This is a genomic window from Streptomyces sp. NPDC005898, from assembly GCF_040629635.1.
Taxonomy (GTDB): domain Bacteria; phylum Actinomycetota; class Actinomycetes; order Streptomycetales; family Streptomycetaceae; genus Streptomyces.
Window position 1 is genome coordinate 171635 of sequence record NZ_JBEXWC010000001.1, and the last position, 55926, is coordinate 227560.

Annotated in this window: 53 protein-coding genes, 1 tRNA gene and 1 pseudogene (2 of these 55 only partly in view); 21 read left to right on the forward strand and 34 right to left on the reverse strand. The window is 72.6% G+C overall.

Annotation, left to right across the window (positions count from 1 at the left end):
- A protein-coding gene (locus ABZ385_RS00550) for an ABC transporter ATP-binding protein (RefSeq protein ID WP_358908847.1) crosses the window boundary here: on the reverse strand, positions 1-10 show its start. 1895 nt of this gene lie to the left of the window's left edge; only the first 10 of its 1905 coding nucleotides appear in the window; the start codon lies at positions 8-10; the stop codon falls past the left edge of the window.
- A 189-nt stretch (positions 11-199) separates the two neighbouring features.
- Here ABZ385_RS00550 and ABZ385_RS00555 point away from each other — a divergent pair, with 189 nt between their 5' ends.
- Positions 200-2533 carry a glycoside hydrolase family 3 N-terminal domain-containing protein gene (locus ABZ385_RS00555; RefSeq protein WP_358908849.1) on the forward strand — a complete coding sequence of 778 codons (2334 nt, stop codon included), beginning with the start codon at positions 200-202 and terminating at the stop codon, positions 2531-2533.
- An 82-nt stretch (positions 2534-2615) separates the two neighbouring features.
- Positions 2616-2807: an antitoxin gene (locus ABZ385_RS00560; protein WP_358589852.1), complete on the forward strand. Its 192-nt coding sequence runs from the start codon at positions 2616-2618 to the stop codon at positions 2805-2807.
- Positions 2808-2964: 157 nt separating this feature from the next.
- Here the strand turns inward: ABZ385_RS00560 and ABZ385_RS00565 are convergent, their stop codons facing one another.
- Entirely contained in the window at positions 2965-3438 is a 474-nt protein-coding gene (locus tag ABZ385_RS00565) for an ATP-binding protein (protein ID WP_358589531.1), read from the reverse strand.
- A gap of 168 nt (positions 3439-3606) precedes the next feature.
- Here ABZ385_RS00565 and ABZ385_RS00570 point away from each other — a divergent pair, with 168 nt between their 5' ends.
- A complete protein-coding gene (locus ABZ385_RS00570) occupies positions 3607-4776 on the forward strand; it encodes a PP2C family protein-serine/threonine phosphatase (RefSeq protein WP_358589529.1) in 1170 nt (389 codons plus the stop codon).
- On the opposite strand, the gene ABZ385_RS00575 is transcribed toward ABZ385_RS00570, so the two are convergent.
- Positions 4773-5630, reverse strand: coding sequence for a GNAT family N-acetyltransferase (locus tag ABZ385_RS00575; protein ID WP_358908851.1), 858 nt, complete (start codon positions 5628-5630; stop codon positions 4773-4775). The genes ABZ385_RS00570 and ABZ385_RS00575 overlap by 4 nt on opposite strands.
- Positions 5631-5819: 189 nt before the next feature.
- Between ABZ385_RS00575 and ABZ385_RS00580 the strand changes: the two genes are divergently transcribed.
- Complete coding sequence (locus ABZ385_RS00580) at positions 5820-6710, forward strand: glycoside hydrolase family 19 protein (RefSeq protein WP_358589524.1); 891 nt, start codon at positions 5820-5822, stop codon at positions 6708-6710.
- Positions 6711-6775: 65 nt separating this feature from the next.
- On the opposite strand, the gene ABZ385_RS00585 is transcribed toward ABZ385_RS00580, so the two are convergent.
- A complete protein-coding gene (locus ABZ385_RS00585; RefSeq protein WP_358908853.1) occupies positions 6776-7213 on the reverse strand; it encodes a nitroreductase/quinone reductase family protein in 438 nt (145 codons plus the stop codon).
- Positions 7214-7348: 135 nt separating this feature from the next.
- On the opposite strand from ABZ385_RS00585, the pseudogene ABZ385_RS00590 reads away from it, so the two are divergent.
- From ABZ385_RS00590 to ABZ385_RS00600, 3 genes and pseudogenes are all read left to right on the forward strand, one after another.
- Positions 7349-7462 (forward strand): annotated as a pseudogene (locus tag ABZ385_RS00590) (DUF1348 domain-containing protein); the annotation flags it as partial.
- Between the two features lie 101 nt (positions 7463-7563).
- On the forward strand, positions 7564-7980 hold the full coding sequence (locus tag ABZ385_RS00595) for a CBS domain-containing protein (RefSeq protein ID WP_358908855.1): 417 nt from the start codon (positions 7564-7566) through the stop codon (positions 7978-7980).
- Positions 7981-8153: 173 nt separating this feature from the next.
- Positions 8154-9551 (forward strand): NADP-dependent succinic semialdehyde dehydrogenase, encoded by a 1398-nt coding sequence (locus ABZ385_RS00600; RefSeq protein ID WP_358908857.1) that lies wholly within the window; start codon positions 8154-8156, stop codon positions 9549-9551.
- Between the two features lie 28 nt (positions 9552-9579).
- Here the strand turns inward: ABZ385_RS00600 and ABZ385_RS00605 are convergent, their stop codons facing one another.
- A complete protein-coding gene (locus ABZ385_RS00605) occupies positions 9580-9807 on the reverse strand; it encodes a DUF5133 domain-containing protein (RefSeq protein WP_358589515.1) in 228 nt (75 codons plus the stop codon).
- A 149-nt stretch (positions 9808-9956) separates the two neighbouring features.
- Here ABZ385_RS00605 and ABZ385_RS00610 point away from each other — a divergent pair, with 149 nt between their 5' ends.
- From ABZ385_RS00610 to ABZ385_RS00625, 4 genes are all read left to right on the forward strand, one after another.
- A complete protein-coding gene (locus tag ABZ385_RS00610; protein WP_358908859.1) occupies positions 9957-10475 on the forward strand; it encodes a DUF6328 family protein in 519 nt (172 codons plus the stop codon).
- 216 nt (positions 10476-10691) lie between these two features.
- Positions 10692-11387: a HemK2/MTQ2 family protein methyltransferase gene (locus ABZ385_RS00615; RefSeq protein WP_358589510.1), complete on the forward strand. Its 696-nt coding sequence runs from the start codon at positions 10692-10694 to the stop codon at positions 11385-11387.
- Positions 11371-11622, forward strand: a complete 252-nt coding sequence (locus tag ABZ385_RS00620) for a CDGSH iron-sulfur domain-containing protein (protein ID WP_358589508.1) — start codon at positions 11371-11373, stop codon at positions 11620-11622. Before ABZ385_RS00615 ends, ABZ385_RS00620 begins: the two co-directional genes overlap by 17 nt.
- Positions 11619-12641, forward strand: a complete 1023-nt coding sequence (locus tag ABZ385_RS00625; protein WP_358908861.1) for an iron-containing redox enzyme family protein — start codon at positions 11619-11621, stop codon at positions 12639-12641. Before ABZ385_RS00620 ends, ABZ385_RS00625 begins: the two co-directional genes overlap by 4 nt.
- A 5-nt stretch (positions 12642-12646) precedes the next feature.
- Here ABZ385_RS00625 and ABZ385_RS00630 read toward each other — a convergent pair whose 3' ends face one another.
- The 4 genes from ABZ385_RS00630 to ABZ385_RS00645 form a co-directional block, all read right to left on the reverse strand.
- Positions 12647-12718 carry a hypothetical protein gene (locus ABZ385_RS00630; RefSeq protein ID WP_358589534.1) on the reverse strand — a complete coding sequence of 24 codons (72 nt, stop codon included), beginning with the start codon at positions 12716-12718 and terminating at the stop codon, positions 12647-12649.
- Between the two features lie 35 nt (positions 12719-12753).
- The gene (locus ABZ385_RS00635) at positions 12754-13155 is read right to left on the reverse strand and encodes a hypothetical protein (RefSeq protein ID WP_358589505.1); all 402 of its coding nucleotides are present in this window, start codon (positions 13153-13155) and stop codon (positions 12754-12756) included.
- A gap of 165 nt (positions 13156-13320) precedes the next feature.
- Positions 13321-13740 (reverse strand): hypothetical protein, encoded by a 420-nt coding sequence (locus ABZ385_RS00640; protein WP_358583400.1) that lies wholly within the window; start codon positions 13738-13740, stop codon positions 13321-13323.
- 76 nt (positions 13741-13816) lie between these two features.
- A complete protein-coding gene (locus ABZ385_RS00645; protein ID WP_358583402.1) occupies positions 13817-14782 on the reverse strand; it encodes an LLM class F420-dependent oxidoreductase in 966 nt (321 codons plus the stop codon).
- Positions 14783-14937: 155 nt separating this feature from the next.
- Between ABZ385_RS00645 and ABZ385_RS00650 the strand changes: the two genes are divergently transcribed.
- Positions 14938-16071 carry a glutamate--cysteine ligase gene (locus ABZ385_RS00650; RefSeq protein ID WP_358908863.1) on the forward strand — a complete coding sequence of 378 codons (1134 nt, stop codon included), beginning with the start codon at positions 14938-14940 and terminating at the stop codon, positions 16069-16071.
- Positions 16072-16104: 33 nt separating this feature from the next.
- Here ABZ385_RS00650 and ABZ385_RS00655 read toward each other — a convergent pair whose 3' ends face one another.
- Entirely contained in the window at positions 16105-16479 is a 375-nt protein-coding gene (locus tag ABZ385_RS00655) for a MarR family transcriptional regulator (protein ID WP_358583461.1), read from the reverse strand.
- 270 nt (positions 16480-16749) lie between these two features.
- On the opposite strand from ABZ385_RS00655, the gene ABZ385_RS00660 reads away from it, so the two are divergent.
- A complete protein-coding gene (locus tag ABZ385_RS00660) occupies positions 16750-18264 on the forward strand; it encodes an MFS transporter (protein ID WP_358908865.1) in 1515 nt (504 codons plus the stop codon).
- A gap of 27 nt (positions 18265-18291) precedes the next feature.
- Here the strand turns inward: ABZ385_RS00660 and ABZ385_RS00665 are convergent, their stop codons facing one another.
- Positions 18292-19497, reverse strand: a complete 1206-nt coding sequence (locus ABZ385_RS00665) for a right-handed parallel beta-helix repeat-containing protein (protein ID WP_358908867.1) — start codon at positions 19495-19497, stop codon at positions 18292-18294.
- Between the two features lie 265 nt (positions 19498-19762).
- Between ABZ385_RS00665 and ABZ385_RS00670 the strand changes: the two genes are divergently transcribed.
- Positions 19763-20356, forward strand: coding sequence for a TetR-like C-terminal domain-containing protein (locus ABZ385_RS00670; RefSeq protein ID WP_358908869.1), 594 nt, complete (start codon positions 19763-19765; stop codon positions 20354-20356).
- A complete protein-coding gene (locus tag ABZ385_RS00675) occupies positions 20353-21213 on the forward strand; it encodes an alpha/beta hydrolase (RefSeq protein ID WP_358908871.1) in 861 nt (286 codons plus the stop codon). The genes ABZ385_RS00670 and ABZ385_RS00675 overlap by 4 nt, the downstream gene beginning before the upstream one ends.
- Positions 21214-21220: 7 nt before the next feature.
- Here the strand turns inward: ABZ385_RS00675 and ABZ385_RS00680 are convergent, their stop codons facing one another.
- Both ABZ385_RS00680 and ABZ385_RS00685 read right to left on the reverse strand, forming a co-directional pair.
- Positions 21221-21661 carry an OsmC family protein gene (locus tag ABZ385_RS00680; RefSeq protein WP_358908873.1) on the reverse strand — a complete coding sequence of 147 codons (441 nt, stop codon included), beginning with the start codon at positions 21659-21661 and terminating at the stop codon, positions 21221-21223.
- A gap of 49 nt (positions 21662-21710) precedes the next feature.
- Positions 21711-22994: a DUF6777 domain-containing protein gene (locus ABZ385_RS00685; RefSeq protein ID WP_358908875.1), complete on the reverse strand. Its 1284-nt coding sequence runs from the start codon at positions 22992-22994 to the stop codon at positions 21711-21713.
- Positions 22995-23176: 182 nt separating this feature from the next.
- Here ABZ385_RS00685 and ABZ385_RS00690 point away from each other — a divergent pair, with 182 nt between their 5' ends.
- Positions 23177-24475, forward strand: coding sequence for a streptophobe family protein (locus ABZ385_RS00690; protein ID WP_358908877.1), 1299 nt, complete (start codon positions 23177-23179; stop codon positions 24473-24475).
- Positions 24476-24493: 18 nt separating this feature from the next.
- Here ABZ385_RS00690 and ABZ385_RS00695 read toward each other — a convergent pair whose 3' ends face one another.
- Genes ABZ385_RS00695 through ABZ385_RS00705 form a run of 3 tightly spaced genes read right to left on the reverse strand, consistent with a single transcriptional unit; the run spans position 24494 to position 28916 of the window.
- On the reverse strand, positions 24494-25510 hold the full coding sequence (locus tag ABZ385_RS00695; RefSeq protein ID WP_358908879.1) for a serine/threonine-protein kinase: 1017 nt from the start codon (positions 25508-25510) through the stop codon (positions 24494-24496).
- Positions 25510-26538: a hypothetical protein gene (locus ABZ385_RS00700; RefSeq protein WP_358908881.1), complete on the reverse strand. Its 1029-nt coding sequence runs from the start codon at positions 26536-26538 to the stop codon at positions 25510-25512. Before ABZ385_RS00700 ends, ABZ385_RS00695 begins: the two co-directional genes overlap by 1 nt.
- Before the next feature lie 11 nt (positions 26539-26549).
- Complete coding sequence (locus ABZ385_RS00705; RefSeq protein WP_358908883.1) at positions 26550-28916, reverse strand: FHA domain-containing protein; 2367 nt, start codon at positions 28914-28916, stop codon at positions 26550-26552.
- Positions 28917-29142: 226 nt separating this feature from the next.
- On the opposite strand from ABZ385_RS00705, the gene ABZ385_RS00710 reads away from it, so the two are divergent.
- Entirely contained in the window at positions 29143-30003 is an 861-nt protein-coding gene (locus ABZ385_RS00710) for an alpha/beta hydrolase (protein WP_358909289.1), read from the forward strand.
- Here ABZ385_RS00710 and ABZ385_RS00715 read toward each other — a convergent pair.
- The 10 genes from ABZ385_RS00715 to ABZ385_RS00760 all read right to left on the reverse strand — a co-directional run bounded on the left by ABZ385_RS00715 (position 29997) and on the right by ABZ385_RS00760 (position 41024).
- The gene (locus ABZ385_RS00715) at positions 29997-30962 is read right to left on the reverse strand and encodes a glycoside hydrolase family 6 protein (protein ID WP_358908885.1); all 966 of its coding nucleotides are present in this window, start codon (positions 30960-30962) and stop codon (positions 29997-29999) included. The two genes, ABZ385_RS00710 and ABZ385_RS00715, sit on opposite strands and share 7 nt — an antisense overlap.
- 146 nt (positions 30963-31108) lie before the next feature.
- On the reverse strand, positions 31109-32176 hold the full coding sequence (locus tag ABZ385_RS00720; protein ID WP_358697844.1) for an endo-1,4-beta-xylanase: 1068 nt from the start codon (positions 32174-32176) through the stop codon (positions 31109-31111).
- 542 nt (positions 32177-32718) lie between these two features.
- Positions 32719-34953, reverse strand: coding sequence for a glycoside hydrolase family 3 N-terminal domain-containing protein (locus tag ABZ385_RS00725; protein WP_358908886.1), 2235 nt, complete (start codon positions 34951-34953; stop codon positions 32719-32721).
- A gap of 48 nt (positions 34954-35001) precedes the next feature.
- On the reverse strand, positions 35002-35838 hold the full coding sequence (locus tag ABZ385_RS00730; RefSeq protein ID WP_358583430.1) for a carbohydrate ABC transporter permease: 837 nt from the start codon (positions 35836-35838) through the stop codon (positions 35002-35004).
- Positions 35835-36821 (reverse strand): sugar ABC transporter permease, encoded by a 987-nt coding sequence (locus ABZ385_RS00735; RefSeq protein WP_358908888.1) that lies wholly within the window; start codon positions 36819-36821, stop codon positions 35835-35837. The genes ABZ385_RS00730 and ABZ385_RS00735 overlap by 4 nt, the downstream gene beginning before the upstream one ends.
- Before the next feature lie 5 nt (positions 36822-36826).
- The gene (locus ABZ385_RS00740) at positions 36827-38161 is read right to left on the reverse strand and encodes an extracellular solute-binding protein (protein ID WP_358908889.1); all 1335 of its coding nucleotides are present in this window, start codon (positions 38159-38161) and stop codon (positions 36827-36829) included.
- 121 nt (positions 38162-38282) lie between these two features.
- On the reverse strand, positions 38283-39341 hold the full coding sequence (locus tag ABZ385_RS00745; RefSeq protein ID WP_358908891.1) for a LacI family DNA-binding transcriptional regulator: 1059 nt from the start codon (positions 39339-39341) through the stop codon (positions 38283-38285).
- A gap of 523 nt (positions 39342-39864) precedes the next feature.
- Positions 39865-40212, reverse strand: a complete 348-nt coding sequence (locus ABZ385_RS00750) for a nitrilase-related carbon-nitrogen hydrolase (protein ID WP_358908893.1) — start codon at positions 40210-40212, stop codon at positions 39865-39867.
- Between the two features lie 282 nt (positions 40213-40494).
- On the reverse strand, positions 40495-40698 hold the full coding sequence (locus tag ABZ385_RS00755) for a hypothetical protein (RefSeq protein WP_358698672.1): 204 nt from the start codon (positions 40696-40698) through the stop codon (positions 40495-40497).
- Between the two features lie 252 nt (positions 40699-40950).
- Positions 40951-41024 (reverse strand) — tRNA-Pro (locus ABZ385_RS00760).
- A 107-nt stretch (positions 41025-41131) separates the two neighbouring features.
- Between ABZ385_RS00760 and ABZ385_RS00765 the strand changes: the two genes are divergently transcribed.
- Positions 41132-41665 carry a DUF309 domain-containing protein gene (locus ABZ385_RS00765; protein WP_358698671.1) on the forward strand — a complete coding sequence of 178 codons (534 nt, stop codon included), beginning with the start codon at positions 41132-41134 and terminating at the stop codon, positions 41663-41665.
- A gap of 97 nt (positions 41666-41762) precedes the next feature.
- Positions 41763-43829: an MDR family MFS transporter gene (locus ABZ385_RS00770; RefSeq protein ID WP_358698670.1), complete on the forward strand. Its 2067-nt coding sequence runs from the start codon at positions 41763-41765 to the stop codon at positions 43827-43829.
- Between the two features lie 15 nt (positions 43830-43844).
- On the opposite strand, the gene ABZ385_RS00775 is transcribed toward ABZ385_RS00770, so the two are convergent.
- The 6 genes from ABZ385_RS00775 to ABZ385_RS00800 form a co-directional block, all read right to left on the reverse strand.
- Entirely contained in the window at positions 43845-45359 is a 1515-nt protein-coding gene (locus tag ABZ385_RS00775; protein WP_358698676.1) for a long-chain fatty acid--CoA ligase, read from the reverse strand.
- Positions 45360-45443: 84 nt separating this feature from the next.
- Entirely contained in the window at positions 45444-46631 is a 1188-nt protein-coding gene (locus ABZ385_RS00780; protein ID WP_358908895.1) for a thiolase family protein, read from the reverse strand.
- 121 nt (positions 46632-46752) lie between these two features.
- Positions 46753-47274, reverse strand: a complete 522-nt coding sequence (locus ABZ385_RS00785; RefSeq protein WP_358583449.1) for a MarR family transcriptional regulator — start codon at positions 47272-47274, stop codon at positions 46753-46755.
- A gap of 153 nt (positions 47275-47427) precedes the next feature.
- Positions 47428-48657 (reverse strand): FAD-dependent oxidoreductase, encoded by a 1230-nt coding sequence (locus ABZ385_RS00790; RefSeq protein ID WP_358908897.1) that lies wholly within the window; start codon positions 48655-48657, stop codon positions 47428-47430.
- Complete coding sequence (locus ABZ385_RS00795; protein ID WP_358908899.1) at positions 48647-50131, reverse strand: FAD-dependent oxidoreductase; 1485 nt, start codon at positions 50129-50131, stop codon at positions 48647-48649. Before ABZ385_RS00795 ends, ABZ385_RS00790 begins: the two co-directional genes overlap by 11 nt.
- Positions 50128-51588, reverse strand: a complete 1461-nt coding sequence (locus tag ABZ385_RS00800) for an FGGY family carbohydrate kinase (RefSeq protein WP_358908900.1) — start codon at positions 51586-51588, stop codon at positions 50128-50130. The genes ABZ385_RS00795 and ABZ385_RS00800 overlap by 4 nt, the downstream gene beginning before the upstream one ends.
- A 284-nt stretch (positions 51589-51872) precedes the next feature.
- Here ABZ385_RS00800 and ABZ385_RS00805 point away from each other — a divergent pair, with 284 nt between their 5' ends.
- Positions 51873-52859: a hypothetical protein gene (locus ABZ385_RS00805; RefSeq protein ID WP_358583465.1), complete on the forward strand. Its 987-nt coding sequence runs from the start codon at positions 51873-51875 to the stop codon at positions 52857-52859.
- Between the two features lie 58 nt (positions 52860-52917).
- Positions 52918-54444: an amino acid permease gene (locus ABZ385_RS00810; protein WP_358908902.1), complete on the forward strand. Its 1527-nt coding sequence runs from the start codon at positions 52918-52920 to the stop codon at positions 54442-54444.
- Between the two features lie 52 nt (positions 54445-54496).
- Here the strand turns inward: ABZ385_RS00810 and ABZ385_RS00815 are convergent, their stop codons facing one another.
- Both ABZ385_RS00815 and ABZ385_RS00820 read right to left on the reverse strand, forming a co-directional pair.
- Positions 54497-55225 carry an SDR family oxidoreductase gene (locus ABZ385_RS00815; protein WP_358908904.1) on the reverse strand — a complete coding sequence of 243 codons (729 nt, stop codon included), beginning with the start codon at positions 55223-55225 and terminating at the stop codon, positions 54497-54499.
- 273 nt (positions 55226-55498) lie between these two features.
- Positions 55499-55926: the 3' end of a radical SAM protein gene (locus ABZ385_RS00820; protein ID WP_358577671.1), read on the reverse strand. The gene runs 919 nt beyond the window's last position; 428 of the gene's 1347 nt are visible here — the last part of the coding sequence; the start codon falls outside the window, past its right edge; the stop codon is at positions 55499-55501.

Below are 55926 nucleotides of genomic sequence, written 5' to 3' on the forward strand. Positions count from 1 at the left end.
CCATGCTCATGAAGAGCACGTTAAGACCTCAAGTAAACTTGAGGTCAAGGGTTCGGCCGGATTCACCCGCCCGCCGCACTTTCCCCGGCCCTTCCCCTGCCGCGTCTGTTGACCCGCATGTAACGGGAACGTACTTTTCGCTTCAACTCTTGTGTTTTCCACAGGAGTTATCCCCCTCCTGAGGTGAGAAGGCGAACGCATGCGTGACGTACGAAGGCGTACTCTGCTGTCCGCGATCGGCGGCACGGCGGCCGCGGGAAGCGCGCTGAGTGCCGTCGGGACGGCCGGGGCCGGCACCGCGCAGGCCGCGCCCGGCCGCCGGGGCCCCCACGAGCGGCGGGTCCGGGAACTCCTCGGCCGGATGACGGTGGAGGAGAAGTTCGGTCAGCTCCAGCAGCTGCCGTGGGCCTGGGACACCGGCCCCGGCGGCGGGGCGACCAAGGACGTGGAGGACGCGGCCCGCGCCGGCCGGCTCGGCTCCGTGCTGAGCATCTTCGGCGCCAGGACCACCAACGCGCTCCAGCGCCTGGCCGTCGAGGAGTCCCGGCTCGGCATTCCGCTCGTGTTCGGGCTCGACGTCATCCACGGCTTCTGGACGACGTTCCCGATCCCGCTGGCGCAGGCCGCGAGCTTCGACCCGGAGGTGGCGAGGACGGACGGCGAGGTGTCGGCCAAGGAGGCCCGTTCGAACGGCGTGCACTGGACGTTCGCACCGATGATGGACGTCACGCGCGAGCCGCGCTGGGGCCGGATCGCCGAGGGCAACGGCGAGGATGCGTACCTGACGGCGGCGTTCGCCGCGGCGAAGGTACGGGGCTACCAGGGCGAGCCGGGTGCGCGGGGCAAGGACGGCGGCGACGACCACGACGGCTCGGCGGCGCCCTACCGCGCGAAGGACCGCATCGCCGCCTGCGCCAAGCACTTCGTCGCGTACGGCGGCGCGGAGGGCGGCCGCGACTACAACACGGTGGACGTCTCCGAGTCCCGGCTGCGCAATCTCTACCTCCCGCCGTTCAAGGCGGCTTCGGACGCCGGGGTCGCCACGGTGATGGCGTCCTTCAACACCGTCAGCGGCGTCCCGGCGCACGGCAACACGCACACCCTGACCGACATCCTGAAGAAGGAGTGGGACTTCGGCGGTGTCGTCGTCAGCGACTGGACCGGCGTCCAGGAGCTGATCCCGCACGGCTTCGCCGAGGACGGCGCGGCGGCCGCCCGGCTGGCCCTCGGCGCGGGCGTGGACATGGAGATGACCAGCACCCACTTCGTCACGCACGGCAAGAAGCTGCTCCGCGAGGGAAAGATCGACGCGAGGCGGCTGGACGACGCGGTCGCCCGTGTCCTGCGCCTCAAGTTCGACCTCGGGCTCTTCGAGCACCCCTACGTCGACGAGAGCGGCGCCATCGACGGGCCGAGCGCCGCCGCCCGGCGGGCCGCGCGCGAGAGTGCCGCCCGTTCGATGGTCCTGCTGAAGAACGACCGCGCGGCGCTGCCCCTGAAGCGGTCCCTCAGGTCCATCGCGGTCGTCGGCCCCTTCGGTGACTCCGACGACCTGCTCGGCACGTGGTCGCTCCCGGCCGCCGTGCGCAGATTTCCGTCGGTGAAGATCCTGGACGCCATCCGGCGGGCCGCCCCGGACGCCGAGGTGACGTACGCCAGGGGCGTGGACCCCGAGGGCAAGGAGACCGGTGGCATCCCGAAGGCGGTGGCCGCCGCGCGGGCCGCCGAGGTCACCGTCGTCGTGGTCGGCGAGCCGCCCGCGATGAGCGGCGAGGCGGCCGCGCGCAGCGACATCGGGCTGCCCGGCGAGCAGGAGAAGCTGGTGGCCGCCGTCGCCGCGACCGGCAAGCCGTTCGTGGTCGTCCTCGTGAACGGGCGCCCGCTGACCATGGGCGACTGGCTCGGCGCCGCGCCCGCCGTCCTGGAGGCGTGGCACCCCGGCCTGGAGGCGGGCAACGCCGTCGCCGACGTCCTGTTCGGCCGCATCGTGCCCGGCGGGAAGCTGCCGGTGTCGTTCCCGCGTACGGTCGGCCAGCTCCCGGTCCACTACAACCACGAGTCAACGGGCCGCCCCTACGACGCGGACAACAAGTACACGTCGAAGTACCTGGACCTGCCGCCGGACCCGCAGTTCGCGTTCGGTCACGGCCTGAGCTACACGACGTTCGAGATCGGCGAGCCGCGGCTGAGCCGCGAGCGGATCTCCGCGGCCGCGCTGCGCCGGGGCGACACCCTGGAGATGGCGGTGAGCGTCACGAACACCGGCGACCGCGCGGGCGACGAGGTCGTCCAGCTCTACGTCCACGACGTCACGGCGAGCATCACGCGGCCCGTACGGGAACTGCGCGGTTTCCGCAGGGTGACGCTGGAACCCGGCACGTCCCGGACGGTCCGGTTCCGGCTCGGCGCCGACGACCTCGGTTTCTGGACGAACGACCCGCGCGGGGAGTTCCTCGTCGAGGAGGGCGCGGTGGACCTCTACGTGGGCGACAGCTCCGCGGCCAAGGCCAAGCGGCGGCTGACGATCACCTGAGCGGGCGGCTCCGGGCCCCGGATGCGGCGCCCCGGATCAGCCCCCATCCTGGGAGCAACGGCTCACACCCAGGAGGCCGACCATGTCGGTGATGGACAAGCTCAAGCAGATGCTCAAGGGCCACGAGGACAAGGCGGGCCAGGGCATCGACAAGGCCGGCGACTTCGTCGACGGCAGGACCCAGAACAAGTACAGCGGGCAGGTCGACACCGCCCAGGACAAGCTCAAGGGACAGCTGGGCGGGGACCGCGGCCAGGAGCCTCCGCCCCAGTAGCGACCTCAGTGGCGACCCCGGTCGGCCGCGCCGGAGCGGCCGGACACGGGCAGGCCCCCAGCGCGACGGGCCAGGGCGAGCGTCCCTGGCCCGTCGCGCCTTGTCGGCGCCACAGCGCGCTGTGTCGGTGCCACGGCTCGTCCCGACTCGCCACGGCTCACGGCCGCCGTCCGGCGGTGGCTCCTCCCGGGTCGTCGGCAAGCATGATCGCCGCAGTCGTGCGTTTGCCGTCCGGTTCGCGGTGGACCTCGAAGCTCTGGGAGACCGCCATCACGATCTCCAGGCCGTGCTGGCCGACCCGGCCCGGATCGGCCGCCCTCGCCACCGGCAGGACCGGGGCGCTGTCCCGGACCGACACCTCCACCCGGCCACCGATCAACCCGAGGGCGAGCGAGCAGGGGCCGGGGGCGTACTTGAGGGCGTTCGTCAACAGCTCGCTGACCACCAGCTGCACCATGCCCATCGCGCGGTCGGACACCGGGACCCCGTGGACCGCCTGCACCCGTGCCAGGAAGTCGCGGGCCAGCGCACGCGCCTCGGCGATGTCATCCGTCCTGCCCTCATACGTCTGCGACACCTCGACCGGGCCGCCGCCCAGCAGCCGCCCCTCGCTCCGTGCAGCCCCGTCCATGCCGATCCGCCCACTTCCTGAACTCGATTGTCAGGCTTCTACCCCCACGTCCAGCATGTAACAAAAAGATCACGTCGGCGCGCGGTAGCTCCTCATTGTCGCAAGGTGCCTCGGCTGTGATGTCGGGGGCATCGCGGGGAAGGAGGTGCACAACTCAAGGAGGCTGTTGTGCGGCGTGATCGAATGGGACTGGCCGAGGTACTGGCGGCGGCTGAAGAGGCCGCCCCGGTGCGTTCTCTCGACGTCGTGGCGCAGAATCTGCGCACGCGGTTCGGCGCGCGGTACGTCTCCTTCCTGTTCGTCGACGTCGTGGGCCGGCGCCTGCTGCGGGTCAACGAGGGGAAGACGACCCGCGAGGAACGCAGCGCCGATCAGGTCGCTCTGGACGGCAGCGTCTACGACGAGGTCCTGCGCACCCAGAAGGTGCTGTTGGCGCCGGAGGGCGCTCAGGGGCAGCGGGTCCTCGCCCCGGTCACCAATCGAGGCGACGCCATCGGCGTGCTCGAGCTCTACCTCACCCACGTCACGCAGGATGTGCTGGAGCAGGTCGAGGAGGCCGCGCACGCGCTCGCGTACATCATCGTCACCGACCGGCGCTTCACCGACCTCTACCACTGGGGCAACCGCACCGCCACGGTCACCCTGGCCGCGGAGATCCAGCGCCAGCTCCTGCCCTCCGCACCCTCGTGCGAGGCAGACGAGTTCGCTCTCGCCGGAGCCCTGGTGCCGGCCTCCGACATCGCCGGCGACACCTACGACTACAGCCTCGACGAGGACACCCTGCACCTGTCGATCACCGACGCCATGGGCCACGACGTCGATGCCTCCTTGATGGCCACCCTCGTGGTCAACGCCTCCCGCGGCGCCCGCCGCGCCGGTGCCGACCTCGCCGAACAGGCACGCCAGACGCATCGGGCCCTCCTCGACCACGGACAACGGACCTTCGCCACCGGCCTGCTCCTGCGCATCGCCCTGGACGGATCCGGCGCCCAGCTCGTCAACGCCGGACACATGTGGCCCCTGCGGCTGCGGGAGGGCACCGTCGAGGAGATCCAGCCGCACATCAACCTCCCCTTCGGAGTCCTCGGGCAGGGCGCCTATCAGGTGCAGGACATCGACCTGCGCCCCGGTGACCGTCTCGTGCTCTACACCGACGGCATGCAGGACCGCGAGGCGGGCGACGTCGACCTGCCCGGCCTCATCCGTGACACCGGGGGCGAGCACCCCCGGGAGGCCGTGCGGGCCATGGTCGCCGCGGTCACCGACGCCTGTGACGGCAACGTGAAGGACGACGCCACCGTGCTGTGCCTGGACTGGCGCGGTCCCCGGAAGTCCTAGCCCAGTTCGAGCGAGGTGACGCCGAAGACCCGCTCGTGGGCGAAGTCCCGGACCGGGCCGGTGTACATGCGGGCCGTGTCGAAGCTCGGTTTCATCCCGCGCGCCTCGGCGAGCGCGACGGCCTCCTTGTTGTACTCGGGCACGTCCATGGCCACGGGCGTGCCGTCCGCGTCGGCGGCCAGCGCGTCCAGGATGGCCTCGGCGTCGGCGCGGGTGTCGGCGAACAGCGGTCCGACGCGCAGGGCGTCGGGGCCCGGCCGCAGCACGCCGTACCCGGTCAGCCGCCCGTCGACGATCCGGGCGAGGGCGCGGTGGCCGGGGGCGGTGAGCCACGCCTCCACAAAGCGCGGCCGGTCGGCCGGCAGGCACGAGCCGTCGTACGCGAGGAGCGCCTTCAGGCCCGCGGCCTCGACGGGACGCACCTGCCGGTCGGTGCCGCCGGGCGCGGGCAGCGGGCCGACGTAGCGCAGCGTGCCGTAGGCGCGGACGAAGCCCGAGCGGCGGTAGTTGTCCTGCTGGTCGGGCACGCCGTCCAGGCCCACGGTCCGGTCCCCGGCGTGCGCGAGCCCCGCCCGCCAGGTGGCGAGGCCGAAGCCGCGGCCCCGGTGCTCGGGGCGGCAGAGGTAGAAGCCGAGGAAGGCGTAGTCCTGCCCGTAGTTGACCACGGAGACCGCGGAGACGGGCTCGCCGTCCAGGCGGCCCAGGAAGAATCCCTCGGGGTCCTGCGCGAAGAACGGGCCGGCGTCGCCGAGCCCGGGGTTCCAGCCCTCCTCCGCCGCCCATCCGCGCACCACGCGCCAGTCGTCCGGCGTCGCCCGTGAGATCGTGAGCCGCCCGGGGGCCGAGTCCGTCATCGCTGCACCCTTCTCGATCCGACGGTGTGCCGGGAAGGGGACACACCGGGTGGATCCTGCCCCGGGCCCGCCAAGTTTTACCTTCGCAGTTTGGTCTAGACCTTGACAGGTTCAGACCATTTCGCTTGAGTCACGACACCCCCATGGCGGCACGTCTCCTCCCCCGTGCCGCCCGTTAGGAGATGTCGCATGCTCAAACGCCTCACCAGCCTCGCGGCCGCCCTTGCCGCGACCGGCGCGCTGCTCGTCCTCGGCCCCGCCGCCACCACGGCGTCAGCCGCCGCGTGCGCCTCCCCCTGGAGCTCCTCGACGGTCTACACCGGCGGCAAGTCCGCCTCGTACAACGGGCACAACTGGACCGCCAAGTGGTGGACCCAGAACGAGACCCCCGGGCGCTCCGACGTCTGGGCGGACCAGGGCACCTGCGGCGGCGGCACGGACCCGGGCAACCCCGACCCGTCCGGATTCGTGGTCAGCGAGGCCCAGTTCAACCAGATGTTCCCGAACCGGAACTCCTTCTACACCTACAAGGGCCTGACCGACGCGCTCAAGGCCTATCCGGGCTTCGCCAACACCGGCAGCGACACCGTCCGGCGCCAGGAGGCCGCGGCCTTCCTCGCCAACGTCAGCCACGAGACGGGCGGCCTGGTCCACGTCGTCGAGCAGAACCAGAACAACTACCCGCACTACTGCGACCAGACCCAGCCGTACGGCTGCCCCGCGGGACAGGCCGCCTACTACGGCCGCGGCCCGATCCAGCTCAGCTGGAACTTCAACTACAAGGCCGCGGGCGACGCCCTCGGCATCGACCTCCTGAAGAACCCCTACCTGGTGGAGCAGAACCCGTCCATCGCCTGGCAGACGGGCCTTTGGTACTGGAACACCCAGAGCGGCCCCGGCACCATGACCCCGCACAACGCCATGGTCAACGGCGCCGGGTTCGGTGAGACCATCCGCGCGATCAACGGCACCCTTGAGTGCAACGGCGCCAACCCGGCCCAGGTGCAGAGCCGCGTCGACCGCTACAAGGCGTTCACGCAGATCCTCGGGACCACCCCGGGCTCGAACCTGAGCTGCTGAGGCCGCACACCCGCCGGCCCCACCGGCCGGGCGGGCCCGATCCCAGGTCGGGCCCGCCCGGCGCGTCAGTCCAGGGGCACCAGGCGGAACACCGGATGACGGGCCGCCGCGGCGGCGAACTCCTCGTCCGACGACTCGGCGCTCACCTCGAAGTAGGCCCGGGTGACGGGCACTTCACGCCAGTACTGGCGCAGCACCGGCACGCTCTCCCGCGCGTCCAGCTCGACCACCCCGTGCGTGCGCGACCTGCCGCCCCGGCTGAGGCCGACCTGCCCCGCGGCGCGCGCGTTGCGCACCCATTCGCTCACCCCGTAGGCGGCGACGAGCCAGCGCTCGTCACCGGAGGCCATCACGTCGACCGGTGTGCAGTACGAACGTCCGGTCTTCCTGCCGCGCACCGTCAGGTTGTACCGGTAGCCCTTGCCGATGCCGAGCCGGGTCATCGTGTGGAACACGCGGTTGATCACCCGCGTACCGGCGTTCATGCGGTACGTCTTCGCCATTGCTGCCCCTCCTCATGTCAAGAGGTCGGAGCTTACGGCGCCGCCGGCAACTGCCGCGCACCGCGCTTGCCGGGCCGGTTCGGGCGAGCCGGAGATCGCGGCGGCCGTCATGACACCTTCCGCGAGCAGCACCAGCGGGCCCGCCACGCGAGCATCAACGACCTGCCCATCGAGGAGTCGGACCGCCTGTACCGCTGGCCGCTCGGGCGCCGGCCCGACGGGCACCCGGGACTCACCGGGCTCGGGCTGCGAGCGGAAGGGTGTTTTGCCCCTGCGTGCGGGGCACCCGACCGGGGACAGCGGCCTGGAGCGGCCAGGCCGAACCGTCATCGACCGCGAAGGAGGTCCACGTGACCACCGCACGCGACATCATGACTCCGGGCGCCGAATGCGCCGGGGCCAAGGAGACCGTCGCCCAGGCAGCCACCAAGCTCACCGAGCTGGACGATGGCGCCCTGCCGATCTGCGGCACCGACAACCGCCTCAAGGGCGTCATCACCGACCGGGACATCGTGGTGAAGGTCCTCGGCAAGGGCAAGGACCCGGCGAAGGTCCTCGTGGGCGAGCTGGCCCAGAGCGAGGCCGTGACGATCGGCGCGGACGACGGCGTCGACGAGGTCTTCGCGACCATGACCAGCCACAAGGTGCGCCGGCTGCCCGTCATCGACGGACACTCGCTGGTGGGCATGGTGGCGCTCGCCGACGCGGCCCGCGCCCTGTCCGACCCCAAGGCCGGACAGCTCCTGGAGGCCCTCTCCACCGATTGACGGCCCGCCATGGGACGAGCGCGCCGCCCCCGAAAAGGGACGCCCGGGGCGCGCGCCCCGTCCCTCCGCATGCCCTCGCGCATGCGCCGACCTAGGGTGGAACGGCGGCGGGCCACCGCCCCAGTCCCACCCCGTGATCCCCCGCCCCGCCGGGCGCCCCGAGGAGGAACGGCATGCCCATCGCCACGGTCAACCCCGCCACCGGTGAGACGCTCGATGAGTTCGAGCCGCTGGCGCCCGCGGAGGTCGAGCGCCGCCTGACGGCCGCCGCCGCCGCGCACGACCGGTACCGCACCACCACCTTCGCCGAACGCGCCCGCCTCCTCGGCCGCGCCGCCGACCTGCTGGAAGCGGACACCGACAGCGTCGCCCGCACCATGACCACGGAGATGGGCAAGCCCGTCAAGGCGGCCAGGGCCGAGGCGGCGAAGTGCGTCAAGGCCATGCGCTGGTACGCCGAGAACGCCGAGGAACTGCTCGCCGACGAGCACCCGGCGCAGGCCGACGTGACGGACTCCGGCGCGTCGCGGGCCGTCGTCCACTACCGCCCCCTCGGCGTCGTGCTCGCCGTGATGCCGTGGAACTTCCCGTTCTGGCAGGTGGTGCGCTTCGCCGCCCCCGCCCTCATGGCCGGCAACGTCGGCCTGCTCAAGCACGCGTCGAACGTACCGAGGACGGCCCTGTACCTGGAGGACCTCTTCCGCCGGGCCGGGTATCCCGAGGGCTGCTTCCAGACGCTCCTCGTCGGCTCGGACGCCATCGAGGGCATCCTGCGCGACGAGCGGGTGGCCGCCGCGACCCTGACCGGCAGCGAGCCCGCGGGCCGCTCGGTGGCCTCCATCGCCGGCGACGAGATCAAGAAGACGGTGCTCGAACTGGGCGGCAGCGACCCGTACCTGGTGCTGCCGAGCGCCGACGTCGAGCGCGCCGCCCGGACGGCGGTGACCGCCCGGGTGCAGAACAACGGCCAGTCGTGCATCGCCGCCAAGCGCTTCATCGTGCACGCCGACGTCTACGACGACTTCAGGGAGATGTTCGTCGCCGGGATGCGGGAGCTGACCGTGGGCGACCCGCTCGCCGAGGAGACCGACGTGGGCCCGCTCGCCAGCGAGCAGGGCCGCGCCGACCTGGAGGAACTCGTCGACGACGCGCTCGGCCAGGGCGCGAGTGCGCTCTGCGGCGGACAGCGCCCCGAGGAGCGGGAGCGGGGCTGGTTCTACTCCCCCACCGTCCTCGCGGACATCACCCCGAAGATGCGGATCCACCGCGAGGAGACGTTCGGCCCGGTGGCCACCCTCTACCGCGTGGCAGACCTGGACGAGGCGCTGGCGCTCGCCAACGACACGCCGTTCGGGCTCAGTTCCAACGTCTGGACCCGCGACGAGGGCGACATCGCACGCTGCGTCCGGGACCTCCAGGCCGGCGGTGTCTTCTTCAACGGCATGACCGCGTCCCACCCCGGCCTGCCCTTCGGCGGCGTCAAGCGCTCCGGTTACGGACGGGAGCTCTCGGGCCACGGCATCCGGGAGTTCTGCAACGCCACGACCGTCTGGCACGGGCCGACCGGGTAGGCGCCGACCGAACAGGCGGGGGCCGGGGTCAGGTGGACAGCAGCGAGTCGTCCGTGACCCTGGCCCCCGGCAGCTGGTGGCTGGCGGCCACGAGCGCCGCGTCGACATCACTGGTGCCGGTGGCCACGCACAGGCTGTAGGAGACGTCCGCGAACTCCTGGCGCCCTGCGGCGCCGCCCTGGTCGGCACGCAGCACCGCCAGTGCCTTGTAGCGCTCCACCAGGTCCTTCAGCACGGCGGGGTGTGCCATCAGCACGAGGATCCTCCTCAGGATGTGGGTCAGACGTGCACTCGGCGCCCGTCTGCCCGGCCGCCGCCGGACGAATCACCGTCCGGCGGAGAATTTCCCGACGAGGCGGATCGTCCCGGATTGTCGTTTCCGCGGTTCGTGGGCAGACTCGGGGCATGGACGCGCCGAACAGCGGACAGGCCGGCGGGGCCGGGGCGTCACGCGACGAGGGCCGCCGCGAGACGGACTTCGAGCGCGCCGACCGCCGCTGGACCGAGCTGATCCAAGAGGTGCGGGTCGCCCAGACCGGCGTACAGATCCTGTTCGGCTTCCTCCTCACCGTGGCCTTCACGCCGCGGTACACGCAGCTGGACCACGTCGAGCACACGATCTACGTCGTGACGGTCGTCCTCGGCTCTACCGCGACCGGCACCCTCATCGCCCCGGTCTCCTTCCACCGCATCGTCTCCGGGCGCCGCATCAAACCGCAGGCGGTGGTGTGGGCCTCGCGCATGACCTTCGTCGGTCTCGTCCTGCTCCTCGGCACGCTGGCCTCCGCGCTCCTGCTGGTGCTGCGGGTCGCCACCGACGACACCCTGGTGCCGTGGCTGGTCGGGGTCGTCGTCGGCTGGTACCTGCTGTGCTGGTTCGTGCTGCCCGCCTGGGCGCGGCACCGGCACACGTCGGAGGGCTGACCGGCGTACCTGCCGCGAGGAGGCGGCGCCACCGATCACGCAGGTGTGGATCACCGCCGCGCGGGCACCCAAGGTGCCTGACAGACGCATGAAGCGATCCGCGCTGTTCGTGACAGGTCACTGCCGGTGAGGTCTCCGGTGGTGTCGGGGAGCGAACCGTCGGACTGTGGAAGGAGGAGCGCCCCTCGTGGAGCTCGCTCGGACGGGAGAAGCCGCATGACCACTCAGACGCGGATCACGATGCCGCCGCCGGTCCGGCCGGCGCGCCTGATCGCCCCGCCCGGGGTGTACGCCCCGCAGTACGACACCGAACTGCTGACGCGGGCCCTGCACCGCGAGGGGATCGGCGAGGGCAGCTCGGTCCTCGACCTGGGGACCGGCACCGGGGCGCTCGCGGTGGCGGCGGCGCGCCGAGGGGCGCGGGTGGCGGCCGTCGACATCTCCTGGCGGGCGGTGCTCGCGGCGCGGTTCAACGCGCGCCTGGCCGGCCAGAAGGTCACCGTGCGCCACGGCGATCTGACGGCCGCGGCACCGGAGGGCCCCTACGACCTCGTGCTGAGCAATCCGCCCTACGTGCCCTCCCCCTCCCCTTTCCTGCCCCGGCGCGGCGCGGCGCGGGCCTGGGACGGCGGCCCCGCGGGGCGGGCGGTCGTGGACCGCGTCTGTGACGCGGCGCCCCGCGCCCTGCGCCCGGGCGGCGTCCTGCTGATGGTGCACTCGGGGCTGTGCGGCGTGGACGCCACGCTCGACCGCCTCACCTCTCTGGGCATGGACGCCAAGGTCACCGCCCGGGAGTTCATCCCGCTCGGTCCCGTACTGCGCTCGCGCCGGGCGTGGCTGCGCCGACGCAACCTCCTCGGCGACGACGAGAGCCTTGAGGAACTGGTGGTCATCCGTGCCGAACTCCGCTGAGCGCCCCCGCCGCGTCACGGTCGACCCGGAGGGGCCGCTCCTGGTGGAGGGCCCGGTCGAGGTCGTCGGCGACGACGGAACCGTCTCCACCTCCGACCGCTTCGCCGTCGCGATCTGCACGTGCCGCCGCAGCCGCAGCTACCCGTGGTGCGACACCAGCCACCGCCGCCGGGTGAAGCCCGACGGCGGCCGGGCCGGGTCGGCGCACCCCAAGGAATCGGACCCCACCTCATGACGACCGTGGTCGAGTCACGTCTGCACAGCCCTCACCTCCCCGCTGCCCGCGGCGCCCTGTCCGAGGGCGTCGTCGCCGCGCTGTCGCACGAGCGGCCTCTCGCGGACCTCCGCGGGCGGGCGGCCGACGCCGATCCGTACGGCGACGACCTCCAGCTCGCCCTCTACGTCCTGTACGAACTCCACTACCAGGGCTTTCGGGGCGTGGCGGACGACCGGGAGTGGGACCCGGAGCTGCTGGCCCTGCGGCAGGTGCTGGAGCGGCGCTTCCTCGACGCGCTGCGGGCCGACGTGCCGTCCGACGCGAGCGCCGAGCAGGCGCTGGCCGAGCTGCTCGTGGAACCGGTCGGGCACGACGAGTCGAGCGTCAGCCACCACCTCCAGCGCGACGGGGAGCTGTGGCAGCTGCGGGAGTACGCGGCGCTGCGCTCGCTCTACCACCTCAAGGAGGCCGACCCGCACGCCTGGGTCATCCCGCGGCTGCACGGCCGGGCCAAGGCGGCGATGGTGGCCATCGAGTACGACGAGTTCGGCGCCGGCCGGGCCGAGGAGATCCACGCCCGCCTCTTCGCCGACCTGATGGCCGACCTGGGGCTGGAGACGGCCTACGGCCACTACACCGACGCGGCGCCCGCCGAGGCCCTCACCGTGGTGAACCTCATGTCCCTGTTCGGTCTGCACCGCGCGCTGCGGGGCGCTCTGGTCGGCCACTTCGCGGCCGTCGAGGTGACGTCGTCGCCCGGTTCGCGGCGGCTCGCCGCGGCCCTGCGCCGGGCCGGGGCGGGGCCCGCCGCCCAGCGGTTCTACGACGAGCACGTGGAGGCGGACGCGGTGCACGAGCAGGTGGTGCGCCGGGACGTCGTCGGCGGGCTGCTCGCGGCGGAGCCGGCGCTGGACGCCGATGTGGCCTTCGGTGTGCGGGCCACCGGGTTCGTCGAGGACCGCCTCGGCGCCCGGCTGCTGGCCCGGTGGCGCCAGGGGCGCAGCGCGCTGCTCGCGCCGTTGCCGGACGCGCCGTGAGGCCGTCAGCTCGCGACGCCGGTCGACCGGTGGGCCGAGCCCACCGGTTTCGACTCGGGTGAGCCCCGCTGACGCAGGTAGTACGGAGAAGATCACCATCGATCCGACGGGGTCAACCGCCCTTGATCAGACACTGGTACGGCTTCTCGGGGCGGGCGGTGCAGCCGGCCGCCGTCACCTTCCAGCCGCCGGGGAAGGACGACAGGAAGAGGGTGTCCTGGTCGGTCACGACGCGTGCCTGGCGTCCGTAGACATCGACGGCCCGCACCTCTCCCGCGAGGGGCAGACCGGCCTCGGGCAGGGCCCGTACGCAGGACTTGTCGGTGGACTGCTCCAGTTCGTCGCGGGTCCCGGGGGCGAGCGCCGCGCAGCCCTTCGCGGTGTCCGTCGCGCGCAGACTCGCCTCGAAGCGGGACGCCGCCTGGACGGCGGCATCCTCCCGTGCGTCGACGCCGCAGCCGGTGAGCGCGCCGAGCAGCGCCGCCGCGAGCAGACCCGAGCTCTTCGCGCGCACCAGTCCTGGTCTCCCTCACGGTCCGCCGGTTCCATGGGCTGCGGCGCCCGGCGGTGGTCCGTGCCGGGGTGCGGGCAGCGTGCGTCACGCTGCCCGCACCCCGGCGCGGTGGGCACGAGCCGCCCGGCCGACACGCGAAAGTGCGCCCGAACGGCCGAGAACGGCTCAGCCGTCCGCGGGGGGCCGGCCGTGTTCGGCGCCGGTCAGGCGCAGCTGCACCTGGACCTCCTGGTCGCCGGAGACGGTGCCGGTGGTCTGCGCCTCGAAGGCCGAGGCGAGCGCGGCGCGCAGCCGCTCCACCGCGACGGGGCCGCCCTGCAGGTCGGCGGTGACGGAGCCGGCGAGCAGGACGCCGTGGACGGAATCGGGGGTGCGGGAGGCGACGAAGGCACCGGTCCAGACGGCGGGGTCGGGGCGGCGCGTCTGGCCGGGTGCGTCGTCCCCCCGGTCGGAGGGGAAGTGGTCGCGCAGCACCTTGAAGACGGTGTCCGCGTCGGCCGCCGAGCAGTCGCCGAGGACGACCTCCACCAGATCCGGGGAGTCGGGTTCCTGATCGGTGGGGGCCTGGTTCGCTGTGTCGTTCACGCTGACTCTCTCCAGAGGTGTCGCTGATGCTTGATCGGGTCACGGGTACCCGGTGGTGCGGCAGGTACCCGGCGGGTCACAGATCGCGCAGGGCGGGCAGCAGGTTCTTCTCCGCCCAGTCGATGAAGGTGCGCTGGTGGTCGCCGCCCACCTGGACGAGGGCGATCTCCGTGAAGCCCGCCTCGACGTAGGGCCGTACGGCCGCCACGAAGTCGTCGACGTCGTCGCCGCAGGGGATCTGCCGGGCGATGTCCTCGGGGGTGACGTGCCGGGTGGCGCCGGCGAAACCGGAGGGTCCGGGCAGCTCGGAGTTGACCGGCCAGCCGCCGACGGACCAGCGGAACTGGTCATGGGCGCGGGCGATCGCGGCGTCCTTGTCGGTGTCGTGGCACACGGGCAGCTGGCCGACGCGGGGCTTGCCGCCGCCGCCGTGCCGGTCGAAGGAGTCCAGCAGCCCGGCCTTGGGTTCGGTCGCGATGACCAGGTCGGCCAGGCGTCCGGCCAGGGAGCAGGACCGTTCACCGGAGACGGCGACACCGATGGGCGGCAGTTCGTCGGGCAGGTCCCACAGGCGGGCGTTCGCCACGTCGAAGTGGGAGCCCTGGTGGTTGACGTTGTCGCCGGTGAAGAGCGCGCGGATGATGTCGATCGCTTCTTCGAGCATCTCCAGGCGGACCTGCGGGGAGGGCCAGCCGGCACCGACCACGTGTTCGTTGAGGTTCTCGCCGGAGCCGAGGCCGAGCCGGAAGCGGCCCTCGGACAGCAGCTGCATGGTCGCGGCCTTCTGCGCGATCACGGCGGGGTGGTAGCGGACCGTCGGGCAGGTCACGTACGTCATGAGCGGGATGCGGGAGGTGGCCTGCGCGGCGGCGCCGAGCACGCTCCAGGCGTACGGGGAGTGCCCCTGTGACTCGAGCCACGGGAAGTAGTGGTCGGAGGTGACCGAGAAGTCGAAGCCGGCTCGCTCCGCCGCGACCAGATCCTCGACCAGGGCGCGCGGTCCGGCCTGCTCGGTCATCATTGTGTAGCCGATTTGCACCATGATGCATCGGTTTGCCGAAATGCTCCCGCTGAAACCTCCGGCAGCCTTCGGGCCACCGAAGGCGGTGGGCGGCCGACATGCGGGTACGTGGACCATGGCGGCGCCCCGCCGTCCGACGAAGGTCGAAGAAGGTCACGGAGAAAGGCAGCGTCGATTTGCGCACCGTAGGAGTGGAGGAGGAGCTTCTCCTCATCGATCGCGAGAGCGGCGAGCCCAAGGCCCTGTCCTCGGCCGTCCTGGCCCGGGCCGCCAAGGACGCGGCCGAGTCGACGGGCGCCGAGCGGCACGCCGACGACTACCGCGACCCCGAGGAAGAGACGTTCGAGAAGGAGCTGACGGGACAGCAGCTGGAGTTCGCCACGCAGCCGCGGACGGACATGGCCAGCCTCACCGAGGAGGTCGTGCGGTGGCGCACGGCGGCGGCCAAGCACGCGGGTGACCTGGGTGCGGCGGTCGCCGCCCTGGCCACCTCTCCCCTGCCGGTCAGCCCCTCGATCAATGTGGGCACCCGCTATCAGTGGATGGAGCAGCAGTTCGGGCTCACCACCCAGGAACAGCTCACGTGCGGCTGCCACGTCCATGTCTCGGTCGAGTCGGACGAGGAGGGGGTGGCCGTGATCGACCGGATCCGCCCCTGGCTCCCGGTCCTGGTGGCGCTGAGCTCCAACTCCCCGTACTGGCACGGGAACGACAGCCTGTACAGCAGCTACCGCAACAGGGTGTGGGGGCGCTGGCCGATGGCGGGCCCCACCGAGATCTTCGGTTCCGCCGAGGCGTACGAGGAGCAGGTCCGCGCCATGGTGGACACCGGTGTGCTGGGCGACCGGGGCATGGTCTACTTCGACGCCCGGCTCTCACACCGCTACCCCACCGTCGAGATCCGGGTCGCGGACGTGTGCCTGGAGTCCTCGACGACGATCCTGATCGCGGCCCTGTCCCGCGCCCTGGTCGAGACGGCCGCGCGGGACTGGCGCGCCGGGCGGCCCCCGCTGGGGCACGGCGTCAGCCTGCTGCGCCTCGCCACGTGGCGGGCCGCGCGCTCCGGCCTGGAGGACGACCTCCTGCACCCGGTGACGATGCGGCCCACGCCCTGCGGCGAGGTGGTGTCGGCGCTGCTGCACCATGTCCGGGACGCGTTGGAGGAGGCGGGCGACCTGGAGCTGGCCCGCAAGACGGCGAGCGGCTTGCTGGACGCCGGCACCGGCGCCCGCATCCAGCGGGACCTGCTGGAGCGGACGGGCAGCCTGAGCGCCATGGTCACGGAGTGCGCCCGCCGCACCCAGGCGTGAGCGGGGCCGGGTGACGACCGCCCCCGGCGGGTTTCAGCCCGCCGGGGGCGCGAGGCGGGTGAGCAGGCTCTGGAGAGTGGCCCGGTCCTCGCCGCTCAGCGCGTCGAGCGCCTGATGGGTGGCGTGCATGCCGGCTCGGATGTTCTCCACGGCGGCCACCCCCTCCTCGGAGAGCGCGACATTCTTCACACGGCGGTCGGTGGGGCTCGGTTCACGGCGGACGAGGCCACGGCTCTCCAGCCGGTCGACGATCCCCGTCATGTTCGAGGCGTCGCAGCGGAACGAGGCGGCCAGCGCGCGCATGGAGGCGGGGCCGCCACGGTGCAGGACGTTCAGCGCCTTGGCCTGGCTGTAGGTGAGGCCGTGCGCGGCGGCGGCGGCGGTCAGATCCGAGTAGAGACCGGCCATGGAAGCCCACAGTGCGTCGAGCAGCAGGGCGTTGGACACCCCGGGCGCGCCCGGGGGCGGGGTCTGGGCGGCGGAGCGAGTGGTTCCAGGGGTCTCGGGCATGGGTCAACCCTAACGCGAAACTTGACTACCTCAACTTTCGATGTTTACCTCTACCTCATTGCTTGAAGACATCAACCTTCTAGGTCCTGCACCTTCGCAGGCTTCAGGTTCCGCCCTCGGCCAGGCCAGGGCCTCATTCCCCTCGCGTTCGACGTACGGAAGTAACCCGTGACACCCACAGCTCGCGCGGCGCGCACACGCTCCGCCGGAGACACCTCGCTCGTCCTGGTCCTCGGCCTCTCCGCCATGATCGTCTCGATGATGCAGACCCTCGTCGTGCCGATCATGAGCATCATCCAGAGCGACCTCGGCACCTCCACCGCGAACGTCAGCTGGGTCACCACCGCGACCCTGCTGTCCGCCGCGGTGTTCACCCCGCTGCTCGGCCGCTTCGGCGACATGCACGGCAAGAAGCCCACCCTGGTCGGCGTCCTGCTGCTGATGATCGCCGGCTCGGTGCTCGCCGCCACGACCAGTTCCCTGCTGTGGCTCATCGTCGGCCGGGTGCTCCAGGGCGCCGCGACCGCGATCTTCCCGATCGCCCTCTCGGTCCTGCGCGAGGAGATGCCGCCGGCCAAGCTGCACGGCGCGATGGCCATGGTCAGCGGCACGCTCGCGGTCGGCAGCGGTCTGGCCCTCGTCGCGGCCGGCCTGCTCACCCAGGGCTCGGACCCCGACTACCACCGGGTCTTCTGGCTCGCGGCCGCTCTCGCCGTCGTCGCTCTCCTCGGCGTCCTGATGCGCGTGCCCACCTCGCGGTCCACCACGGGCGGCCGGACCGACTGGCTCGGGGCGGCGACCCTGGCGGCGCTGCTCGTCCTGCTCCTGCTGCCGATCTCGCAGGGCCACGAGTGGGGCTGGACCTCGGCCCGCACGCTCGGCCTGTTCGCCGGGGCCCTCGTGATGGCGGCCGTCTGGACGCTGGTGGAGCGCACGGTCCGCGCCCCCATGGTGGACATGCGGATGTTCGCCCACCGGCCGGTCCTGTTCACCAACCTCGCCGGGCTGTTCCTCGGCTTCGCGATGTTCTCGCAGTTCATCGGGGTCGCCTACCTGGTGCAGATGCCCGAGGAGCTGACCGGGTACGGCTTCGGGGCCTCGGTCCTGCGCTCCTCGGTGGAGTACCTGCTGCCGACCACGGTGATCTCGCTGCTCGCCGCGCAGTTCGGCGGCATGCTGGTCGGGCGGATCGGCGCCCGGTTCACGCTGGCCGTGGGCGCCGCGTTCGGCGTGGCCGGCTTCACCTGGCTGACCCTCGCGCACGACACGTCCGCGTCGATCATCCTCGCCGGCCTGCTGATCGGTGTGGCCATCAGCTTTGGTTACGCGGCCATGCCCGCCCTCATCGTGGCGAGCGTCCCGCACCACCAGACCGGCATCGCCAACGGCCTCAACTCCATCTCCCGGTCGGTCGGCAGCGCGGTCGCCAGCGCGATCATCACCTCCTTGCTGGCGTCCAAGACGCTCGACCACCTGCCGGCCGGGGCGCCCCCGCTGCCCGCCGAGAGCCAGTTCACGCTGAGCTTCGCCATCGCCGGTGTCGCGTTCGTCCTGATCGTGGCGGTGGCGCTGGTCGGCCTCACCAAGCACAAGCCGCAGGTGCGCAAGCTCGCGCAGGCGGAGACGGCGGAGACGGCGGAAGCGGCCAAGAAGCCGGAGTCGGCGGACACCGCCATCGCCTGACCCGGCGCCGGCGTGTCCTTCGAGCGGTCACGGTGCCACCCGGGTGCCGCCGAAGGACACGACCAGCCGCCCGTCCGCCGCGAAGGACCACTTCAGCGCGCCGGAGTAGGCGGAGCACCGGGAGCCGTTCGAGCCGGACCAGAACTGGTTCGAGCCGTCGGCGTCCCCGACGGCCTTGTCGTTCGACCCGCTCGCGGCGCGGCACGAGACGTTGTCCCGGAACACCGTGGTGCCGGCGTCGAACGAGAAGTTGCGCTGGGCGTTGTCGACGGCGACATTGCCCGTCATCGCCATCTTGCCGGGGTTGCGGTTGTAGGTGAACCCGTGCTTGCCGTTGGCGTAGGCGATGCTGCGCCGGATGATGTGGTTCACCGCGATGTCCTCGCCGCCGAGCTTGTAGCCGTTGCGGTCGCCGTTGGAGTTCACGGTGCCGTCGGAGAGCGTGCCGTTGCGGTACGCGAGAGAGTCCTCGATGGTCACCGGGCCGATGGGCCCGGTGTCCTTTTTGGTGTAGAGGTCCCAGCCGTCGTCGATGTTGTTGCGGGACACGGCGTAGCGGAAGACGTTGCCCGGACCGGTGGTGAGCTTCGCGGCGAAGCCGTCGGCGTCCTCACCGTCGGAGTCGGCGTTGTCGTGGGAGAGCGCGCTGAGGATGAGGTTGTCGGAGGGCCACTGGTCGCGCGGGGTGCTGGAGGCCATCCGGGAGAGCTGGAGCCCCGAGTCGCGGTTGAAGCGGGTCACGGTGCGCTCGATGATGTTGCCGCTGCCGCCGACGAAGATGCCGTTGTCGCCGGCCCGCTCCACGACGAGCCCCTTGACGTGCCAGTACCGGCCGTTGACGGCGAGCCCGCGGTTCGCCGGGTCCTCGGCCATGGCCGAGAAGTTCAGGACGGGGGTCTCCCCCGGATAGGCGGTCAGCTTCGTGCGGGTGGCCGAGGTGCCGTTGTTGCCCGCGGGGATCGTGACGGTCTTCGCGTACCGGTAGGTGCCACCGCGCACATAGATCGTCCCGCCGGGAGTGACGCGGGTGATCGCCGCGGCGAGGGTGGTCGGGTTCGCCTGGGTACCGGTGGCGGCGTCGGTGCCGTTCGGCGCGACGTACAGGGCGTCGGCCGCCAGGGGCGGGGTGGGCGTGGCCTGCGCCGCGGGTCCGGGCAGCGCGACGAGCGCGCCGGCCAGGAGGGCGGCGGACGCGGCGACGGGGGTCAGGTGCACCGTGCGAGTCAGCTTCACCGTTTGTCTCCAGACACGTTCGTGTTCGGATACGTGAACGAGCGGCTGACAGAGCCGCTGCCACGCGGGGGGAAAGCGCTTGCAGTGGACCCTAGGAAGTTGAGGGGAACGCGTCAATAGTCACGTACATGTTTCTAGTTCTTAGACATGAACAGTGTTCAAGGGGCGGAACGGTCGGCTGAACAACCCCATGAACGCGCCAACCCGATTGCATTCCTAGGGCTCCTAGTTTATAACTAGGGACCCTAGGAACAGGGGAGGCTGTATGGCGCGGGCAGGGCTGACGGCGGAGCGGGTGACGCTCGCGGCTGCCGAGTTGGCGGACGAGGCCGGTTTCGGTCAGGTGAGCATGGCGCGGGTCGCGCGGCGGCTCGGCGTGAAGGACGCGAGCCTCTACGCGCACGTCCGGGGTCTGGAGGACCTGCGGGGGCGCATCGCGTTGCTCGCCGCGGACGAGAAGACCCTGCGGATCGCGGAGGCGACCGCCGGACGGGCGGGCAAGGACGCGCTCGTCGCGTTCGCCGACGCCTGGCGCGACTACGCCCACGAGCACCCCGGCCGCTATCTGGCGACGCAGACCTCGATCGACGTCGACCCCGAGCTGGCCGCCCGCGCGCCCGGACCCCGCCGGGCCGTCGAGCTGACGTACAGCATGCTCCGCGGCTACGGCCTCGCCGAACCCGATCTGACCGACGCGGTCCGGCTGCTGCGCAGCACGTTCCACGGGTTCGTCGCCCTGGAGGCGGCGGACGGCTTCGGGCACACCCGGCCGGCGCGGCAGTCCTGGAACCGTGCCCTCGACGCCCTCCACACCCTCCTGGAGCACTGGCCCACGTCCGACGAAGGAGCATCCTCATGAACGGCCCCACCCATGGCGGTCTGCGCGTCAGCGGCGCGCGTCTGCACTACGAAGTGCGCGGGCGAGGTCCGCTCCTGCTGCTGATCCCGGGGGGAACCGGCGGTGCGGCTGCCTTCGACCCCGTCGCCGACGAGCTGGCCGCCGAGTACACCGTCGCGACCTACGACCCGCGCGGCATGTCCCGCAGTCCGCTGGACGATCCCGGTGCCGAGCAGCATGTCGCCGAGCACGCGGACGACGCCTCCCGCATTCTTGACCTGCTGTCACCCGGCGCACCGGCACGGGTCTTCGGCACCAGCTCGGGGGCGATCGCCGCGGTGCACCTGCTGATCGCCCGCCCCGAGCGCGTCGCACGCGTCGTGGCCCACGAGCCGCCGCTGGTGGAGGTCCTGCCGGACGCGTGCGAGCACCGGGCACTGATCGCGCGCGTGCGGGAGACGTTCCGCGCGGAGGGAGTCATGCCGGCGATGTCCGTTTTCGCGGCCGGACTCGCCGGGGGCCGGGGGAAGGTCGCGGACGCAGGGGCTTCCGCTCGGCGGGAGGAGGCCGAGCTCGCCCTGCCGCCCCAGGCGGCGGCCCGGGCCGAGCGGACGATGGCCGACCTGCCGTACTTCGTGAGCCGGATCGTGCCCGCGTTCATGTCCTATGTTCCCGACATGGGCCGCCTCGCGGCGCTGTCCGACCGGCTCGTGCTCGCCGGCGGCGAGGACTCCCGCGGCGAACTCCCCTACCGCCCGGCCGCGTTCCTGGCCGACCGCCTCGGCACGGAGCTGCTGCACTTCCCCGGCGGACACACCGGCCTGACCACGCACCCGGCGGCCTTCGCCGAGCACATGGCGAAGGCGCTGCGCGCCTGACGATGCGTCAGGCGCCGCCGGTGCCGTCGGAGACGGTCACGGTGACCGGGGTGCCCGCCTCGACCGTGCGGCTGACCGTGCACAGCCGGTCGTGCGACGTCTTCACGGCCCGGGGCAGGATCGTGCGGGCCCGCTCCGCCGACGGACCGTCCGGGAACGTGACGTGGAAGGCGACCCCGAGGTCCGACATCCGGTTGCCGCCCTCGTCCTCGACCTTGTTGCCGGTCACGGTGACGGTGAACGCGGTCGGTTCCTCGTGACGGCTCGTGGCGACCTCCACGTCGGCCGCGCTGCAGCCGCCGATCGCCGCGAGGAACAACTCGACCGGCGTGAAGTCGGCACCCCCGCCGGTGCCGAAGGTCAGCGTGCTCCCCCGGGCGTTGGTCACGGTGAACCGGCCCGGCCCCGCCCGCTCGATGGTGACGGAACGCAGTGCATTGTCAGTCATGCGAGGAGCGTACTGTCACGCCGTCGCCGGGCCCGTGACATCCGCTCGCTCACGGGCTGCCGTCCACCTCGGGGGACGACGGCGGCAGTGCCGGGTCGGACGCGGGCGACTCTTCCTCGACCGACGGGGGCGGCTGCGTGAGGGGTGAGGAGGGCGGCGCCGACGAGGAGGGCGGCAGGACCGACGAGGGCGGGCACGAGCTGGCCGGCGGCGCCCCGGGGGACCGCCCGTCGCACGGCGGTGTACTGGCCGTCGAGGTCGACTCGTCGGGGGACGGGTTGTCCGGGTGCCGGGAGGGAGGCCTGGTCGCCGGGGGTTTCGTCTTCTTGTCGCCGGTGCCCGTGTCGCCCTTGCCCCGGGTGAACCAGTCGCCGCTGTCCGGGTCGTACACCACGAACTGGTGCACGACCTGGGTGGCGGGCGCCACGACCACGACGTTCGAGGGCCGGTACCCGGGCCACGCGTCGCCCGTCTGCCGCGGTGTGCTCTTCTGCGCGACGGGCGGCAGCAGCGGGTTGCCGCAGGCGCAGCGCACACGCGGCACGCCGTGGTCGTCGACCAGCACCGCGGTGCCGGTCTGCAGCACGGCCTGGTAGCCGGTGGCGCGGCCGTCGCGGTAGCCGTGGTTGGTCACGCGGGTGTCCAACCGCAGGTGCACGGGCGTGAGCGAGCGCAGATAGCGGGGGACGCCGGACGGCTCGATGTCGAGGACGGAGGCGAACGCCTTGTTCTTCGCCGGGTCCTTCTGGAGCGCGCCGACCTGCTTCTCCACGTCGCAGCTGCCGACCTTCCGCGTCCCGCCGTAGAGGCCGGGCGCCGCGCCGTCGACGCCGCGCGTCACGTTGGCCGAGGCCGACGAGCTGGGCAGCTCGCTCGGTGACGGTGGCGTGGAGCCCTCGCGGGCCGTCGACTCGGTGAAGGGGTCGGGCCCCGACTTGCCCGCGGGCTGGAGGAGGACCTCGCCGCGCGACTCCGACGAGCCCTCGGGGCGGGTGAGGACGACGGCCAAAATCACCGCGGCCACCACCGCGGCGGAGATCGCCGCGACGCGGGGCGCCGACTTCCACCACGGACGGCCTCCTCCGCGGCCTCCGCCGGAGCCGCCTCCGCCCGGACCGTCGGACCCTCCGCCGCCCCCGCCACCGGTTGGACCGCCCGGCGGGCCGCCGCTCGACGGTCCCGAGGGGCGCGCGCCACCCGGTGGCGGTGTCGAGCCGGCGGGGCTCGCGCCCGCCTGGGTCTCGCCCGGCCCGGGGCTCGGCCGCGAAGGGCCCGAGAGCGGGCCCGAAGGGGGTCCTGTGGGACGTCCTGACGACGGCGGTTCGACGCTCACGAACACTTCCCTGCGTAGGGGATTCGGCGACGTACCTTTTATTCCGGTACGCGCCTATTGTGTGCCTCGGTGTCCGGGGGCCCGCAAGCCGACGCCGGCCGGCTCTCCCCCAAGCCCCCCGAAGGCCCTCCCGAAGGCCCTCTCGAAAGGCGGACCGGTCCCGCGCTGCTTAGCGTGGCACCGTGAGCGAGCAGACACCGCCGCGGCGGGCCGGGGCGAGGCGCCCGGAGCAGAGCCGACGGGCCCCCCATGGCTGGCCCCATGCCCTTGTGGCCGTGCTCGCCTCCTTGGCGGCCATGGCCGTCGTCGCCGGGCTCGGCCTGTGGGCCGCGGGAGCCGCCGACCTGCCCGGCGGGGCGTTCCCGAGTGTCGTCGCGGCCGTCGTCGTGATGGCGGTCGGCGGCTCCGTCGGACTCTCCGGCGACGCCGGGCTGATCGCCGAGACGGACGCGGGGCTCTCCGTGCTCCCGCTCTCCGTCAGCCTGGTCGGCGCTCTGGTGCTCGCCGCCGGTTTCCTCCGGCCGCTGCGGCACCGGGCCGTCGCCGACGTGAGGGAACTCGCCGGCTGGGCCGCCCGGATCGCGGTGCTGTGGGTCGTCCTCCTCATCGGCCTGGCCCTGCTGGCCCGGCACCGCTTCGCGATCGCGCTCGGCGACGGGCCCGTCGGAGAGATCGGCGATCTGCTGGACTCCTCGCCCGAGGTCGGATTCAAGACGGACGTGCCGCTGACCCTCGTCTTCGGGCTGCTGTGGCTCGCGGGCGTCCTCGTCGTGGCGCTGCTCGTCTCGCGCGGGGCCCCGCTCCCCGCCCGCCTGCTGCGCTTCCAGGAATCGGTGCGGCCCGCCGCGTTCGCCATGGTGTTCCTGCTGCTGTCGTACGCCGCCCTGGGGCTCGTCGCCGGGCTCGTCGTCGCGGCGACCCGCGGGCATGCGACGGAGACGTTCGCGGTGCTGCTGCTCGGGCTGCCCAACCTCGTCTGGCTCGCCTTCACCCTGGGGCTCGGCGCGTCCTGGGAGGGCCGGGTCGACGGGCCGTTCGGGCTGCCCATGCCGCGGGTCCTCGACGAGGTGCTGCGTACGCCGGCCGATTCCACGCTCAGCCTGCGGACCCTCGCCGAGTACGACGGGCGGGTGTGGTGGCTGCTGGTCGTCGCGGCGCTCCTGGTGGTGGCGGCCGCGTTCCTGATGGCGGCCCGCTCCCCTGCCCGGATGCGGGCCTGGCAGCACGCCGCGCACATGGCGGTGGCGCTGGCCCTCACTGTGCTCGCCGTCTGTCTCCTGGCGGGCGTGTCGGCCCACTACGGGCTCTCGCTCCTTGGCATCGGGGATCTCGGCGGGGGCCTGTCCGGCCTCGTGGAGCTGCGGCCGCACCTCTGGCAGGCGCTGCTTCTGGCCGTGACCTGGGGTCTGGTCTCGGGGTTCCTCGGCGGGGTGCTGGCGCGGCGGGTCCACCGGCGGGGCGAGGTGCGGCCCGGGGCCTGACGGGGCCGGGGCGGGAATCTAGTCGGTCAGCCGCCGGAAGACCGGCTGGGCCCAGCGGGGTGGATCGGGGGGCGCGCCCGGGTGGGCCGGGGCTTGCTCTACGCGGCGGTCCACCCACGTCGGGGGGTGGCCGTCCGTACGGCTGCCCATGGCCGCCGCCCGCAGCGTGGCGGCGAATTCGAGGCACGACCCGTACCGGTCCTCCGGGCTCTTGGCCAGCGCCTTCGCCAGGACGCCGTCGAGGCCGGCGGGAACACCCGGCCGCTTCTCCGTCAGGCGGGGCGGCCGGTCGTACTGGTGGGCCCAGAGGAGGGCGATGTCGTCGTCGCGCTGGAACGGCGGCCCGCCGGCCAGGGTCTCGTACATGACGCAGGCGAGGCTGTAGACGTCGCATCGGCCGTCCACCGGGCGGCCCGAAATCTGCTCCGGCGCCACGTAGTCGAGGGTCCCGACGAACTGGCCCACGGTCGTGAACCCGGTCAGCGACAAGGACTTCTTCGTCAGGCCGAAGTCCGTGAGGTAGGCGTGCTCGGGGTGGTCGCTGTCCGTGCCCTTGGCGATGAGGATGTTGCCGGGCTTGACGTCCCGGTGGACCAGGCCGTGGTCGTGCGCCGCGTCGAGCGCGGACGCGATCTGGGTGGCGATGCGCAGCGCGGCCGTGACGGAGAGCGGGCCGCCGTGGTCGAGCAGGTGGCGCAGATCGCTGCCGGGCACGTACCGCATGGCGATGTACAGCACCCCGTCCGTCTCGCCCGCCTCGAAGACGGGCACGATGTGCGGGTGTTCGATCGCGGCGGCGACGCGTGACTCGTGCGTGAAGCGCCGCCGGAAGGTGTCGTTGCGGGCGAGTTCGGGGGCGAGCAGCTTGAGGGCGACGGTCCGGTCGAGGCGCAGGTCCTTGGCCCGGTAGACGACGGCCATGCCGCCGCGGCCGATCTCACCCTCGACCCGGTAGTCCGCGATGCGCTGCCCGATCAGCTCGGAGGGCCGCCCGGAGTGCGGGCTCGGGCCGCCCTCGCCCGGCGCGGCCGCCATCAGGCGTCACCGGACCGGAGCGGCTGATCGGGCTCGTCCCCCTCGGACGGCAGAAACGGGGCCGGCCGACCGCCGTGCGGTACGTGCGCCCCATCGACCACGCGCGTCTCCCCCGGCTCCACCGCCTCGCCCACCACCCGCGTCGGCTCTGCCCCCACCACCTCATTCACCACCTGTGTCTCCCCCGGCGCCACCACCTCACCCACCACCCGCGTCGGCTCAGGCCCGGCCACCTCGTCTACCACCCGCGTCTCCCCCGGCTCCACCGTCTCACCCGCCACCCGCGTCGGCTCTACCCCTGCCACCTCATTCACCACCTGCGTCTCCCCGGGCCCTGGCCCCGGCCCCGCCACCTCACCCGCCACCTGCGTCTCCCCCGCCCCCGGTCCCACCCCGGCGGTCGAGCCGTCGGTTCCGTCGGTCGGTTCCTGCGCGGCGGGGACGAGGCGGGTCGGTTCCTCGGCGGGCGGCGGGGAAGCGCCGGGGTCGGTGGCGGCTGCCCGTGGGGGTTCGGCGGCCTCGTCGTCATCGCCGCGCTCATCGGTGGCAGGCCCTTCCGTCGCCGCGTACGTACTGAGCCGCGTTCCGTCGCAGTACACCCACCGCTCGTGGTCGGCGTCGTAGAGCCACACCGATTCGCCCTCCACGACCACGCCCACCCGCAGCCCGCGTGTCCCGCGCCGGAAGGACTCCCCGTCGCCGCCGCCCACCAGTTCCTCCGCCGCACGCCGGTAGCGGCCGAGGGCGTCCTCGGTCCTGGTCAGCAGCGGGCGCGGGTCCGCCGTGCGGGTCAGGGGGCCGCTCGCACCCGGCGGATCGCGGGGGACGGCGACCAGGAGCCGGCTGTCGACCCACGCCGACCAGCCGTTGGCGCACACGATCCGGCCCCAGTCGCCGAGCCGGTCGACCAGCCGCACGGGCAGCAGCGCGTCGAGGGGGGTCGTCGGACGCTCCACGTCCGGTGCCTCCCAGGCGGGCAGTCCGTCCTGGGGAACCACATGGGTGGGGCGGAAGTCCGCGGGGGTCATCGCCGGTGCTCCTACTTCCGCATGACGGCGGGTTCATGGCGCCGCAGCAGCCTGGCGACCACGTATCCGAAGACGACCGAAAGGACCACCAGCATGCCCATGTTCAGCAGCCAGACGCCCGCCGAGTGCCGGAACAGCGGGTCGGCGGTCAGCTCGCCCGGGACGATCCTGCCGAGGCCGATGGTGCCCGCCATGGCGCCCAGCGCCCAGCGCGAAGGCACGAGCCACGCCAGTTGCTCGACGCCGGGCACGCCGTTCAGTTTGAGGAGCGCGCCGCAGAAGACGACCTGGACGATGGCGAGGAACACGAGCAGCGGCATCGTCACCTCTTCCTTGCGCACCAGTGCCGATACGAGCAGGCCGAGCATCATGGCGGTGAACGCCAGCAGGGCCACCGCGAGGGTGACTTCCACCAGCGGCGGCAGCAACACCCCCTTGCCGCCGGGCGCGTTGAGGTCGACGCCGAGGAGCGCGACGAGGGTCAGTACGACGGCCTGGAGCACCGTGACCGTGCCGAGGACGACGACCTTGGACATGAGGTACGCCGATCTGGAGAGCCCCACCGCCCGTTCCCGCCGGTAGATGACGCGTTCCTTGACCAGTTCGCGCACCGCGTTGGCGGCACCGGTCAGAACTCCGCCGACGCAGAGGATGAGCAGCGCGTTCATCGCCGTCTCCTGCGTGAGCCGGCTTCCGGCGAGCGCACGGGCCATGGCGCCCATCACGAACGGCAGGGCGATCATGATGGCGAGGAACGTGCGGTCCGCGCCGAGCGCGGCCGCGTACCGCCGCACCAGCGTGCGCAGTTGGGATCCCCAGCTCTGCGGTTTCGGCGGCGGCGCGAAGGAGCCGGGCGCGGCCGCGCCGTCCTGCGGGAGAGACATCGGGTACGGCTGCGCGGAGGAGTTGACGATGTAGCGCTGGTGCAGCGGAGAGAGGTGGTAGTCCCGTGCCCAGTCCCGGTCGCGGTCGCTTTCGAAGGCCTCGAACGCCTCCGGCCACTGCGGGAAGCCGAAGAACGGCAGCGCGTCCCGCGGCGGCCCGTAGTAGGCGATCTTCCCGCCCGCGGCGAGGACGAGGAGCCGGTCGCACACGTCGAGGCTGAGCACGCTGTGCGTGACGACGATGACCGTGCGGCCGTCGTCGGCGAGGCCGCGCAGCATGTGCATCACGGAGCGGTCCATGCCGGGGTCGAGCCCGGACGTGGGCTCGTCGAGGAAGAGCAGTGAGGGCTTGGTGAGCAGTTCGAGTGCGACGCTCACGCGTTTGCGCTGGCCGCCGGAGAGGCTGTGGATGGGCTGGTCGGCGCGTTGTTCCAGGCCGAGTTCGCGGATGACCTCGTCGACTCTGGCCCGGCGTTCCGCCCGCTCGGTGTCCTGGGGGAAGCGGAGTTCGGCGGCGTAGCCGAGGGCGCGGCGCACGGTCAGCTGGGCGTGCAGGATGTCGTCCTGCGGTACGAGGCCGATGCGCTGGCGCAGCTCCGCGTAGTCGCGGTAGAGGTCGCGGCCGTCGTAGAGGACGGTGCCGCCGTCCGCGGGGCGCAGCCCGGTGAGGGCGTTGAGCAGGGTGGACTTCCCCGCGCCGCTGGGTCCGACGACGGCCAGCAGGCACTTCTCGCCGACGGGGAACGAGACCTGGTCGAGGAGTGTCTTTCGGCCCCGGTCGACGGTGACCGTCAGGCCCTGGACGTCGAGGGACACCTCGCCGGTGTCGACGTACTCCTGGAGCTGGTCGCCGACGAGGCAGTACGCGCGGTGGCCGATGCCGACGATGTCCCCCGGTGCGAGAGGGGCCCGGTCCACGGGCTGGCCGTTGAGGTAGGTGCCGTTGTGGCTGCCGAGGTCGACGATCTCGTACGTACCGTCCGGCAGGACCCGCAGTTCGGCGTGCCGGCGGGAGACGACCAGGTCGTCGATGACCACGTCGTTGTCGTCGGCGCGGCCGATGCGGACGGTGCGGGTGGGCAGCGGGCGCACGGTCGTCGGTTGCCGGAAGGTGCCGGTGGCCGAGGGCGTGCTGACGGAGGAGGGGCGTTCGGGGGCGCGGGGTTCGGGCGGGGTGCGGCCGACGACCACCGCGCGCGGGCCGTCGGTGGCGCTGCCGAAGCGGATGACGCTGCCCGGCCCGATGTCGCCCTCCGCGACGCGCCGCCCGTCGGCGTACGTCCCGTTGGTGCTGTGCTCGTCCTCGATGGTCCAGTGATCGAGCTCGGCGTGGAGGACGGCGTGATGCCACGAGACGCGGGCGTCGTCGAGGACGATGTCGCTCAGCGGGTCGCGCCCCACGTGATAGTCCCGGCTCGGACTCATCACCGTGGAGCCGGTGTCGGTCTCCAGTACGAGTTCGGGCGCAGTCGGCGCCACAGGCCGCTTCCCCATGCCAGAATTCTACCCATTCGCCCTGATCTCTGCCTGGGGGTCGCCGCCACCGGCCTCCACCGGGCGGGCGAGTACGAGGGCGATCAGCGCGCGGGCGATGAGTTCGGGCAGTGGATCGGGTCTGCCCAGGTATGACTCGCATCTTTGAGGTGGCTGCCGCGCCCCATCTCGGCCGCGCGCCGCGGCCGCCCTACGACGACGTACTCCCGGAGATCCGATGACCACGGTGACCACGGTCCACGCCCATGGGGTCGCCCTCGGCGTCGAGTCGTTCGGTGACGTCGACGCGCCCCTCGTCCTGCTCGCGGGCGGGCCGACGATGCTTTCCTGGCCCGACGCGCTGTGCGAACGCCTCGCCGCCGGCGGCCGGCGCGTGGTGCGCTACGACCTGCGCGACAGCGGGGAGTCGACCACCGCGGACCCGCAGGCGCCCGCCTACACCCTGCGCGACCTCGCCGCCGACGCGGCGGCCCTCGCCGGCGCGCTCGGCGGGCGGCCCGCGCACCTCGCGGGGATCGGCGTCGGGGGGATGGTCGCGCAGGTGGCCGTGCTCGACCATCCGGCCGCGTTCTCGGCGCTCACGCTGGTCGGCACCCGCGCGGTGGCCCCCGGCCCACCCGACGCCGACCTCCCCGACCACGACCGGGCGACGATGAACCGGCTGTTCGCCCGCCCGCAGCCGGACTGGACCGACCGCGAGGCGGTCGCGGAGTTCGCAGCCGCCGGCGCGGAGATCCGGGGCGACGACCCCGCCGCCGCGCGCGAGATCGCCGCGCGCGTCTGGGACCGCACGCCGGGCACCACGCCCCCGGTCCAGACGGCCAACCAGCTGGGCATGGTGTTCTCCCGGCTCGACTGCGCCCCCCGCTGGCGCGAGCGCCTGCCCGGGATCGACGTCCCCACGCTCGTCGTCCACGGCCGCCGCGACCCATTTTTCCCCGTCGGCAACGGCGAGGCGATCGCGCGCGAGATCCCCGGGGCACGGCTGCTCGTGCTCGAGGAGGCCGCCACCGCACTCCCCGGGGCGGCGGCCGGTGAGATCGCCGAGGCGATGCTCACCCTCGGGCAAGGGGCCCCGGATCAGTAGCCGTAGATCATCTTGTAGGCGACCTCGGGGAGGAACTGCCCGGCCGTGGAGCCGGTTCCGACGCCGCAGTTGCCGTCGGACTCGCCCGGGGCCTTGATCCACAGGAGCATCTCGGCGCCTCCGCCCAGTTGGGTGGGGGTACCGATACGGCGGCCCGAGGGGTTGCACCACTGGCCGTTGGAGCCGTTGCCGTTGCGGCTGGTGTCCACCACGAACGGCTTGGTGTAGCCGTACCGGGTGCTGAGTTCGCGCTTGACGGCGTTGCCGTAGGCGGTGTTCTCGGCCGTGGTCAGATAGTTGGAGACGTTGAGGGAGAAGCCGTGGGCCTGCTGGAGGCCGGCCTCGTGGAGGCGCCGGGCCATGGTCGACGCGCTCACCCAGCCCGGGTTGCCGGCGTCGAGGTAGACCCAGGTGTGGGGCGCCCGGCGGCTGAACTCGGCGAGCGCGCCGGTGAGCATGCCCTCGCGTTCGTCGATCTGGGCCTGGGTCATGCAGTCGTAGTCCCCGAGGGAGTCCGGTTCGAGGACGACGACGGCCGGGCGGCTGCCGATGCCGCCCGCGAACTGGGCGATCCAGGTCGCGTAGGCGGACGGCGAGGCGGCTCCGCCCGCGGAGTGCCCGCCGCAGTAGTCGCGGTTGTAGATGTTGTAGGCGACGAGGAGGGGCAGCTTGTCCCGGGCGTCCGCGGCGCCCACGTACGCGCCGGCGGCGGCGCCGATGGGGCCGCTCCAGGAGCCGAACCAGCGGGCCATCGGGGTGTTGGCGAGGGACGCGTTGATCGCGGGCGCCCGGCCGTCGCCGGGGTTGGCGGCGACCCACCGCTTCGCGCTGGAGTCGGGGTCCACGTAGAACCCGCTGGTCAGGGTCGTCGGGTCGGCCGCGTGCGCGGCCGGTGCGGCGGTGAGCGCCAGCGGCAGGGAGGAGAGCGCTGCCAGCAGGGCGAGCAGTCTGCGGCGCATGAGAGTACCTCGGTTTTCTGAGGGGGTGTCGAGGAAGGGCGGAGGTCGGGGGAGCGCTCCCATGGGTAGGGTTCGATGAGTGGCGCTCCCCCGTTGGGGCGGGTGCCGGACACGCGGTCCGGCGGTGACGCGTGGAGGTGCGGGCGTTACGGGGTGTGCGCCACCCGGTCACGGGCCCCGCGGGTGGCGGGGGTGCCGCCCAGCGTCGTCAGCACCGCGTTGTACGCCGGCTTCTTGTTTCCGTTGCGGTCAAACAGCAGCGGGTTCTCCCCACTGCGCCAGGAGTCGCTGTCGCGGATGCCCCAGACGGTGATGCCGGTGCACCGTGCGACGTTCATGCAGGCCCTGACCGTGTTCGCGTACGCGGTCGGTGAGGCCTGCGCGATGTCCAGTTCGGTGATCTGGACATCCACGCCGAGGGCGGCGAAGTTCGCCAGCGTCGTCTGGAAACTGGCGGGCGGGCCCCCGGCGCCGAAGTGGGCCTGGAGGCCCACGCAGTCGATGGGTACGCCCCGTGCCTTGAAGTCGCGCACCATGCGGTAGACGCCCTGGGTCTTGGCGTCGTTCCAGTTCTCGATGTTGTAGTCGTTGTAGCAGAGCTTGGCCGCCGGGTCGGTGGACCGGGCGGTCCGGAACGCCTGCTCGATGAAGCCGCCGCCGAGCACGTCCCGGAAGACCGAGCTGCGGAGCTGGCCGCTGGGGCCGTCGGCGAAGGCCTCGTTGACCACGTCCCAGGAGTGGATCCGGCCCTTGTAGCGGTTCATCACGGTGGTGATGTGGTTGTTCATCACACCGCGCAGGGTGTTCGCGTCCCTGATGGAGCCGACCCAGCCGGGCAGTTGGGAGTGCCAGACGAGCGTGTGGCCGCGCACGCGCTGACCGTGGGAACTGGCGCCGTTGACGATCTGGTCGGCGGCGCCGAAGTTGAACGACCCGCGGGACGGCTCCGTGGCATCCCACTTCATCTCGTTCTCCGGCGTCACGCTGTTGAACTCACGGCCCAGGATGCCGGTGTACGTGCCGTCCCCGAGCCTCCCGGCGGCCACCGCGGCCCCGAAGTACCGCCCGGACTGGGCGGCTTGAGCGCCGAGGGTGGACGCCTGGGACGTCGCGTCGGGCGCGGCGGTGGCGGTCCCGGTGAGCGCCAGGGCCGCCACGGCCACCAGGGCCGACACGGAGGCCCGGCGATGGCCGAGCCGCTTCAGTCGATTCATGGTTCTCCTCGTACGGTCGGGTGCGAAGTGACAGGTGCGGGTGGGTACCGGCAGGGCAGCGGCGGGCGGGCCGCCGGTGGCCGCCAGGGCGTGCCCGCGGGAGGCACTTTGAGGCGTCCATGACATACGCATCGATGGGGTTCCCCTTCCACGGACGGCCATGGATGGTCGAGTTGCCCGGAGGTGCCCTGCCCGGTCCCTGTGGTGCGGCTGACCCGTTCGACATATCGAACGTGGGTCGGTTTATCGAGCATTCTGGATGATAGAGGGCCGCCGAACGCCGTCAATACCTCTCGTAATAATCGACGTCGGGTCCGAAACTTTCGCTGGGCGGGAACTGGTTGTCAGCGCAGGGCGGCGGACCGGATGGCGCGGACAGCGCCCCTGGTCAAGCCACTCCAGGGCGCTGCCACGCGGATGAGGAAGGCCCGCCGTTCCGATACTTCCGGATCGGCACGCGAAATTTCTCGGGTCGCCGCCTTCCGCTGCCTCGGGCCGCCCTCTCCCCCTCCAAGGCGCCCTTCCGACTACTTGACGCGCATCTACTTGACGCGCATCTCGCACCACATCCGGCACTCGTGCCCCACCTCGCGGACCGGCCCGGTGAGGGTGAGCGGCACGGTGTGGTGGACATGGGCACTGGAGGCGGCGACGTGCAGTTCGAGGGCGCCGGGTTCGACGACGCGGCTGCCGTCGGCACCGGTGTACGCGGCGAGGTCGGCGGGGAACGTGGCGTGGACCTCGGCCGACGCTCCCGCCTCCAGCGGCACCCGGGCGTAGCCGACGAGCCGGATCTCGGGGCGGGCGACGGTGCCGACCGGGTCGTGCAGATAGAGCTGCACGACTTCGGTTCCGGGGCGCTCACCGGTGTTGCGGACGGTCAGCCGCAGCACGGTCTCACCGCCGGTGGCGAACTCCGTGGTGTCGCACACCGGTTGGCCCCAGTTGAACGTGGTGTACGACAGCCCGTGCCCGAACGGGTACAGGGGTGTCGGGTCCACGGTGCTGGGGAAGCCGTGCCGCCCGAGCGGAGGAGCGAGGTACGGCGCCGGCTGGCCCCCCGGGTTGCGCGGCACCCCGATGGGCAGGCGCCCGGAGGGGCCGACCCGGCCGGAGAGGACGCCCGCGACGGCGCCGCCGCCTTCCTGCCCGGGGAAGAACGCCTGGACCACGGCGGCGGCCCGCTCGGCCCAGCGGCCGAGCGCGTACGGTCTCCCGCTGAGGACGACGATGACGACCGGCGGGCCACAGACCATCACCTCGTCCAGCAGTCGGCCCTGCTCATAAGGCAGTTGGAGGTCCTCGGCGTCACAGCCCTCACCCGACGAGCCGCGCCCGAACAGACCCGACCGGTCCCCGACCACGGCCAGGCAGATGTCGGCCGCCGCCGGATCGTCGACGAACACGGCGTGCGGGAACTCGACGCGCAACGCCTCGGCGAGCGTCGGCACCTCGACGCCCATCGGCAGTTCGGGATGGTGCACGCCGACGTGCCGGGGGAACGTGTAGCAGCCGAGCATGGCGGCCTGCTCGTCCGCGAGCGGTCCGACGACGGCGACGCGCAGCCCGTCCCCCAGCGGCAGCGCCCCGGAGTCGTTGGCGAGCAGGACGACCGACTCCTCGGCGATCTTCCGCGCCACCTCCCGCAGGTGCGGGGGGTTCAGGTCGAGGGGCGCCGCGTCGTCCCTGGCCGGCTCCCGGTCGGGGTCGAGCAGCCCCAGCTCGCACTTCTGCGTGAGGACGCGCAGCGCGGCCCGGTCGAGCAGGTCCTCGGGGAGCGGGTCGGCGGGGTCGAAGCAGCGGGCCGCCGGCAGCTCCACGTCGACGCCGGCGGCGAGGGCGAGCCGTGCGGCGTGGCGCTCCCCGTCGGCGATCCGGTGCGCCTCTTCGAGGAGGGAGACGCCGTAGTAGTCCGAGACGACGGTTCCCGTGAACTGCCACTGCTCGCGCAGGCGTTGGGTCAGCAGCTCGACGTGGGCATGGGCGGGCAGGCCGTCGATGTCGTTGTAGGCGGGCATCACGGAGCGGGCGCCGCCGTCGCGTATGGCCATCTCGAACGGCGGCAGGACCACGTCCGCGAGCTCCCTCGGGCCGAGCGAGGCGGGCGCGTGGTTGCGGGCGCCGCGCGAGGCCGCGTACCCGGCGAAGTGCTTGAGCGTGGCGACGATCCCGGCCGACTCCAGGCCCCGCACATAGGCGGTGCCGATGGTGCCGACGAGGTACGGATCCTCGCCGATCGCCTCCTCGGTCCGGCCCCAGCGTGGGTCCCGTACGACGTCAAGGACCGGGGCGAGCCCCTGGTGGACGCCGACGGAGCGCATCGACGCGCCGATGCCCCGCGCCATCTCGGTGATCAGCACGGGGTCGAAGGTGGCACCCCAGGCCAGGGGGGTGGGGAAGACGGTGGCCCGCCAGGCGGTGAACCCGGTCAGGCACTCCTCGTGGGCGATCGCGGGCAGGGCGAAACGGTTTCCGGAGCGGATCACGCGCTGGAGTTCGGCGAGGCGGGCGGCGCCCTCGGCGGGTTCGACGGGCACGGTGCCGAAGGGCCGGGTGAGGTGGCCGAGGCCGTGCGGCAGCAGGGCGTCGAGAGCGGCACTGCGGGCCGCATAGGTGTGCTGGCCGGGGGCGACGTCACTGGCCGCGTCGTCGGCTTTCTCGGCGCCGATCCATACGCTGCACAGCTGGGCGGTCTTCTCCTCGGCGGTCATCCGGGCAAACAGGTCCGCCGCCCGGACGGGTGCGGGCAGGGTGGTGTCCTGCCAGGGCTCGACCATGGGACTCCTCAAGTGCGGTCTCGGACGGAGGCATTGGCGCCTGGGCGCTCAGCCCTTGGTGGCGCCCGTGGTGATGCCCCCGATCAACTGCCGTTCGGCGACGGCGTAGAAGGCGAGGGCGGGCACCATGGCGAGGACGAGATAGGCGAAGACGCGGGCGATGTCGGCGCCGTACTGACCCTGGAACTGCTGGACGCCGATGGGGATCGTCCACCAGGTCTGCTCGCTGAACACCAGGAGCGGGAGCAGGAAGTTGTTCCAGCTGCCGACGATGGCGAGGATGGAGACGGTGCCGAGCGCGGGCCGCGCCATGGGCAGCAGGATCCGCCAGAAGAAGCCGAACGCCGAGCAGCCGTCGAGGGTCGCGGCCTCCTCCAGTTCGCCGGGGATCTCCCGGAAGAAGCCGCGCAGGATGACGATGGTCATGGGCAGGCCGAACGCGGCCTGCGGCAGGATCACGCCCCAGGGGTTGTCGAGCAGCCCGAACGTGCGCAGCAGCACGAACAGCGGCAGGATCGCCACCGCGAACGGGAACATCAACCCCACGGTGAAGAGGGTGAACAGCAACTCCCGGCCACGGAAGGCGAAACGGGCGAGCGCGAAGGCGGCGAGGGCCGCGGCGCCCACCGTCAGCACGGTCGTGCCGACGGCGATCAGCGTGGAGGCGCCCAGCATGCGCCAGAACGAGCCGGAGGCGAGTATGTCGGTGTAGTTGGACGTCACCCACGGCGAGGGCAGGCCGAACGTGTTCCGGGACAGTTGGTCGGTGGACTTGAACCCGGACACGAACGCGTACAGCAGCGGTGTGACCATGACGGCGCCGACCAGCCACAGCAGCACGTACAACGGCGCGGAGCGCAGCGTGCGGCGCGCGCCCGCGCTCATCGGGAGGCTCGCATGGTGGTGAGGGCTCCTTCGGTGTCACGGCGCAGCACGGAGCGCTGGTAGACGAGGGCGAAGACAAGGCTGATGAGGAACATGGCGATGCTGATCGCGCTGGCGTAGCCGATCTGGTAGCGCTTGAAGCCGAACTGGAACATGGTCACGGCCAGGGTCTCGGAGTGGTGGTCGGGGCCGCCCTGCGTGAGAACCCACACCAGGTCGAAGAGCTGGACCGCGCCGATCACGGACAGGAAGACGCTGATGCGGACGGTCGGTCCGAGCAGCGGCAGGGTGATGCGCCGGAAGCGCTGCCAGGGGCTCGCGCCGTCGATGCGGGCCGCCTCGTGCAGTTCGGCGGGGATCTGCTGGAGTCCGGCCAGGTACAGCATCATGTGGAAGCCGAAGTACTTCCATGTCATGACGAGGAACAGGGTCGCCAGCACATGGTCCTGGTCGGCGAACCACAGCCCACCGAGGCCGTCGAGGCCGACCGGGTCGAGCACCTTGTCGGCGAGCCCGTCGTCCGGCGCGAAGATCATGGAGAAGAGGACGCCGGTGATGACCTCGGACAGGACGTAGGGGGCGAAGAACAGGGTCCGGTACAGGGCCCTGCCGCGCAGCTTCTGGTTGAGCAGGACGGCCATGCCGAGGGCGAACGGCAGCTGTACGCACACCGAGAACAGCACGAGCAGCAGGCCGCGCCACAGGTCGCCGAGGAAGACCGGGTCGTGGCTGAGCCGGCGATAGTTGTCGAGGCCGACGTAGTCCGAAGGGGCGCCGAAACCACCCCAGTTGAAGAGGCTGACGTACAGGGCGTACAGGATCGGGGCGAGCACCAGCGCGCCGAACAGGAGCAGGGCGGGCAGGGTGAAGCTGAAGGCGGTCAGCCAGTCGGCGGCCCGCCGGGCCGGTGGCCGGCGCACCCTGGTGTCCGGTCGCCGCGGTGGGGCGGCGGGCGCGCGGTCCTTCACGGGCGTGGAGGTCATGTGGGTCACTGGCTCTTCGCGACCTGGGTGATCGAACGGGCTGCCTGCTCGGGCGACTTGGACCCGGCGATCAGGGCGGCCACCGAGTCGTTGATCTCCTGGCCGACGGCGGGCGGGTAGGCCTGGTCGAGGTAGAGCTGGAAGCCGGTCGCCTTGTCGACGGTCTCGGAGACGAGCCGGAGATTGTGGTCGGTCAGGGCGCTCATCGCGTCCTTGACGACCGGCATGATCGAGGCCTCCTTCACGAGGACGCGGTCGGACTCGGCGGTCATGAAGAACTTCAGGAAGTCGACGGCCGCCTTGGGTGCCCCCTTGCGTACCGCGTAGCCCCCTCCCCCGCCGAAGACGTCGGTGCGGGCGCCCTTGCCGCCGGCGACCTCGGGGAACGGGAAGAAGCCGAGGTCCTTGCCGATGCCCTTGCCCGCGTCGGCCTGGGCGACGGGCGCCCACTGGCCCATCAGCTCCATCGCCGCCCTGCCGTTGCCCATGGTGGCCGCCTCGCCGTTGGGCGTGGAGTAGGCGGCCCCGAGGTGGCCCTTCTGGAACGGCTGGAGCGCGACGAGTTGCCTGAGGTGCTCCCCCGCCCTGACGAAGTCGCCGCCGGTGAAGTCCTCGGCGGCAGCGGCCTTCCGCATGCCGTCGACGCCGGCGATCCGCAGGGACAGGTACGCCCAGTAGTACATGCCGGGCCACTTCTCCTTGCCCGCGAGGGCGATGGGGGTGATACCGGCACCCTTCAGCTTCTTGACCGCGTCGAGGAAGTCGGCCCAGGTGGCGGGCGGCGTCTTGATGCCGGCCCTGGTGAACAGCGCCTTGTTGTACCAGAAGCCCACCGCCCCGATCTCGAAGGGCACGGCGTACGTCTTGCCGCCGATCCGGTACGGCTCCAGTGAGGCCGACAGGAGCGTGTCCGCCCAGGGCCGGATCGAGGGGGTCAGATCCTCGACGAGGCCCGCGTCGACCTGCTGCTCCAGCACACCACCGCCCCAGGTGTGGTAGATGTCCGGCAGTTTTCCGGAACTGGTCAGCGCCGTCATCTTCGACTTGTAGGCGTCGTTCTCCATGGTGACGAGCTTGACCCGGACGTCGGGATGCTCGGCCTCGAACGCCCTGGCCCGCTCGGGCCAGACGGTCTTCGACGGCTGCGTGGTCTGGATGTTCCACCACTCCACGACGGTCCGGCCCTGGCTGTCCGTGGTCGTGGAGCCGCCGTCCGAACAGGCGCTGAGGCCCGCCGCACCCAGTCCCGCCGCCGACGCGGCCCCCATGAACCGGCGGCGGGAGAGAGCTGAGGACACGGTGCCGGACGCGGACGTGGCGGCTCGGTCGAAGGCTGGCATGGCGCACCTTCCGGAAGAGTTCCGAGAATTATCGAGATGGCCATGGAAGTTACGGGCATACGTCGGGGGCGTCAACGGCCCGGACAGAATCGGCCGTTGACGCCCCCTGAGTGGCGGTCCCTCAGACGCCGCGCGGCGAGGCGGTGCTCGCGCGGACCACCAGCTCGGTCGCCAGTTCCACCCGCGGCGACGCCGGCTCGATGCCGCGCGCCAGGTCGAGCAGCATCCGCGCCGCCAGTTTGCCCATGTCGGAGAGAGGTTGCCGGACCGTCGTCAGGGGCGGCGAGGACCAGCGCACCTCGGGCAGGTCGTCGAAGCCGACGACGCTCATGTCCTGGGGCACCCGAAGGCCGCGCCGGCGCAGCGCCTCGATGGCACCGAGCGCCATCTGATCGCTCGCGGCGAAGAGGGCGGTCGGCGGTTCGTCGAGGTCCAACAGCCGTCCCGCGCCGGTGAACCCGGACTCGTGGTAGAAGTCGCCGGGGACCACGAGCGCGTCGTCCACGGCCACCCCGGCCACGTCGAGCGCGGCCCGGTAGCCGTCGAGGCGGGCCCGTGAGCACAGCAGCCGCGGCGGGCCCTGGATGAACCCGACGCGCCGGTGCCCGAGCTGGAGCAGATGCTCGGTCGCGGCCATGCCGCCCGCCCAGTTCGTGGCGCCGACGGTCGGCGCCTCGCCGACGGGGGACCCCGCCGGGTCGATCACCACCAACGGCACTCCCAGGCGGCGCAGTTCGTCGTGGTGCCCCGGTGCGAGCACCGACGTCACGAGAATCACCCCGTCGGAGGCGCGGGCCCGGAGGTTGGTCATCCACTGCCGTGCGGCGCCCGCCCGGTCGTGGATCGCGGAGACGACCGTGCCGACGCCCGCCTCGTGCGCGACCTCCTCCACGCCCCGGATGATCTCGACGGCCCAGGGGCTGTCCAGGTCGTTGAAGACCAGGTCGAGCAGGGCCGCCCGGGCTCCGGGCGCGGCCGGCCGCCGCCGGTAGCCGTGCCGGTGCAGCAGGTCCTCGATGCGGGCGCGGGTTGCGGACGAGACGTCCGAGCGCCCGTTGACGACGCGCGAGACGGTCGGCACGGACACCCCCGCCTCCCGCGCGATCTCGGCGATCGTCACCTTCACCGCCCCGTCCGGGCTGCGTGTGCCCGCCTTGCGCTGAGCGCTTTCCCCGGCCACCGGCCCCACCTCCGTAGCTGTCCGCCCGGAAACTCCGGGCGCCTTCCGGAAACCGTAAGACATGCCGACGGCGGCGCCCCGCCGGGAGAGTTGTCCGACGTGAGCGCGGCGAAGCCGCCTGGCGCGAGGGGGGGGTTCGGCCCGCGTTGCCGCCCAGACCGCCGTCCGCCCCTCCGGCGCCGCCGAGGCCACCCCGGCCACCTGCGCCACCGAGGCCGCCCGCGCCGGTGTGGTCGCCGGTGCCGCCGGCTCCGCCCGATCCGCCGGAACCGTTCAGGCAGCCGGTGGCACCGGTGGTCCGCGAGTTCCAGGCAGTACGCAACCGACGAGGTCCAGACCCAATTTTTCGGCTCGTTCCGCACGGCTCCGTTGGCGGCGACCGAAGTTGCTCACTCCTGCCGACCCCGGGCCCGGTTCCCCAGTCCTCGGCCAACTCCGTCACGAGCGTGCGGCCGCGCCCCTCCTCGTCCTCCGGTCCCGGCGCCTGATCGCGGCGGTGGTTCTGTGTCCGCTGATCCGCTGGTCAGCGAGGTGATCCGAGCGAAGGGGCTTGGCCCGGAGCCTGGTTCTGGGACCACTCCGGGGTGCGGAAGGTGCCGCCGTACATGGGGAGGTGGATTCGCTCGCCGTAGCGGACGAGTTGGGCCCAGGGGCGGTTCAGGCCGGCCGAGCCCTGCTCACGTACCCGAGTGACGGTGTCCAGGTCCAGGACGTCGACGAGGATCTCCTCGCCCGTGCCCGCCTGCTGGCGGACGATCCCCTCCGGGTCGACGATCGCGCTGGCGCCGACGCCGGCCGGGTAGGAGGCGTTGACGTTGACGACGTACACCTGGTTGGTCCATGCGTTGGCGCGGGCGCAGACCAGTTCCATCTCCCGGTCGCGGGTGGTGGTGAGGGTGGGCTGGATGATGATCTCGGCGCCGAGTTGTGGATCCGGCCGTCCTCGCCGCGCTCGAAGAGGCTGCCCGGGCTCAGCCAGAGGCCGGTCTCCCGCGCGAGCGCGCACACCCGGTCGGTGGTCGGGCCCGGTATCGGCTCGACGGTCCGCTCCATCCAGCCTTCGGGGGTGGGGCCGAGCAGCGGTCCGTCGGCGGCGAGCAGCAGCTCGGGTACGACGACGAGCTGCACGCGATCGCGAGGGGGTTGAGCCAGCTCAGCGAGACCCCTGGGCGCCGTCGCGGGCGAGGGCGGCGACCCCTAAGCCGATGAGGGCTAGCAGCTGGAGGCCGAGCGGTACGTACTGGAGGCCGGCCGCGAAGCGCAGGCCGCGGCGGGCGACGGCGACGATCAGCAGGGCGACGGACGCGACGAGGGCGCCGTCCGCCGCCTCCGCCATCCGCCCTGTACTCGTACGCACGCGCCACCACGGGCCACGACCCCGGCGCCGCGGGAGACCACGGGGCGGGCCGGGCCTCCTGATCGCGAGCACCGCCGGCAGGGCCGGGTGGTCACCCCCGCTCCCGCGTGATCGTCCCGGGTGCGGCCCGAGCACGACATCAGCGGGGACCAGATCTTCAGCGAGGGAGCTGGTCCCCAGATGGGCCCGGAAAACGATCAGGGGCCGTTTCAGATTGCTCTGAAACGGCCCCTGATCTGCGACTCTTTCGAGTCGGGACGACAGGATTTGAACCTGCGACCCCTTGACCCCCAGTCAAGTGCGCTACCAAGCTGCGCCACGTCCCGGTGTGTTCCCTGCGGTGTCCCGCGTGATCACAGGTAGAACTCTACCCCACACGCACGGGTGCTCCGTTCCCCGGTGACCGCCGTCAGGTACGCGCGACAATCGCCGTATGAGCACCGCACCCCGACGTGACGACCGTGACCGCGACCGTGACCGCGACGAGGAGGGCCGGGCCCGCAACCAGCGGCCCCGCGACGGGCTCGGGCGGCCGCTGCCCTACGGCACTCAGGGCGTGGCCCGCCAGCCCGAGGGAGTCGTGCGGACCCCCGAGGAGTCCGTGGCCGAGGCGCAGGCCCTGCTGGACGCGGGTCGGCCCTTCCACGCGCACGAGGTGTTCGAGGACGCCTGGAAGTCCGGCCCACCGAACGAGCGGGAGCTGTGGAAGGGGCTGGCGCAGTTGGCCGTGGGCCTCACCCACTCGGCGCGCGGCAACGTCAGGGGCGGGGCGCGCCTGCTGCTGCGCGGGGCGGGGGCCGTCACGTCCTGGCGCGGCGCGCCGGGCGGGCGCGAGCGGCCGTACGGGATCGACATCGCGGGGCTCGTCGGCTGGGCCGAGGCCCTCGCGGACCTGCTGGAGCGGACGCGGACGCCGGTGGACGCGGTCCACCACGCCCCTCGGCTGCGCGGGGACACCGCCCGCTGAAGGGGAGCCCCCCATGGGCCACACCGTGTGGTGTCACCGGACCGGACCGGCCCCGCATGCAGCCGCCCCGGCCCGATGTGAGGGTGGCCGTGTGACCATGACCGATCAGCGGGCCGCCGCGGTGCAGGCGCCGCCCGCCCTGGACCGGCGCCGCCGCAACGTCGTCTTCGTGACGATCATGCTGGGGATGTTGCTCGCCGCCCTCGACCAGACCATCGTCGGCACGGCGCTGCCCACGATCGTGTCGGATCTGGGCGGGGCGGAACACATGTCGTGGGTGGTGACGTCGTATCTGCTCGCGGAGACCGTCGCCACCGTCCTGGTCGGCAAGTTCGGCGACCTGTTCGGGCGCAAGGTCGTCTTCCAGGTCTCGGCGGTCGTCTTCATCACGGGATCGTTCCTGTGCGGCCTGTCGACGAACATGACGCTGCTCATCGCCTGGCGCGCGATGCAGGGCATCGGTGCGGGCGGGCTGATGGTGACGTCCATGGCGCTGATCGCCGATGTCATCCCGCTGCGCGAGCGCGGCAAGTACCAGGGTGCGATCGGGGCCGTGTTCGGGGTGTCCACCGTGATCGGGCCACTGCTCGGCGGGCTCTTCACGGACCATCTGACCTGGCGCTGGGCCTTCTACGTGAACGTGCCCATCGCGATCGTCGTGGTCATCGCGGCGGCCCGCACGATCCCCGTGGTGAAGTCGGCGGTGCGGCCGGTCGTCGACTATCTGGGCATCGCCCTCGTCGCGATCGGGGCGAGCGCGCTGATCCTGGCGACGAGTTGGGGCGGCAACGAGTACGCGTGGGGGTCGCCCACGATCATCGGCTTGTTCGTCGGGGGCCTGATCGCGCTGGCGCTGTTCTGCGTCGTCGAGACGCGCGCCGCCGAACCGATGCTGCCGATGCGGCTCTTCGCGAACCCGGTCTTCACGGTCTGCTCGATCCTCAGCTTCGTCGTGGGCTTCGCGATGCTCGGCGCGATGACGTTCCTGCCGACCTACCTGCAGTACGTCGACGGCGACTCGGCCACGATCTCGGGCGTGCGGACGCTGCCCATGGTGGTCGGGCTGCTCATCGCGTCCGTCTTCAGCGGCAACGTGGTCAGCAAGACGGGAACGTACCGGATCTTCCCCATCGTCGGCGCCCTGGTGATGGCGCTCGGGCTCTATCTGCTCTCGCTCATGGGGAGCGCCACGAGCGCGTGGCTGGAGTCGCTGTACATGTTCGTGCTCGGCGCCGGGATCGGTCTGTGCATGCAGGTGTTGACGATCGCCGTGCAGAACACGGTCGCGTACGGCGATCTGGGCACCGCCACCTCCGGGGTGACGTTCTTCCGTACGCTGGGCAGCTCGTTCGGCACGGCGGTGTTCGGCACGATCTACGCCAACACGCTCGCCCCGAACCTGAAGGACGGCGTCGCGGCGGCCGCGGAGAGCGGCGCGGCGGACCCGGCGGCCATCGCGAAGGCCGCGCAGAGCCCGCAGGGCGTGCACGAGCTGCCGGGCGCCGCGGCGGCGCCGGTCGTCGAGGCGTACGCGGACACCCTGCACACGGTCTTCCTGTGGACCGTCCCCGTGGCGCTCGTCGGGTTCCTGGTGGCGCTCTTCCTCAAGCAGGTCGAGCTGCGCGACAGTGCCCGCATGGGCGCGCCGGACATGGGCGAGGGCTTCGCGCAGCCCAGCAGCGGGGACTCCGGGCACGTCCTGGAGCGGAGTGTGGCAGGCGTCGTCGGCAAGGTCGGCATGGACACCGCGCGCGGCATCATCAAGGGTTCCGACACGCGTCTGGACATCGCTGGCGCGTGGGCGGTCATGCAGGTGGCGCTCTTCACCCGGATGGTGGGGTACGCCAGTCTCGGCGTGATCGCGGCGCGCCGCCGGATCCCGGCCGAGGTGCTCGTGCCGGTCTTCGACCGCATGGCCGAGGAGGGGTATCTGACCCACACCGGCACGTACTTCTCCCTGACGCCCGCCGGGGAGCGCGAGGCGGACGTCATCTCCGGGGCGTGGTCGTCCTGGCTGGCCGAGGAGATCGAGAAGGACCTCGGACGGCCGCCGGACGAGCAGCTCACCGCGGCGCTCGACACGATCGCCAAGCGGCTCCTCGCGGAGGACCTGGAGCAGGGGCTCGCCTCGGAGACGGCGGGCGCGTCGTTCGCGTCGCGGTGAACCCCGCAGGGCCGCCTACGCCTTGTAGTGGGTGCGCAGTTCCCGCTTGAGGACCTTCATGCTGGGGCCGAGCGGGAGGGAGTCGGTGAACTCCAGGCGGCGCGGGTACTTGTGGCGGCCCAGGTGGTCCTTCGACCAGGTGATGATGGCCTCCGGGTCCCTGGCCGCGCCGGGCGCCGGGACGACGACGGCGCAGATCTCCTCGCCGTGGACGGGGTGGTCCAGGCCGATCACGGCGGCCTGCGCGATGTCGGGGTGGCGCATGAGGACCTCTTCGACCTCACGCGGATAGACGTTGAAGCCGCCGCGGATGATGACGTCCTTCTTGCGGTCGACGATCCTCAGGAAGCCCTCGGTGTCCTTCGTGCCCAGGTCGCCGGTGCGGAACCAGCCGTCGACCAGCGCCTGCGCGGTGGCCTCGGGGCGGCCCAGGTAGCCGGAGAAGACGTTGTGGCCGCGGACCACGACCTCGCCGAGCTCGCCGACGGGCAGCAGCTCGACCCGGTCGTCGACGTCGGCGCGGGCTATCTCCACGTCGACGCCCCACAGGGGGTGGCCGATGGTGCCGGCCCTGGTGCCGAGGTCGGGTTGGTTGACGGAGGCGGCCGGGGAGGTCTCGGAGAGGCCGTAGCCCTCGTACACGGGCGTGCCGAAGGCCTCCTCGAAGCGTTCGAGTACGGCGACGGGCAGCGAGGCGCCGCCGGAGACGCACAGGCGCAGCCGGGGCAGCTCGGGGGCGCCGGCGGCGGCCGCCACCAGGCCGACGAACATGGTGGGGACGCCGTGGAAGGTGTTCGCCCCTTCCGCCACCATCAGCTCGATGGCCCGCGCGGCGTCGAAGCGGGGCAGCAGGACCAGGGTCGCGCCCGCCCGCCAGGTGGAGTTCATGGAGACGGTCTGGCCGAAGGCGTGGAAGAGGGGCAGCGCGCCGAGCGCGACGTCGTCGGGGCGGACGTCGTTGGCGTCGAAGGCGCTGACGGTGGCGTTCATCACCAGGTTGAAGTGGCTGAGCACGGCGCCCTTGGGGACGCCGGTGGTGCCGCTGGTGTAGAAGATGACGGCCGGGTCGTCGGCGTCCCGGGTGGCGTACGAGGCGAGCGGCTCGGCGGCGCGGGTCAGCGCCTCCAGTTCGCCGGCGGCGCCCAGCTCCAGCATGCGCACGCCGGTGGCCTCGGCGGCCGCCGCTCCCGTGTGCGCCTGCGCGGGGTGGCACAGGAGCAGGCGCGCGCCGCTGTCGCGCAGGACGTGCTCGACCTCCTCCGCGGAGAGCAGCAGGTGGACGGGGACGACCACTCCCCCGGCGGCGAGGATCGCGTAGTAGGCCTGCGGGAACTCGGCGGTGTTGGGCGCCATCAGCGCCACGTGGTCCCCCGGCCGCACGCCCAGTTCGGCCAGTGCGGCGCCCTGCGCGCGGGCCTCGTGCCACAACTCCCGGAAGGTGAAGCGCCGTTCCCCCTCGATCAGGGCGATGCGGTCCGGGTGGCGGCGGGCGGGTTCGGCGAGGACGGCGGCGAGGGACAGCGTTGCCATGGGGGTGGTGCTCCGTTTCCGTGCGGCCTTCGGTGGTTCGGACTGCTGCTCGGCGGGGCGCGCCCGGCGGCGCGCCCGGCCGGCTCAGTCGCGCTCGACGAGGAGCGCGCTGCCCTGGCCCACGCCGACGCACATGGTGGCGAGGCCGCGCGAGGCGCCGGTGCGGCGCATGCGGTGCAGCAGGGTGGTGAGGATGCGGGCCCCGGAGCAGCCGAGGGGGTGGCCGAGCGCGATGGCGCCGCCGGAGGGGTTGACCAGCTCCGGGTCGAGGCCGAGGGCGTCGACGCAGGCGAGGGCCTGGGCGGCGAACGCCTCGTTGAACTCCGCCTCCTGGAGGTCGTCCACGCTCCAGCCGAGGCGGTCGAGCACCTTGCGGGTGGCAGGGACCGGCCCGAGGCCCATGACGTCGGGGTGCACGCCGGCGGAGGCCCCGGCGGCGTACCGCCCGAGGGATTCGAGTCCCAGGTCGTTGAGCGCCTCCTCGCTGACGAGGAGCAGCCCCGCGGCGCCGTCGTTCATCGGTGAGGCGTTGCCCGCCGTGACCGTGCCGCCCTTGCGGAAGACCGGCTTGAGGCCGCTGAGCTTCTCGTACGAGGTGTCCTCGCGCACGCACTCGTCCGTGTCGACCACGACGCCGTCGGGCCGGGTGACGGGGAGCAGTTCGTCGTCGAAGTGGCCGTCCTTGCGGGCGGCGGCGGCGCGCTGGTGGCTGCGCAGGGCGAAGGCGTCCTGGCGTTCGCGGGAGACGCCGTGGCGCTCGGCGACCTCCTCGGCGGTCTCGCCCATGGCGAGGACGCCGTGCAGGTCCTTCATCCTCGGGTTGGTCAGGCGCCAGCCGAGGCGGGTGTCGGCGGTCTCCATGCGGTGCGGCAGGGCCTCGTCCGGGCGGGGCAGGACGAAGGGGGCGCGGCTCATGGACTCGGAGCCGCCCGCCAGCACGATGTCGGCCTCGCCGGCGGCGATGGTGCGCGCGGCGGTGGTGACGGCTTCCAGGCCGGAGGCGCACAGCCGGTTGACGGTCGCGCCGGGCACGGACTCCGGGAGGCCGGCGAGGAGGGCGGCCATGCGGGCGACGTTGCGGTTGTCCTCGCCCGCCTGGTTGGCGGCGCCCCAGTAGATGTCGTCGATGCGGGCGGGGTCCAGCTGCGGCAGGTCGGCGAGCAGTCCGCTCACGACGCCCGCGGCGAGGTCGTCGGGGCGTACGGGTGAGAGGGCGCCGCGGAGTTTGCCGATGGGGGTGCGGCGGGCGGCGGCGAAGTGGACGGTGCGCACGATACGACTCCGGATCGTTTTGCGGTCTCGCTGCGTTAATTAGCGCTGCTAGTTTTGGAGTCTATGCGGGAGGCGGGGGCTGTGGGAAGAGGGGTCGCCGCCGGGCCCCGCCCCCGCTCTCCTACGCCTGGGCGCGCCCCAGTTCCGCGAGCCGGGTGAGGGCGGGCAGGGCGGCCGTGATCGCCCGGCGCTCCTCGTCGGTGAGCCGCTCGACCAGCGGGCGCAGGTGGCGGGAGCGGTCGGCGCGGCGGGAGCGGCCGATCTCCCGGCCCGCCTCGGTGATGTGGACCAGGACGGCGCGGCCGTCGCTCGGGTCGGGGCGGCGCTCCACCAGGCCGTCCCGCTCCAGACGGGTGACCAGCTGCGTGATGCCGGGCTGGCTGACCTGCTCGGTCTTCGTCAGCTCGGTCAGCCGGCGCGGGCTGCCGCCGAACGCGAGGGTGTCGAGCACGGACAGGGTGGTGAAGGGCAGCTTCTCCAGGACCGGCAGGCGGATGTAGAAGCGGTTGAAGTCCTCGATCGCGGCGGTGAAGGCCGCCACGTCCAGGTCTGCTTCCCCGTCCGCGTGTCCGTCGTCCACGTCCATCTCCACGTCTGCGTCCGGGTCGCCGGTCAAGGGGGTGTGCGGTGCGTCGTTCGGCATGACGTCCACTCTAAGAACGGCTCGCCGACTTACGTAAGTTTCTTATGCTGTTTCGCGGGAGGCGGACGCGGGCGCAGGTCGCGGGGCCGGGTGCGAGGCGCGGGGGTGGGTGCGGGGCACGGAGACGGGCGGGGCGCCGAGGCCGTGGAGGTCTCAGGGGGCCAGGTCGATCCGTACGGCGCCGCCGCGCGCGTCCACCCGCCCGGTCCACTCCCCCGACACACGGAAGGTCCGGTTCGGGGCCACCGGGCGTCGGCGGCGCGCTCGGTGGAGCGTCCTGCCGTCCTGCGTGACCGTCAGCACGGGGTGGGCGAGAAACTCCGTCGTCCGCACCATGAAGCCCTCGCCCGGTCCCTCCTCCGCCGGCACCAGCCGGTTCGGGGCCACCCAGGCGAGCGGGCCCGTGACCCGCAGCGGCACCGAGACCGCGGGCCAGTCACCGTCCGTGAGGTAGCGGCACACCGCGAGGGAGGCGGCGATGCCCTCCCGGGTCACCACGCGCGCGGTCTCCGCGGCGTGCAGGACGTTGCCCACCGCGAAGACGCCGCGCTCGGCGGTGCGGAAGGCACCGTCGACCGCGGGGCCGCGCGTGCCGGGGTCGAGCGGCAGCCCGCCGTGCCGGGCCAGTTCGTGATCGGGGACGAAATCGCCGGTGAAGACCACCGTGTCGCAGGCGAGGTGCGCCGTCGCACCGTCCCGGCGCCGCAGTCGGACCCCCGACAGACGCCCCTTGCCGAGGATGTCGGTGACGGTGGCGTCGGTGAGCAGCGGGATGCCGTGCCGCAGCCGGGCCTCGGCGGCGCGGGCGCGCGGTGCCTGGTGGCGGGGGTGCTCCGTGGCGAGTGCGGCGACCTCGACCCCGGCGCGCCGCAGTGTGTCCAGGGCGGCGAAGCTCACGGGTTCCGCGCCGACCACCACCGCCCGCGTGCCGATCCGCCGGCCGTGGCCGTGGACGGCTCGCTGCAACTCCCCCGTGGTGAACACCCCGTCGGGCCGGGTCCCGGGCACCAGCCGTGCCGCGCGCGGCCGTTCGCGCGCGCCCGTGGCGAGGACGACGGCCCGGGCGGTGATCCGCTCCAGGCCGTGCGGGCCGGTGGTGTCCACGGTCAGCGGGCCCGACCAGGCGGTGACGGTCACGCCGGTCCGCAGGACCGCTCCGACGCCGACGGCCGCGGCCGCCCAGCGCTCGGCGTACCGCGCCCCGGTCGTGCCGAGGTGGCCGAAGCCGCCGTGCGCGCAGTGCCGCGCCGCGCCGCCTGCCCGCCGCTCCCGGTCGACCACCTCGATCTCGCCGACGCCCGACCCGGCGAGGCCCACGGCGGTGGCCAGACCGGCCGGCCCGGCCCCCACGACCAGCACGTCGACGATGCGTTCACGCCTCATCCGGACCCCGCTCCCCACCGCTCCCGGCATCCCGCCGGCAGCCCTGCTCGAAGAGTTGGCGCACCTCGGCCCCGCAGTAGAAGCCCTGGCAGCGCCCGCCGCGCGCCCTGGTGCGGCGGCGCAGCCCGTCCGGCGAGCCCGGCGGGACGGTGCCCGCGAGCGCGTCGCGGATCTCGCCGCGCGTCACCCGCTCGCAGTGGCAGACGATGCTGCCGTACGCGGGGTCGGCGGCGATGAGGTCGGCGCGCTGATAGGGGCGCGGGAAGGCCTCGCCGAGGTTCGGCATGCGCACGGGCGGCAGATCGCGGGCCGGGGGCAGGTGCAGGCCGGTGGTGGCGAGGAGTTCGGTGACGTGGGCCGCGATGGCCAGGGAGGCGGTGAGCCCGGTCGAGCGGATGCCGCCGACCGTGACGCGGCGCTCTTCCTGGTGGGCGTGGATGCGGTAGTCGTCGTGCTCGGTGGCGGCGCGCAGCCCGGCGTAGACGGCGGTGACCTCCTCGTCGAGCAGTTCGGGCAGGATCCGGCGGCCCTTCTCGCGGAGGGCGGCGATGCCCTCGGCGGTCGACCCGGTGGCCGTCTTGTCGTCCAACTCCTCGGCGGTGGGCCCCAGGAGGACGTTTCCGTAGACGGTGGGGGCCACCAGCACGCCCTTGCCGAGGGCGGTCGGGACGGGCAGCAGGATGTGGCGCAGCAGGCCGCGGGCGAACTTGTCGAAGACGATGAGCTGGCCTCGGCGCGGGGTGACGGTGAAGTCGTCGTGGCCGAGCAGCCGGTCGATCGTGTCGGCGTGCAGGCCCGCGGCGTTGACGAGGTGCCGGGTGCGCAGGGTGCCGCGGCTCGTGGCCAGTTCGTGCCGTGCCGGCGTCGAGGCGATCTGCTCCACCCGGCAGTCGAGGTGGAGGTCGACGCCGCCGCGCACCGCTTGCGTCGCGTAGGCGAGGGTGGTCGTCCAGGGGCAGATGACGCTCTCGCCGGGTACGTCGAGCGCGCCGAGGGCCCCGGGTCCCAGGTGCGGCTCGCGGGCCCGCACCTCCTCGGGGCCGATGATCCGCGCGGCTTCGTAGCCGTTGTCCGTCGCCTTGCGCAACAGGGCGGGCAGCGCGGCGCGTTGTTCTTCGTCCCAGGCGATGAGCAGGGCGCCGACCGGCTCTACGGGAATGCCCGACGCGGCGGCGTACGCGGCCAGGAGCCGCCGGCCCTCGCGGACGAGGCGGGCCTCCAAAGAGCCGGGCACGGCGTCGAACCCGGTGTGCAGGATCGCCGTGTTCGCCTTGGAGGTGCCCTCGCCGACGTCGTTCGCCGCGTCCACCAGGGCGATGCGCAGGCCGCGGTGGCGGGCCAGCTCGCGGGCGATGGCGCAGCCCACGACTCCGGCGCCGATCACGGTCACGTCGTACGTCGCCTCCGGCGGCGCGCCGCTCCTCAGCACACGGCCGGCGCTCCAGTCGTCCGCCACGGCGTCGCTCCCGCTCATGACGGCGTGCGTTCCATCAGCGCCGCCACCGCCGAACGGAAGCCCGCGAGGCGTGCGGCGGCCTCGTCCGGGCCGATCCTCGGCTCGTAGGTGGCGGCGGGCCGCCAGGCGGGGGCGGCCTCGGCGACCGGGAGCGCGGGGTCCAGGCCGATGCGGGCGAGCGCGGCCACGCCGAGCGCGGTGGCGTCGGGCAACGCCGACACCTCGACCGGCAGTTGGAGCAGATCGGCCTGGGACTGCATGAGCAGCGTCGAGCGCGTCAGGCCGCCGTCGACCCGCAGGCTCGTCAGGGGCCCGCCCAGGTCCGCCGCCACCGCGTCGGCGAGCGAGGCGACCTGGGCGGCGATGCCCTCGCACAGGGCGCGGACCACGTGCCCGGCGCCCGTGTCCAGGCCGAGCCCGGTCAGCGAGCCGCGCAGGTCGCCGCGCCACCAGGGGGCCGCGAGCCCGGCGAGCGCGGGTACGAAGGTGACGCCGCCCGCGTCCGGGACGGCACCGCCCACGGGGTCGATGTCCTCGCCGCCGCCGATCACACCGAGGTCGGTGAGCCAGCGGACGGCGGACGCGGCGGTGTAGACCTGCCCGTCGAGGCAGTAGTCGGTCTTCCCGCCCAGCCGCCAGGCGACACAGCTGACCAGACCGGAGTCCCCGCGCCGGGGCCGTCCTCCGGTCTGGGCGAGCAGGAACGCCCCGGTGCCGTAGGTGCACTTGGCGCTGCCCGGCTCGGTCACGCGCTGGGCGAGGAGTGCGGCCTGCTGGTCGACGAGGAGCCCGGTGAGCGGGATCTCGGGGCCGAAGGCGGTGGTGGTGCCGACGGGGCCGGCGGCGTCGACGACGCGGGGCAGGCGTTCCTCCGTGAGGCCGTAGAGCTCCAGCGCGCGCGGTGACCAGGTGACGTCGTCGAGGTCGAGGAGCTGGGTGCGGCCCGCCGTGGCGGCGTCGGTGACGAAGGCGCCGGTGAGCCGGTGGACGAGCCAGGCGTCGCTGGTCGTGACCACTCCCCGCCGGGTGAGGTGGCGACGTATCCACGCCATCTTGGGAGCGGCGAAGTAGGGGTCGAGCGGCAGGCCGGTGAGGTGGCGCAACTCCTCGGCGTGCTCGGCCAGTTCCGCGCAGAGCGAGGCGGCGCGGCGGTCCTGCCAGACGAGGGCCGTGGTCAGCGGCCGCCCGGAGTCGGGGTCCCAGGCCAGGACGGTCTCGCCCTGGTTGGCGAGGCCGACGGCGGCGACCGGTTCGCCCGCCTCGGCCAGCGCCCGCCGGCCGGCGTCGACCACGGAGGTGAGCAGCTCGGCGGGGTCGACCTCCACGAGGCCGCCGGGCAGGTGGCGGGGGCGCACCTCGGCGGTGCCGGAACCGATCACGCCGCGCTCCGGGCAGACCACGAGGGCCTTCGTCCCGGAGGTGCCCTGGTCGACGGCGAGCACGGGCCGCGCCGAAGGCCGCTCATAGGTGATCACCGCGGAAGCCTGCTACAGGGGGACGGAGGGCGTCAAGGGACCGGAGCGATCAGGTAACGGCGGTAAATGAGCGCGCGGCGCGCCGTGTTGACAGAAGCCGATCGCAAAAGATGCGGGAAGTGCCCTGCACAGGGGAGGGCCGCATCTACACTGTCCGCCGAACAACATCATCAACACCCCCTTCACCGCAGCCCCTTGTCCGACGCACTCTTCACCCACGCCCCTGCCGACCCGACACGTACACGCCTCCTTCGCCCTCTTCCCCCAACAGAGGACTCATGCCGATGCCGTTAGGCCGTCCGGTGTACCACCCGGCGGGCCACGACGAACCGTTGCGCGCGGTGCTCCAGGACCTCAAGGCGGGTCGCTGGGTCTCCACGCGCAACCTGCTGACCGAGACGCCCGACTGGGGACTGTGGACGCAGCGCACGCAGATACTGGCGGCCGCCGTCGCCGGTTCCGACGTGGTACGCGCCTGGCGCGCCGAGGAGCCGCACAGCGCGTCGGCGGCCGTCCTGCACGCCCGCGTCCTGGTGGAGCGGGCCCTGCGCGCCCACCGGGCCGGGCACCGGCGGACCAACGACCTGTGGCGTGACGCCGTCGCCGCGTGCGCCGCCGCGTCCTCCCTGTCGCCCGAGGACCCCGTGCCGTGGATCTGCCTGCTGGCCCTGGCCCAGCTGGACGAGGGCCAGCGGTGGGACGAGCACCGGCTGGCGCCCCCGGAGCCGATGCTCTTCCCCGGCCCCTGGCAGCTGCTGGCCGAGGCCGACAAGCGGGACCCCGGCAACCGCGAGGCCTACCACCGGATGCTCCAGTTCGTGTACGGGCGCCGGGCCCAGGGCCCGCTCACCGAGGCGTACAACTTCGTGCAGTGGGCGTCGGCGGCGGCCCCGGCCGGTTCGCCGCTGCATCTGCTGCCCCTGTACGTACGGGTCGAGCGCTACCGCAGGGAGGCCGGCCACGAACGGGCGCTCGACCTGCACTGGATCTCGGAGGACGCGACGCGCGGCGCGCTGCGCGCCCTGCACCTGTGGTTCGACCACGCGCTGCCCACGGCGACCTCGCTCCTGGACCTCAACCACCTGGCGCACGCGCTGTGGGGCGCGCACCAGTTCCACGACGCGGCCCGGGTGTTCGAGGCGCTCGACCCCTTCTTCACCGTCGCGCCGTGGACGTACCGCACGCACTCCCCGCAGGACACGGACGCGGCCGCCGAGGTCTTCGTCCAGGCCCGCGCCCGCAGCTTCGCGGCCTCCCGCGCACCGGGCTAGGCAACCGCCCGCCCCCGCCCCGCCCCCGCTCCCCGCTCCCCCATCCGGAGGTCCATCCGTGTCCCGCACCACCTGGTCGTCGAGCACCGTCCCCGCGCCACGCCAGGACGAGGAGGAAAGACTCAGGGAACTCGGCTACCAGCCCGTCCTGGCCCGCCGGATGGGCGGTTTCGGCAACTTCGCCATCAGCTTCTCCGTCATCTCCATCCTGTCCGGCTGCATGACGCTGTACGGCTTCGGGATGGTCACCGGCGGCCCGGCCGTGATGCTCTGGGGCTGGGCCGGTGTCGGCCTCTTCGTGCTCTGCGTGGGTCTCGCGCTCGCCGAGGTCACCAGCGCGTACCCGACGTCGGGGGCCCTGTACTACATGGCCGACCGGCTCGGCGGGCGCCGCTGGGGCTGGTACACCGGCTGGCTGAACCTGCTCGGGCTGCTCGGCGCGATCGCCGGCATCGACTACGGTGCCGCGCTGTTCACCGGGGCGTTCCTGAACCTGCGGTTCGGCTTCACGCCGACGGCGGAGAAGACCTTCCTGATCTTCCTGTGCATCCTGCTGCTGCACGCCGTCCTGAACCTGTTCAACGTACGCCTGGTGAGCCTGCTCAACTCCATCAGCGTGTGGTGGCACCTGGCCGGTGTCACCGTGATCGTCGGCGCGCTCGCCCTCGTGCCGGACCACCACCAGTCGGTGTCGGACGTCCTGACCATGTACAACGACGGCACCGGCTGGGACAACCCGCTCTACGTCACGGCGATCGGCCTGCTCCTCGCCCAGTACACCTTCTCCGGGTACGACGCCTCCGCCCATCTGTCCGAGGAGACCTCCAACGCGTCGGTGACGGCGGCGCGCGGCATCGTGCGCGCCATCTGGGCGTCGTGGATCGCCGGGTTCGTGCTGCTCGCCGGGCTGACCTTCGCCATCCAGGACTACGCGGGCACGCTGAAGACGGACACCGGTGTGCCGCCCGCCCAGATCATGATCGACGCGCTGGGCGAGTCCGGTGCGACGGCGCTGCTGTTCATCGTGATCGTGGCGCAGCTCTTCTGCGGCAACGCCGAGACGGCGGCGGCGAGCCGCATGGTGTTCGCGTTCTCCCGCGACAACGCGCTGCCCGGCTCCGCGCTGTGGCGCAAGGTCAGCTCCCGCACCCAGGTGCCGGTGCCCGCCGTGTGGCTCTCGGTGGGCCTGGCCGCCGTGATCGCGCTGCCCTCGCTGTACTCCACGACCGCGTACACCGCCGTGACCGCCATCAACGTCATCGGCATCACGCCGGCCTACGCCATTCCGATCTTCCTGCGGCTGCGCGCCGGCAACCGCTTCCGGCCCGGGCCGTGGAACCTCGGCCGCTGGAGCAGGCCCATCGGCTGGATCGCGGTGGTCTGGGTGGCGTTCGTGACCGTCCTGTTCTGCCTGCCGCAGACCTCGCCGGTGACGGCCGAGACGATGAACTACGCGTCGATCGCGCTGGCCGTGGTGCTGATCCTGGCCACCGTGTGGTGGTTCGTGGCGCGCCGCTCCTACAGCACGCCTCAGGCGTACGGCTCGGACCGCGAGCAGGCCGAGGTCGCCGAGGGCATCGTCTGAGGCGCCCTGCCCGGCGTGGTTCCCGTGGCCGGGGCTCGCGCCGCGGGGCGGGTCAGCGGCCGCCGGCGACGCGCAGGATCGTGCCGGTCGTGTACGAGGCGTCGGCCGAGAGCAGCCACGAGACGGCCGCGGCGACCTCCGCGGGCTGCCCCGAGCGGCCCATCGGGATGCCCGGGGCGAGCTTCGCGGGGCGCTCCGGGTCGGCGTGGAAGTCGGTCCAGATGACACCGGGGGCGACGGCGTTGACGCGGATGCCGTCCGCGGCGACCTCCTTGGCCAGGCCGACCGTCATGGTGTCGACGGCGCCCTTCGCGGCGGCGTAGTGGACGTACTCCCCCGGCGAGCCGAGGGTCGCGGCGGCGGAGGAGATGTTCACGATCGCACCGCCGCCGTGCGCCTTCAGGTCCCGCACCGCGCGCCGGGCGCAGAGCAGATAGCCGAGTACGTTCACCTCCAGCGCGCGGCGCATCCCCTCGGCGTCGGCCTCCGCGAGGGGGCCGACGGGGCCGCTGACCCCCGCGTTGTTGACCAGCCCCGTGACGGGGCCGAGCTCGGCGGCGGCGTCGAAGAGGCGGTCGACGTCGCCCTCGTCGGCGGTGTCGACGCGTACGGTCAGGCAGCGGCGTCCGGCCGTGCGGAGTGCCTCGGCGGTTTTCCGGGCGGCGGCGGCGTCCGAGCGGTATCCGATGACGACGTCGTGCCCGTCCTCGGCGAGGCGGCCGCCGATGGCGGCGCCGATGCCGCGGCTGCCGCCGGTTATGACGGTTACGGGGCTCTGCATGGGACCTCCGGTCGGGGGGTGGGTTACTGGCGCCGCGGTTTGCTGCGAGCGGCGGGGGGTTGCGGACCGTGGGTCCGCCAAGGTGGTGGGGCGGGGTCTGGGCGCCGCTTCGCGGCGGTGTTTTCCCACCCACCCACCCGTTGCTCCGCGTCGGATTCTTCGGGGGACCCCAAGTCTTGGTCCTAGCTGCTCGACGCGGGGCAAACGGGTGGGTGGGTGGGAGATATCGCCGCGAAGCGGCGGTCAGGGCCGGGGTTCGGGGCGCCGAACGCTTTAGGGAGCGAGGGTGTCTTCGGGGGCCGCCTGGTCCGCGGGGAGGCTGTCCATGAAGGAGCTGACGGAGAAGACCGCGTTGCCGGGCCCGGCCGGCCCGTACCCGGGCGGCGAGGAGAGCCCGTTGGCCTCCATCGTCGCCCGGTACGCCTCAAGAAGCCGCACGTGGTACTCCAACGGCGCCCCCTGAGGATTCGCCTTGCCGAGCGGCGTCGTCGGCTCCGGACACCACGTGGTGAACCGCGGCGTGATACCCCGCGACATGAAGTACTGCAGGCCCTCGACGGTGGAGTCGATCGCCTCGTCGACCGTCTTGAAGCCGAACGGCTCGGCCATCTCCACGCCGGCGACGAAGTTCGGGATCACGTTGCGCGGCCCGAAGACCTCCGCGGAGTCCAGGATGCGCCGGTGCCACTCGTCGCGGCCGA

Excerpts from the sequence above, each read along its gene's own strand:
- ABZ385_RS00555 (WP_358908849.1), top strand. The coding sequence starts at position 200 with ATGCGTGACGTACGAAGGCGTACTCTGCTGTCCGCGATCGGCGGCACG.
- ABZ385_RS00560 (WP_358589852.1), top strand. The coding sequence starts at position 2,616 with ATGTCGGTGATGGACAAGCTCAAGCAGATGCTCAAGGGCCACGAGGAC.
- ABZ385_RS00565 (WP_358589531.1), bottom strand. The coding sequence starts at position 3,438 with ATGGACGGGGCTGCACGGAGCGAGGGGCGGCTGCTGGGCGGCGGCCCG.
- ABZ385_RS00575 (WP_358908851.1), bottom strand. The coding sequence starts at position 5,630 with ATGACGGACTCGGCCCCCGGGCGGCTCACGATCTCACGGGCGACGCCG.
- ABZ385_RS00580 (WP_358589524.1), top strand. The coding sequence starts at position 5,820 with ATGCTCAAACGCCTCACCAGCCTCGCGGCCGCCCTTGCCGCGACCGGC.
- ABZ385_RS00585 (WP_358908853.1), bottom strand. The coding sequence starts at position 7,213 with ATGGCGAAGACGTACCGCATGAACGCCGGTACGCGGGTGATCAACCGC.
- ABZ385_RS00600 (WP_358908857.1), top strand. The coding sequence starts at position 8,154 with ATGCCCATCGCCACGGTCAACCCCGCCACCGGTGAGACGCTCGATGAG.
- ABZ385_RS00610 (WP_358908859.1), top strand. The coding sequence starts at position 9,957 with ATGGACGCGCCGAACAGCGGACAGGCCGGCGGGGCCGGGGCGTCACGC.
- ABZ385_RS00615 (WP_358589510.1), top strand. The coding sequence starts at position 10,692 with ATGACCACTCAGACGCGGATCACGATGCCGCCGCCGGTCCGGCCGGCG.
- ABZ385_RS00625 (WP_358908861.1), top strand. The coding sequence starts at position 11,619 with ATGACGACCGTGGTCGAGTCACGTCTGCACAGCCCTCACCTCCCCGCT.
- ABZ385_RS00645 (WP_358583402.1), bottom strand. The coding sequence starts at position 14,782 with ATGGTGCAAATCGGCTACACAATGATGACCGAGCAGGCCGGACCGCGC.
- ABZ385_RS00655 (WP_358583461.1), bottom strand. The coding sequence starts at position 16,479 with ATGGCCGGTCTCTACTCGGATCTGACCGCCGCCGCCGCCGCGCACGGC.
- ABZ385_RS00670 (WP_358908869.1), top strand. The coding sequence starts at position 19,763 with ATGGCGCGGGCAGGGCTGACGGCGGAGCGGGTGACGCTCGCGGCTGCC.
- ABZ385_RS00675 (WP_358908871.1), top strand. The coding sequence starts at position 20,353 with ATGAACGGCCCCACCCATGGCGGTCTGCGCGTCAGCGGCGCGCGTCTG.
- ABZ385_RS00680 (WP_358908873.1), bottom strand. The coding sequence starts at position 21,661 with ATGACTGACAATGCACTGCGTTCCGTCACCATCGAGCGGGCGGGGCCG.
- ABZ385_RS00695 (WP_358908879.1), bottom strand. The coding sequence starts at position 25,510 with ATGGCGGCCGCGCCGGGCGAGGGCGGCCCGAGCCCGCACTCCGGGCGG.
- ABZ385_RS00700 (WP_358908881.1), bottom strand. The coding sequence starts at position 26,538 with ATGACCCCCGCGGACTTCCGCCCCACCCATGTGGTTCCCCAGGACGGA.
- ABZ385_RS00705 (WP_358908883.1), bottom strand. The coding sequence starts at position 28,916 with ATGGGGAAGCGGCCTGTGGCGCCGACTGCGCCCGAACTCGTACTGGAG.
- ABZ385_RS00715 (WP_358908885.1), bottom strand. The coding sequence starts at position 30,962 with ATGCGCCGCAGACTGCTCGCCCTGCTGGCAGCGCTCTCCTCCCTGCCG.
- ABZ385_RS00720 (WP_358697844.1), bottom strand. The coding sequence starts at position 32,176 with ATGAATCGACTGAAGCGGCTCGGCCATCGCCGGGCCTCCGTGTCGGCC.
- ABZ385_RS00725 (WP_358908886.1), bottom strand. The coding sequence starts at position 34,953 with ATGGTCGAGCCCTGGCAGGACACCACCCTGCCCGCACCCGTCCGGGCG.
- ABZ385_RS00730 (WP_358583430.1), bottom strand. The coding sequence starts at position 35,838 with ATGAGCGCGGGCGCGCGCCGCACGCTGCGCTCCGCGCCGTTGTACGTG.
- ABZ385_RS00735 (WP_358908888.1), bottom strand. The coding sequence starts at position 36,821 with ATGACCTCCACGCCCGTGAAGGACCGCGCGCCCGCCGCCCCACCGCGG.
- ABZ385_RS00740 (WP_358908889.1), bottom strand. The coding sequence starts at position 38,161 with ATGCCAGCCTTCGACCGAGCCGCCACGTCCGCGTCCGGCACCGTGTCC.
- ABZ385_RS00750 (WP_358908893.1), bottom strand. The coding sequence starts at position 40,212 with ATGGAACTGGTCTGCGCCCGCGCCAACGCATGGACCAACCAGGTGTAC.
- ABZ385_RS00765 (WP_358698671.1), top strand. The coding sequence starts at position 41,132 with ATGAGCACCGCACCCCGACGTGACGACCGTGACCGCGACCGTGACCGC.
- ABZ385_RS00770 (WP_358698670.1), top strand. The coding sequence starts at position 41,763 with ATGACCGATCAGCGGGCCGCCGCGGTGCAGGCGCCGCCCGCCCTGGAC.
- ABZ385_RS00775 (WP_358698676.1), bottom strand. The coding sequence starts at position 45,359 with ATGGCAACGCTGTCCCTCGCCGCCGTCCTCGCCGAACCCGCCCGCCGC.
- ABZ385_RS00785 (WP_358583449.1), bottom strand. The coding sequence starts at position 47,274 with ATGCCGAACGACGCACCGCACACCCCCTTGACCGGCGACCCGGACGCA.
- ABZ385_RS00790 (WP_358908897.1), bottom strand. The coding sequence starts at position 48,657 with ATGAGGCGTGAACGCATCGTCGACGTGCTGGTCGTGGGGGCCGGGCCG.
- ABZ385_RS00795 (WP_358908899.1), bottom strand. The coding sequence starts at position 50,131 with ATGAGCGGGAGCGACGCCGTGGCGGACGACTGGAGCGCCGGCCGTGTG.
- ABZ385_RS00805 (WP_358583465.1), top strand. The coding sequence starts at position 51,873 with ATGCCGTTAGGCCGTCCGGTGTACCACCCGGCGGGCCACGACGAACCG.
- ABZ385_RS00815 (WP_358908904.1), bottom strand. The coding sequence starts at position 55,225 with ATGCAGAGCCCCGTAACCGTCATAACCGGCGGCAGCCGCGGCATCGGC.